This window comes from Candidatus Thiosymbion oneisti (genome assembly GCF_004359955.1).
GTDB lineage: Bacteria > Pseudomonadota > Gammaproteobacteria > Chromatiales > Chromatiaceae > Thiosymbion > Thiosymbion oneisti.
This window is the reverse complement of sequence record NZ_SMSC01000020.1, coordinates 57672-98742: the sequence shown is the minus strand read 5'-3', so window position 1 is coordinate 98742 and position 41071 is coordinate 57672. Positions and strand designations below refer to the sequence as shown.

The 41071-nt window shown below is 54.2% G+C and carries 28 protein-coding genes, 4 tRNA genes and 2 pseudogenes (1 of these 34 running past the window's edge); 27 read left to right on the top strand and 7 right to left on the bottom strand.

Annotated elements, in window-relative coordinates; all coding sequences use genetic code 11:
* Nucleotides 1-355: 355 nt before the first annotated feature.
* The 27 genes and pseudogenes from E1958_RS13000 to E1958_RS12870 all read left to right on the top strand — a co-directional run bounded on the left by E1958_RS13000 (nucleotide 356) and on the right by E1958_RS12870 (nucleotide 28055).
* Nucleotides 356-440, top strand: a tRNA-Tyr gene (locus tag E1958_RS13000).
* Between the two features lie 53 nt (nucleotides 441-493).
* Nucleotides 494-567: transfer RNA gene (locus E1958_RS12995), tRNA-Gly, on the top strand.
* 221 nt (nucleotides 568-788) lie between these two features.
* A tRNA-Thr gene (locus E1958_RS12990) sits at nucleotides 789-864 on the top strand.
* A gap of 93 nt (nucleotides 865-957) precedes the next feature.
* On the top strand, nucleotides 958-2148 hold the full coding sequence (gene tuf, locus E1958_RS12985; RefSeq protein WP_133511815.1) for an elongation factor Tu: 1191 nt from the start codon (nucleotides 958-960) through the stop codon (nucleotides 2146-2148).
* 107 nt (nucleotides 2149-2255) lie between these two features.
* A tRNA-Trp gene (locus E1958_RS12980) sits at nucleotides 2256-2331 on the top strand.
* A gap of 270 nt (nucleotides 2332-2601) precedes the next feature.
* Complete coding sequence (gene secE / locus E1958_RS12975; protein WP_089729288.1) at nucleotides 2602-2979, top strand: preprotein translocase subunit SecE; 378 nt, start codon at nucleotides 2602-2604, stop codon at nucleotides 2977-2979.
* Between the two features lie 2 nt (nucleotides 2980-2981).
* Nucleotides 2982-3515 carry a transcription termination/antitermination protein NusG gene (nusG, locus tag E1958_RS12970; RefSeq protein WP_089729287.1) on the top strand — a complete coding sequence of 178 codons (534 nt, stop codon included), beginning with the start codon at nucleotides 2982-2984 and terminating at the stop codon, nucleotides 3513-3515.
* Between the two features lie 1542 nt (nucleotides 3516-5057).
* On the top strand, nucleotides 5058-5492 hold the full coding sequence (gene rplK / locus E1958_RS12965) for a 50S ribosomal protein L11 (protein WP_133512243.1): 435 nt from the start codon (nucleotides 5058-5060) through the stop codon (nucleotides 5490-5492).
* The gene (rplA, locus tag E1958_RS12960; RefSeq protein WP_133512242.1) at nucleotides 5492-6187 is read left to right on the top strand and encodes a 50S ribosomal protein L1; all 696 of its coding nucleotides are present in this window, start codon (nucleotides 5492-5494) and stop codon (nucleotides 6185-6187) included. Before rplK ends, rplA begins: the two co-directional genes overlap by 1 nt.
* A 397-nt stretch (nucleotides 6188-6584) precedes the next feature.
* Nucleotides 6585-7466, top strand: coding sequence for a toll/interleukin-1 receptor domain-containing protein (locus E1958_RS12955; RefSeq protein ID WP_243448479.1), 882 nt, complete (start codon nucleotides 6585-6587; stop codon nucleotides 7464-7466).
* 225 nt (nucleotides 7467-7691) lie between these two features.
* Nucleotides 7692-7997 (top strand): hypothetical protein, encoded by a 306-nt coding sequence (locus tag E1958_RS12950; protein WP_133512240.1) that lies wholly within the window; start codon nucleotides 7692-7694, stop codon nucleotides 7995-7997.
* Between the two features lie 315 nt (nucleotides 7998-8312).
* Nucleotides 8313-9155, top strand: a complete 843-nt coding sequence (locus E1958_RS12945) for an Rpn family recombination-promoting nuclease/putative transposase (RefSeq protein WP_133512239.1) — start codon at nucleotides 8313-8315, stop codon at nucleotides 9153-9155.
* 340 nt (nucleotides 9156-9495) lie between these two features.
* A complete protein-coding gene (gene rplJ, locus E1958_RS12940) occupies nucleotides 9496-10023 on the top strand; it encodes a 50S ribosomal protein L10 (RefSeq protein WP_133512238.1) in 528 nt (175 codons plus the stop codon).
* 271 nt (nucleotides 10024-10294) lie between these two features.
* Nucleotides 10295-10675 carry a 50S ribosomal protein L7/L12 gene (gene rplL / locus E1958_RS12935; RefSeq protein WP_133512237.1) on the top strand — a complete coding sequence of 127 codons (381 nt, stop codon included), beginning with the start codon at nucleotides 10295-10297 and terminating at the stop codon, nucleotides 10673-10675.
* A gap of 306 nt (nucleotides 10676-10981) precedes the next feature.
* The gene (locus E1958_RS12930; protein ID WP_133512236.1) at nucleotides 10982-11380 is read left to right on the top strand and encodes a hypothetical protein; all 399 of its coding nucleotides are present in this window, start codon (nucleotides 10982-10984) and stop codon (nucleotides 11378-11380) included.
* A gap of 532 nt (nucleotides 11381-11912) precedes the next feature.
* Nucleotides 11913-16091, top strand: a complete 4179-nt coding sequence (gene rpoB / locus E1958_RS12925; RefSeq protein ID WP_133512235.1) for a DNA-directed RNA polymerase subunit beta — start codon at nucleotides 11913-11915, stop codon at nucleotides 16089-16091.
* 506 nt (nucleotides 16092-16597) lie between these two features.
* Nucleotides 16598-16813, top strand: a pseudogene (locus tag E1958_RS22045) (TIR domain-containing protein); the annotation flags it as partial.
* Nucleotides 16814-16837: 24 nt separating this feature from the next.
* A complete protein-coding gene (locus tag E1958_RS12915; protein ID WP_207787852.1) occupies nucleotides 16838-18289 on the top strand; it encodes a DUF4921 family protein in 1452 nt (483 codons plus the stop codon).
* 174 nt (nucleotides 18290-18463) lie between these two features.
* A pseudogene (tnpA, locus tag E1958_RS12910) lies at nucleotides 18464-18897 on the top strand (IS200/IS605 family transposase).
* A gap of 283 nt (nucleotides 18898-19180) precedes the next feature.
* Entirely contained in the window at nucleotides 19181-19387 is a 207-nt protein-coding gene (locus E1958_RS12905; RefSeq protein WP_207787853.1) for a hypothetical protein, read from the top strand.
* 229 nt (nucleotides 19388-19616) lie between these two features.
* Nucleotides 19617-20048, top strand: coding sequence for an IS200/IS605 family transposase (gene tnpA / locus E1958_RS12900; RefSeq protein ID WP_133512234.1), 432 nt, complete (start codon nucleotides 19617-19619; stop codon nucleotides 20046-20048).
* A gap of 150 nt (nucleotides 20049-20198) precedes the next feature.
* Nucleotides 20199-20495, top strand: coding sequence for a type II toxin-antitoxin system RelE/ParE family toxin (locus tag E1958_RS12895; protein ID WP_133512233.1), 297 nt, complete (start codon nucleotides 20199-20201; stop codon nucleotides 20493-20495).
* A gap of 3 nt (nucleotides 20496-20498) precedes the next feature.
* Nucleotides 20499-20783 carry an addiction module antidote protein gene (locus tag E1958_RS12890; protein WP_133512232.1) on the top strand — a complete coding sequence of 95 codons (285 nt, stop codon included), beginning with the start codon at nucleotides 20499-20501 and terminating at the stop codon, nucleotides 20781-20783.
* Between the two features lie 418 nt (nucleotides 20784-21201).
* On the top strand, nucleotides 21202-25725 hold the full coding sequence (rpoC, locus tag E1958_RS12885; protein ID WP_133512231.1) for a DNA-directed RNA polymerase subunit beta': 4524 nt from the start codon (nucleotides 21202-21204) through the stop codon (nucleotides 25723-25725).
* A gap of 320 nt (nucleotides 25726-26045) precedes the next feature.
* Nucleotides 26046-26795: a YebC/PmpR family DNA-binding transcriptional regulator gene (locus tag E1958_RS12880; RefSeq protein ID WP_133512230.1), complete on the top strand. Its 750-nt coding sequence runs from the start codon at nucleotides 26046-26048 to the stop codon at nucleotides 26793-26795.
* Nucleotides 26796-26873: 78 nt separating this feature from the next.
* Nucleotides 26874-27641 (top strand): cell division protein ZapD, encoded by a 768-nt coding sequence (gene zapD / locus E1958_RS12875; RefSeq protein ID WP_133512229.1) that lies wholly within the window; start codon nucleotides 26874-26876, stop codon nucleotides 27639-27641.
* A gap of 201 nt (nucleotides 27642-27842) precedes the next feature.
* Nucleotides 27843-28055: a DNA gyrase inhibitor YacG gene (locus E1958_RS12870; RefSeq protein WP_089725052.1), complete on the top strand. Its 213-nt coding sequence runs from the start codon at nucleotides 27843-27845 to the stop codon at nucleotides 28053-28055.
* A 5377-nt stretch (nucleotides 28056-33432) separates the two neighbouring features.
* Here E1958_RS12870 and E1958_RS12865 read toward each other — a convergent pair.
* The 7 genes from E1958_RS12865 to E1958_RS12835 all read right to left on the bottom strand — a co-directional run.
* The gene (locus tag E1958_RS12865; protein WP_243448488.1) at nucleotides 33433-34017 is read right to left on the bottom strand and encodes a DUF3501 family protein; all 585 of its coding nucleotides are present in this window, start codon (nucleotides 34015-34017) and stop codon (nucleotides 33433-33435) included.
* Between the two features lie 235 nt (nucleotides 34018-34252).
* A complete protein-coding gene (locus E1958_RS12860; RefSeq protein WP_133512227.1) occupies nucleotides 34253-36022 on the bottom strand; it encodes a bifunctional metallophosphatase/5'-nucleotidase in 1770 nt (589 codons plus the stop codon).
* A 167-nt stretch (nucleotides 36023-36189) separates the two neighbouring features.
* Nucleotides 36190-37203, bottom strand: coding sequence for a hypothetical protein (locus E1958_RS12855; RefSeq protein WP_133512226.1), 1014 nt, complete (start codon nucleotides 37201-37203; stop codon nucleotides 36190-36192).
* Nucleotides 37204-37414: 211 nt separating this feature from the next.
* Nucleotides 37415-37780 (bottom strand): DsrE family protein, encoded by a 366-nt coding sequence (locus E1958_RS12850; protein ID WP_165742132.1) that lies wholly within the window; start codon nucleotides 37778-37780, stop codon nucleotides 37415-37417.
* Nucleotides 37781-38173: 393 nt separating this feature from the next.
* Nucleotides 38174-39820 carry a SulP family inorganic anion transporter gene (locus E1958_RS12845; protein WP_133512225.1) on the bottom strand — a complete coding sequence of 549 codons (1647 nt, stop codon included), beginning with the start codon at nucleotides 39818-39820 and terminating at the stop codon, nucleotides 38174-38176.
* The gene (locus E1958_RS12840) at nucleotides 39821-40729 is read right to left on the bottom strand and encodes a c-type cytochrome (RefSeq protein WP_133512224.1); all 909 of its coding nucleotides are present in this window, start codon (nucleotides 40727-40729) and stop codon (nucleotides 39821-39823) included.
* On the bottom strand, nucleotides 40729-41071 hold the 3' portion of the coding sequence (locus E1958_RS12835; RefSeq protein WP_243725269.1) for a c-type cytochrome. 380 nt of this gene lie beyond the right edge of the window; the window shows 343 of its 723 coding nt (coding positions 381-723); its start codon lies beyond the right edge, outside the window; its stop codon occupies nucleotides 40729-40731. Before E1958_RS12835 ends, E1958_RS12840 begins: the two co-directional genes overlap by 1 nt.

Sequence of the window (41071 nt, the reverse complement as noted above, 5' to 3'; positions counted from 1 at the left end):
CGAAAAGACTTTTGCGACACCCTCCCGGAGGCAGAGGGAGTGAGATGCGCAGATTGTTCCGTGTGGAAGTATATATGACCGGATCATTTTCCCATACTCACATCCGGCTTGGCCTGTCCCGAGGCCAATCACTGCGGTCTCATTGCAGCCGGGTGAGTCTATTTTATCCCCGGATTACGCAGATTCTCACGGATTGTTTCATTCTTAATCTGCGAAAATCTGCGCAATCTGTGGATTAACAAGCAATGTTGAGGTTCCTCCATTACCCCAACTACGCTGCTGGCGACTGGCGACTGGCGCCGAAATACGTTTGACAGAAGACAACCGAGTTTTTTACTATGGATAGCTTGTTGTCGGAGGGGTTCCCGAGTGGTCAAAGGGATCAGACTGTAAATCTGACGGCTCAGCCTTCGGAGGTTCGAATCCTCCCCCCTCCACCAGCGTCGATTGGGGATGGCGGGTCAGGGTGGATCGCTGCCCGGCGGTTTGTTAAGCGGGTGTAGTTCAACGGTAGAACCTCAGCCTTCCAAGCTGATGGCGTGGGTTCGACTCCCATCACCCGCTCCAGTGAGGAAGTGTTAGAGCCTGTCTGGCTTACGCGTTCGTAGCGAGGGATCGAAGGGCAAAAGATAAGATTTTGCGCTCGATTGAGGCAATAGGGGCCGCTTTAACCTAAAGCAAGCGGGAAATCTGGCCGGCCTTCTCGATTCCGACCTGGATTCCGCACCTGGATTGCGCACCCGGATTCCACAGGGGAACAGCCGTGAGCCAGACAGGCTCTTAAGTACGCCCATGTAGCTCAGTCGGTAGAGCACACCCTTGGTAAGGGTGAGGTCACCGGTTCAATCCCGGTCATGGGCTCCAAATTCACCTTAGTTGTAACAAATCACGGTTGATAATAGGTCACGTGCTAAGTAGCGCACACTACGGTATTTGGTATTTTGGGGAGAGGAATCCATGTCCAAAGAGAAATTCGAACGCACCAAGCCACACGTCAACGTCGGGACGATTGGGCACGTAGACCATGGCAAGACCACGCTGACGGCGGCGATCACCAAGGTCATGGCCGCCAAGCACGGCGGCGAGGTCAAGGCCTTCGACCAGATCGACAACGCCCCGGAAGAGCGCGAGCGCGGCATCACCATCGCCACCGCCCACGTCGAGTACGAGAGCGACGCCCGTCACTATGCCCATGTGGACTGTCCGGGCCACGCCGACTACGTGAAGAACATGATCACCGGCGCGGCCCAGATGGACGGAGCGGTGTTGGTCGTCTCCGCCGCCGACGGCCCCATGCCCCAGACCCGCGAGCACATCCTGCTGGCGCGCCAGGTCGGGGTGCCCTACATCGTCGTCTACCTGAACAAGGCCGACATGGTAGACGACGAAGAGCTCTTGGAACTGGTCGAGATGGAAGTCCGCGAGCTCTTGGACAGCTATGAATTTCCCGGCGACGACACCCCCATCATCACCGGCTCGGCGCTGAAAGCGCTGGAAGGCGAGGCCAGCGCGCAAGGCACCCAATCCATCGAGCAGCTCATCGCCGCCATGGACAGCTACATCCCGGAGCCCGAGCGCGACATCGACCAGCCCTACCTGATGCCCATCGAAGACGTCTTCTCCATCTCCGGTCGGGGCACGGTCGTGACCGGCCGGGTCGAGCGCGGCGTGATCAAGGTTGGCGAAGAAGTCGAAATCGTCGGCATCAAAGAGACCACCAAGACCACCTGCACCGGGGTTGAGATGTTCCGCAAGCTGCTGGATCAAGGGCAGGCCGGCGACAACGTCGGCGTCTTACTGCGGGGCACCAAGCGCGACGAAGTCGAGCGCGGTCAGGTCCTGGCCAAGCCGGGGACCATTACCCCCCACACCCACTTCGAGGGTGAGGTGTACGTGCTGAGCAAGGACGAAGGCGGTCGTCACACCCCCTTCTTCAACGGCTATCGTCCCCAGTTCTACTTTCGGACCACCGACGTGACCGGCGCGTGCGAGCTGCCGGAAGGCATCGAGATGGTGATGCCGGGTGACAATGTGAAGATGACGGTCAAGCTGATTGCGCCGATCGCCATGGAAGAGGGGCTGCGGTTTGCGGTGCGCGAGGGTGGACGCACGGTCGGGGCCGGGGTGGTCGCCAAGGTCATCGAGTAGGATGTGGTGAGCCGGCGGGCAGGGATGGGATGCCCGCGGCGAATCGCATCGATAGAGTACGTAGGGCGGGAAAGCGCAGTGCATCCCGCCTTTAATCGTTGATTTCCAGGCCAGTAGCTCAATTGGCAGAGCAGCGGTCTCCAAAACCGCAGGTTGGGGGTTCAAGTCCCTCCTGGCCTGCCATTTTTCAGCGCGCCATTTTTCAGCGCACAGGCGAAGCACCACCAGTACCCAGTTTCATCCAATTTTGCTGGTTGTCATTTGTCATCTCGACCGCAGGGAGAGAGCTTAGCGAAGCGAGAAATCCTTGTCCCGACGAAGGAGGGAGCTTGTGACTTTGTGGTTGTCTCATCGTCAAAGATCCCTCGCTACGCTCGGGATGACAGCTCCCTTCGATCGAGATGACAGAGACTGGTTTTACCGAAAATTTTGCTGAAACGGGGTACTGGCTAGATGAATGCAAAGGCGGAGGCCGGCGCCACCGGTTTGGACACGGCCAAACTGGCGGCGGCGGCTGTTTTATTGGTGGCGGGGATCTATGGCTTCTATTATTTCGCCGCCTACTCGACCCTGCTGCGGGTCGGGGGATTGCTGGCGATCAGCGCCGTTGCAGCGGCCGTGGCCTTGCAGACGGAGCAGGGGCGGCGTTTGTGGCAATTTACGGGTAATGCGCGCACCGAGGTGCGTAAGGTCGTGTGGCCGACCCGCCAAGAGACGCTGCAGACCACTTTGGTGGTGATCGTGATGGTGCTCATTCTGGGCATCGTCCTGTGGCTCTTCGACACGATTCTCATGGCGATATTGCGGTTCCTTACCGGGCAGGGAGGCTGAGGATGGCCCAACGTTGGTACGTGATCCACGCTTACTCGGGCTTCGAAGGGCAGGTGAAGCATTCCCTGGAGGAGCGTATAAAACGGGCCGGCATGGGGGAACTGTTCGGTCCCGTGCTGGTGCCAACCGAGGAGGTCGTGGAGATGCGGGGGGGCCAGCAGCGCAAGAGTGAGCGCAAGTTCTTCCCCGGTTACGTGCTGGTAAAGATGGATCTGACGGACGATACCTGGCACTTGGTCAAGAGCGTCCCGAAGGTTATCGGCTTCATCGGCGGGACTGGCGATCGGCCAACTCCGATCCCGGACCGGCAGGCCGAGGAGATCCTCCAGCGAGTGCAGGAGGGGGTGGAAAAGCCCCGACCCAAGGTGCTCTACGAGCCGGGAGAGGTGGTGCGGGTCGTCGACGGTCCCTTTACCGATCTCAATGGGGTGGTCGAAGAGGTGGATTACGAGAAGAGCCGCCTCAAAGTCTCAGTTCTCATCTTCGGACGCTCCACGCCGGTGGACCTGGAGTTTGATCAAATCGAAAAGGGCTGAGCTCGGTAAGAACAATCGGGCCAATGGCTTGGCTTCTCACGGAAGATTTAGCCGCAAATGAACGCAAATCAACGCAAATGGATCAAGGGCCATCGATGATGGCGAGCCGATTGCAACCGATCTGCGTTGATTCGCGTTTATCAGCAGCCAAGTGCAGAATCACCGAGGTTCGGATTGAGTATGGGAAAATAATCCGGTCGTTTCGATCTATCCGCAGATTCCCGCAGATTAAAAACGAAACAATCTGTGAGAATCTGTGTAATCTGCGGACAGAAAGGTAATGTGATCCTTTACGACTGATTTGCGTTGATTCGCGTTCATTTGCGGCAAAAAATAATTTCCTGCTCACGTTTCCACGCTCAGCGTGCAAAGGAACGCAATTAATAACCATCCGGCGCAGCCAAGATCCCTTGCTACGTCAGGGACGAAGCTTGCTCCCACGCTGGAGCGTAAGGCCAGAAGAAGTAACAGTTGAAATAATGCAAAAAAAGGCACTAGAGAGTCAATTTTAATTCACAATCATCTGATCTCGGTCAGGATGAGGCCTATTTCCACCTTCAGGGCTCCGAAGGTGGACGGAAAGAAAAATCAGGTTCCATGAGCTATAACAGAATTTATCAAATTAGAAGAGTTATTTACGACAGGTATTTTATGATCCTTGCGTGCATATCTCAAACAGGTTACATCTATTCTCAGATCATCCCGGTAGAAAGGCAGTCCAATGATAGTTTGGAACTTCGATGGCATTGGATCTAGGCGCGGAGGTAATGGCATATGATGGGAGGGCTTTAAAAGGCACAACATATCCCGCTTGAGTGGAGTTGACATTATTTGCCGAAGCAGCCACGAAGCCGCAGTTCGAGATAGACCAAGTTATGGTACATGTATTATGCTTAAAGAAGACTTCCACTCGCGAATTAAGACGAAAACAAAAGAAGACATCGCATCGGCAGCGAAATGTGATTGTATGGTAATGGTTTGAAAAGCGCTCTTGGTTTTGAGTGATATTCCAGCGAAAGCTGTAAGAAACCGCTAATATCATCAAAGTACAAGGCTGGGTGGCATTCAATATTAAAGAGACGACTGCTTGACATTAGTGATGAAACCGGGTTTACCGAAAATATTTTGAGAATTGATTTTCCAGAATATCTCTAAATTATTTATCATATTATTGAACGAATTTACCAGCACGGGCTATCTATTCAGAAGGGGCACTTGTATTATTTTGCTATTGCTGGCCGTAAAATTGCCACGATATTCCATCACAATTTTTATCATCGAAGGAGGCATTATGACCCTGACCATCGCATGCACTCCGGACAACTAAAATGAAAAATGAAATAATGCGAATCTGCGTAATCCGGACAGAAAAAAAGATCATAGCGACCTTGCTTTTTTGCGGCAGATTTGCGTTGATTCGCGTTGCATTGCAACAAAAAATAATTTTCAGTCTCAGCAGAGGCATCAAATCTCCGAGCGCGTAGCGATCGGAGCAGGGGAGCCGGGTATGGTGCCCGGCGTTTGCACCCACGGGAGAATAATATGGCGAAGAAGGTATCGGCTTACGTCAAGCTGCAAGTCAAGGCCGGCGAGGCCAATCCGAGCCCGCCGGTCGGTCCGGCACTCGGCCAGCACGGCGTCAACATCATGGAGTTCTGCAAGGCGTTCAACGCCAAGACACAAAGCCTCGAGAAGGGGTTACCGATCCCTGTCGTCATCACCGTCTATGCGGATCGCAGCTTCACGTTCATCACCAAGACGCCTCCTGCCTCCGTATTGCTCAAGAAGGCCGCCGGGGTTCCCAAAGGCAGTGGTACTCCGAATATGGCTAAGGTGGGAACCGTTACCCGCGCTCAACTCGAAGCGATCGCCACGACCAAGCTGCCCGATTTGACGGCCGCGGATATGGACGCAGCCGTGCGGACCATTGCCGGCAGCGCGCGCGCGATGGGCCTGAATGTGGAGGGCATGGGGTAATGGCTAAGCCGTCGAAAAGGATACGGGCGATCCGCGAGCAGATCGAATCGGGCAAGCTATACGGGGCCGAAGAGGCATTTGGGCTGCTAAAGGATTTTTCCAAGGTCAAATTTACCGAGAATATCGATGTGGCCGTCAACCTGGGTGTCGATCCACGCAAATCCGACCAGGTCGTGCGTGGCTCTACGGTGCTGCCCCATGGTATCGGCAAGCAGGTGCGGGTCGCGGTTTTTACCCAGGGCGCGAATGTACAGGCGGCGACCGCTGCCGGTGCCGATCGGGTCGGGATGGAGGACCTTGCCGACGAGATCAAGGCCGGGAACCTGGATTTCGATGTGGTGATCGCCTCGCCGGACGCCATGCGGGTAGTCGGCCAGCTGGGTAAGATCCTGGGCCCCCGTGGCCTGATGCCGAACCCCAAGGTGGGGACCGTTACCCCCAACGTAGCGGATGCGGTGACCAACGCCAAGGCGGGTCAAGTCCGTTACCGGACCGATCGGGCCGGTATCATTCATTGTCCTTTGGGCAAAGCGGACTTCGATCCCCAGGCCCTGCGCGAGAACCTGGAGACCTTGCTGGCCAACCTGATGAAGGCCAAGCCGAGTACCGCCAAGGGCGTATATATGCGGCGGGTCACTGTCTCTTCCACCATGGGGCCGGGACTCCAGATCGATCATTCCGCGCTTTCGTTGTAGCTCTACTTTGTCACACTCAGCCTGACTTATTGCTTTGCTGGATCTTGTTATTTAAATATCTAGCAAGGCTTCGCCTCAGATCGATGAGGCGTGAATTCTTTTTAACCACAGAGGACACAAGAGCACATTCGATGTCCGCCGTCTTACTCGATGGCGTTAAACGCGATGGGGTCTTATACTCTATGCGCTCTGTGTTCTCTGTGGTGAATAAAGAGAGGTCGTAACGGCTCGTACCATGCTAGAGAGGCTTCGCTTTAAAATTGGTAAGGCGTGGATTTTTTGTGCAGCGCACAAACTTGACTCATTTGTAAAGATTCGGATCCCTCAAAGAATCCTATGGAAGGCATTCTTCAAGGTCTCCATTTATGCATATGAGGAGGGCTGATCCGTGCATGTGATGGTGAGCTATTCCAGTCAGGATGCGGAAATCGTTGAGCAATTTGCTGAGATACTACGCAAAAATGACCTTAATGTGTGGCTCGACAAGTGGGCGATCCACTTTGGTAGCGATATTGTTCAGGAAGTTGAAAAGGGTATTGATGATGCCGAATTTCTGATCCTAATGCTATCCCGCGCAAGCATCGAGTCAGGTTGGGTAGAAAAAGAATGGCGATCGAAATTTACCAAGGAATTGCAGCAGAAGAAGACAAAGGTCATTTGCGTAAAGCTTGAGGATTGCGAGATACCTACTCTGCTGGCGTCCAAGAAATACGTCGATGCAATCGGTGACCCAGAAAAAGCAGCTCACGAACTGGTTGATGATATCAAACGGCAGTTCAACTGGCAGTTAAACGCTCCATTTGTTGATATAATTAAAGACGTTGCTCATCTCATGATGTACAGAAAAGGAACACCGTTTACTGATGTAAAGCAAGAGTTTGAGGCTCTAAGCGTCAACCCTGATGAGCCCGAATTGGCATTCAAAATACTCTCTTTGTTGCTACGAAATAAGGAACTGACGTATGAACTTATATTGGAACGGACCGACCAACCGCATGAGAACGACACGCAACCACAAAATTTTGGCGACCATGTTAATCGCGTAATGCAGGCATCTTCGCAAGTACGTCGCCATGAAGTTGAATCGAAAATTAAACAGGTACAGGAGATAATCACTACAGCTGATACTTTAGCCAAGTCATTAGCGGATCTGCCTGTTGATGTTTTTAATGTCCTTTGGAATACGATTGTCAACAAATCTGCAGACGAAAATGAAGACGTCGAAAGCAACCTTGAGCTACAGCAACAAATTTCCAGGAATGGTAACAGCAATGCATAATAAGGGCAGCTTGAAAAACACGATTTTCATCAACGGAACACTTCGATATCAAATAAGTTAAAGTCTCTTGATCGGTGAAAATGGCTGTTTTCAGGGTGCCTTATGTCATTTCAACAATTCAAAGCCAACAGCTTTCCTAAATCACATTATGCAAACCGAAGAAAATATAGGTTATTATTATATTGGTTGATAGCGATTTTTATGATTTCCTGTGGGGCCAAAAATATGAAAACTTATCAAGAGAACCAAATCCAAGAACTTTATATCAAGGAGACGGCTGATGGTACTTTGATACTAACAGTGATGCCTATGCTGGAAACGCTTTATTCATGCCCTGGTGCTATTCTTAAAGAAGAAGATGATGCAATGTTGGTAGAATTAGTGCGCTGCCGCATAAATACCAAATGCCCCGTCGATGTTGTCGCAACACCGGATCCTGCGAACCCTGGTAATTACAATATAGCTCTTCCAAATACAGACAGAGCCGTTAAAATTGATTACCATTCCGGAGCCATTCAAATCTGGCCGTAGGGCTCGGAAAATGAAGCCTGTGTAGGATGCGATGAATGTCCGTCCGGGTGTAGGGATGCACCGGCAGGCGGCGAACCGTATCAATCATGACTTGTGTTCATCTGTACCTGCCTTTGTGGTTTTTCGGTGCGACTCGCTTTGATGCGGTTCGCTGCCTGCTCCTTGTCTACCGTACCTGTCCCATCCCTGGGGGATAGGTGGAACCAGCGCCGGCAGGCGTTCCTGGAGTGGTAGGCAGGCGCTCACCGCATCCTACAATACTGACCGTACAGGATTTCATCAGTAGTATTGACATTCAATAAGTCGGAGTCGGGCATGCGGGTTGAAGACAAATACCTCAATCCCTTTACGGATTTTGGTTTCAAGAAATTATTCGGTCTGGAGCCGAACAAAGATCTACTGATCGATTTTCTCAATGAACTGCTGCGTAGAGATGAAGGAGAAATCAAGGATATTACTTACCTTTCACCGGAACAACTGGGGAGAACCATAGGTGAGAGGAAGGCCGTTTTTGATATTTATTGTGAAAACGAGCAGGGTGAAAAGTTCATCGTCGAGATGCAGAAGGCAAAGCAGAATTATTTCAAGGACAGAAGCATTTACTATTCGACCTTTCCAATTCAGAGTCAAGCCCGAAAGGGGGGTTGGGATTTTGAATTGAAATCGGTTTACACCGTTGGCATACTGGATTTCGTCTTCGACGAAGACAAGGGCAGTGACCAGGTCTTTCATCATGAAGTGCAATTATTCGATAAAAGCGTACAGGCTGTTTTCTATGACAAATTGACCTATATTTATCTCGAAATGCCGAAATTCACTAAAACGATCGACGAATTGGAAACCCATTTCGACAACTGGCTTTATGTACTGAAGAATCTCGAGAATCTGACAGATAGACCCGTGAAGTTACGGGAAAATATCTTTAACAAGCTCTTTGAGCAAGCGGAAATTTCAAATTTCAACGATGACGAATATGGTGAATATGAAGAGAGCTTGAAGACCTATCGTGACCTGAAGAATTCAATTGATACGGCGAGAGAAGAGGGCGGAAGAGAAGAGAAAATCGCGATCGCCGAAAAATTGAAGCGACAAAATGTACCACCTGGGATCATTTCTCGAAGTACCGGTTTACCAATAGAAGAAATCGAGAAATTATAACTGAAACAGCTGTAAAGGATTTTTCGGGCATCCTGCTACGAGAACCGAAATTCGTCTCGCCATTCGGCAAGATGAATATTGGTTCGAGTGGCGGGGTGGCCGTCAAAGACCGCAGGTGCCTTCTCGTCGGGCAGGGAACTTTCCGGCGTCGGCTTAATGGTTCCAGCCTGCGTAGACGGTGCTCCTGAATCGGAGTGGCACGCAAGCGCTGACCGCCTCCTGATGAGGGTGCATGGGTGGACTTCCCGCATAAGGCCGGGGAACAGGCCGGGTGTCGGGTCGGCCGCCGAGAGGACCTAGGGTCTGGACCCTGGGCAAGTCAAATCGGGAGGTGACGACTATGGCGCTGAGTTTTGCCCAAAAAGAGGCGATCGTCGCCGAGGTCGCGGAAGTTGCGAAGACCGCCTATGCGGCCGTCGGGGCGGAGTATCGGGGCTTGACGGTGGAACAGCTGACCGCTTTGCGGGTCGAGGCCCGCAAGGCCGGGGTCTATGTCCGCGTGGTCAAGAACTCATTGGCTAAACGCGCGTTCGCCGGCACGGATTTCGCCTGCATGGAAGCAGGTCTCACAGGTCCGCTGCTCCTTGCCTTTTCGCAGGAGGATCCGGGGTCCGCGGCACGCTTGGCCGAGGCATTCGCCAAGGGGCACGATCGGTTCCAGGTCAAGTTGATCTCTATCGGGGGCAAGCTGCTGGATCCCTCTGAGCTGGGTACCTTGGCGAAGATGCCGACCTACGACGAGGCGATCAGTCAGCTGATGGCCGTGATGAAGGCCCCGGTCCAGAAGCTCGTGGCAACGATCAACGAGGTCCCGGGCAAGCTCGTCCGCACCCTGGCCGCGATTCGCGACAGTAAGTCAAAAGCCTAGTACAAGGGTGCCGAAGTATCGATAACATCGGGTCGATTTTTCCTTGGGAATTATTTTTGCCGCAAATGAACGCGAATTGACGCAAATCGGTCGCAATCGGCTCGTCATCATCGATGGCTGTTGATCCATTTGCGCTCATTTGCGTTTATTTGCGGCTAAATTTTCCGTAAAAATCCTGCCAGCTCAATGTTATTCGGTAGTGGTACTGCCGCTCAGATCGGTTCGGGCAACCTATCAAACGAAGAAGATTCTTGAATTCAGGAGAAATCAAATGGCTGTTTCAAAAGAAGAAATACTGGATGCCGTCGCCAACATGACCGTGATGGAGGTGGTGGAGCTGATTGGGGCGATGGAGGAGAAGTTCGGCGTGACCGCTGCCGCCGCCGTGGCCGCTGCTCCCGCCGGCGGCGGTGGTGGCGAGGCCGCGCCGGAAGAGGAGCAGACCGAGTTCGATGTGGTGCTGGCGTCCTTCGGCTCCAACAAGGTAGCCGTGATCAAGGCCGTCCGCGCCCTCACCGGCCTGGGATTGAAGGAGGCGAAAGAGGCAGTGGAAGGTGTCCCGAACACGATCAAGGAAGGGGTGTCCAAGGACGAGGCCGAAGAGGCGAAGAAGGCATTGGAAGAGGCCGGTGCGACGGTCGAAGTGAAGTAAGGCGACTGCTGTCTGAAAGGACATACTCGCGCGTAGGTAGTGGTAAATTTCAAGTGGTAGCTTAGAGTGACTCATTGACAACATGGAAGTCCTGTCAACTGTCAGGTAGGTTCCCACTTGTTTACCGATGTCGTTCTCCTTCATCCTCTATCCCTTTGTGTCTTTGTGTCTTTGTGTGATGTTTGATGAGGGTCATCATAGATGCGTTTTTTCTCACACAAAGCCACGAAGGCACAAAGGAAGGCGAAGAATGATTGAACCGCAAAAACGCGGAGAATGTTAGGCTCAGGTGACGGGAGGGATGATATGTGTAGTGTTGATGTGTGTAAGTATGCAGAAGAACTTCGTAATAGTAGTAACGAGTCTGATTTTACGTTTTCCTATGACTTGTGTTTATATCGAGCAAAGGTCTATAAATCTGGGAAGATGAAAGTTAAGAAGATATGTACTGGTGTTCCTAGTTTAATAGGTGCAGAAAATAAAGGTACTAAAGATAACCCAGGTTGGTATTATAAATTTAAAGTCGATTCTAATAATTACAAATCAGTTGAAATGTTGCTTCATCCAAAAGAATTCTCATCGAATGTAACATTCAGCAAGTCAATATTAAATAAAATCCCAATCATATTTACCGGAACTAAGGGTGACTTTGAGTTATTTATTAGAAGTGAAATGGAAGGTTTCGATTTTAGTGGCTATCATTAATTCCATATACGGTATTCAATTTGCCACCGAATGCTCATGTACTTTGGGCGGTCAGATGGTTTATTCGTTAGGCTACCAGCCGATTGCCGTTTCCGATACGGCCGCTTGACCGTGTTTAGGGTTGGCAGGTTTTATCCATCACAAGTTGGTAGTGGTAATTAACTGATAGAGCGGTTGATAGTCCCAAAAGACTTCGGTCCACCGAGCCGCACAGCGGCCTAACCTACCCTCTACCAGTTAAAGGTTTACCACTGCCCCTTTAGATTTATAACCATGTTCGTCGAGTCGCTACAGATCATGGACTATCCGGTATGAAAAAAGACAACGCAAAGACGCAAGGTCGCCAAGACGCAAAGGGAAACAAAAATAATCTTTGCGTCATTGCGTCCTTGCGTTAAAAAGGCGCTGACACGCCGTTCCACATGCGGGAACTTATGGAATATTGAGGGGCGAAGCAACCAGTGCTGTCGGCCATGTTCCCACTTAAACATTAACCACTATCTAGCGAACCGCATCATAGAGGGAAGTCAGCATGGCCTATTCGTTCACCGAGAAAAAGCGCATTCGCAAAGATTTCGGCAAGCGTTCCGGTATCTTGGATGTACCCTTCCTGCTGGCGACCCAGATCGATTCCTATCGGGCCTTCCTGCAGGAGACTACCCCGGCGACCGAACGTGAGGACACCGGTCTGCACGCCGCCTTCAAGACGGTCTTTCCCATTGAGAGTTACTCCGGGAATGCGGTGTTGGAGTATGTGAGCTACCGCCTCGGTGAGCCGCCCTTCGAGGTACGTGAGTGCCATCTTCGCGGTGCCACCTTTGCCGCCCCGTTGCGGGTACTGCTACGCCTGGTGATCTACGACAAGGATGCCCCCGCCGGCACCAAGGCGGTCAAGGACATCAGGGAGCAGGAGGTCTACATGGGCGAGCTGCCGCTCATGACGGAGACCGGCACCTTCGTCATCAATGGTACCGAGCGGGTCATCGTCTCCCAGCTCCACCGCTCTCCGGGCGTGTTCTTCGACCACGACAAGGGCAAGACCCACTCTTCGGGTAAGCTGTTGTTCTCCGCCCGGGTGATTCCCTACCGTGGCTCCTGGCTCGATTTCGAGTTCGACCCCAAGGACCATGTCTTCGTCCGTATCGACCGCCGTCGCAAGCTGCCGGCGACTATCCTCCTGCGGGCCCTGGGCTATTCCACGGAACAGGTCCTGGAGCGCTTTTTCGATACCGACAGCTTCCATCTGAGCGCAGACGGTATCGAGCTCGACGTAGTGCCCGAGCGTCTTCGCGGTGAGACCCTGGGCTTCGATATCACCATCGGTGACCAGGTCCTGGTGGAGACCGGACGCCGGGTGACCGCGCGCCATATCCGGGAGTTGGAAAAGGCGGGAGTGAAGCGCCTTTCGGTGCCCCCCGAATTTCTGCTGGAACGCACGCTCGCGCGCACGGTAGCCGATTTAGAGACCGGAGAAGTGCTGGCGGAGGCCAACACGGAGCTGACCGAAGCCTTGCTCGAAAGCTTACGGGAAAAGCAGGTCGAACGTGTCGAGACCCTGTTCGTGAACGATCTCGACCATGGGCCCTATATCTCCGAGACCCTGCACATCGACCCGACTACCAACGAGCTGGAGGCCCAGGTCGAAATCTACCGCATGATGCGCCCAGGCGAGCCGCCCACCAAAGATGCGGCCCAAAACCTGTTTCACAACCTGTTTTTCGCCGCGGATCGCTACGACCTCTCCGCGGTGGGGCGGATGAAGTTCAATCGGCGCCTGCAGCGGGATTCCGAGGACGGGCCAGGTATCCTTTATGATGGCTGCTACTTCGCCCAGCGTGGAGACGGGCCGTCCCAGCGGCTCTATGAGAAATTCGGTGACGTTTCCGACATCATCGACGTCTTGAAGGTGCTGGTCGAGCTCCGGAACGGCCACGGTAGTGTGGACGACATCGACCACCTGGGTAATCGCCGTATCCGTTGCGTGGGCGAGATGGGGGAGAACCAATTTCGCATCGGCTTGGTGCGGGTGGAGCGGGCCGTGAAGGAGCGTCTGTCTCTGGCGGAATCCGAGGGACTCATGCCGCAGGAGTTGATTAATGCCAAGCCGATTTCGGCGGCCATCAAGGAGTTCTTCGGCTCCAGCCAGCTCTCTCAGTTTATGGATCAGAACAACCCGCTCTCCGAGGTCACCCACAAGCGCCGTGTCTCGGCCTTGGGCCCCGGCGGCCTGGCCCGGGAACGGGCCGGTTTCGAGGTCCGCGACGTGCATCCGACGCACTATGGGCGGGTGTGTCCCATCGAGACCCCGGAAGGACCAAATATCGGTCTTATCAACTCCCTGGCGGTGTACGCGCGAACCAACCAGTACGGCTTCTTGGAGACGCCTTATCGCAGGGTAAACGGCGGCCGGATCACCGATGAAATCGATTATCTATCCGCCATCGAGGAAGGCAACTATGTCATCGCGCAGGCCAATGCGTCCCTCGACGATCAGGGGCAGCTTACGGATGCGCTGGTTTCCTGCCGGCACCTGAACGAATTTACCCTCAAGGCCCCGGAAGAGGTCCAGTATATGGACGTCTCTCCGCGCCAGATCGTATCGGTGGCCGCCTCACTGATCCCCTTCTTGGAGCATGACGACGCCAACCGCGCCCTGATGGGTTCCAATATGCAGCGCCAGGCGGTGCCCACGCTGCGCACCGAGAAGCCCCTGGTGGGTACGGGCATGGAGTGGGTCGTGGCCAAGGACTCGGGGGTCACCGTCGTGGCCCGCCGCGGCGGCGTGGTGGAGTCCGTGGACGCGGCGCGCATCGTCGTGCGGGTCCACGACAAGGAGGCGAATAAGACCCCGCACGAACCGGGTGTGGATATCTACAATCTCACCAAATACATGCGCTCCAACCAGGATACCTGCATCAACCAACGTCCTTTGGTGTCTCCCGGCGATACCATCGAGTGTGGTGATGTGTTGGCCGATGGGCCTTCCACCGACATGGGCGAGCTGGCATTGGGCCAGAACCTGCGGGTCGCCTTCATGCCTTGGAACGGTTACAACTTCGAGGATTCCATCCTCATCTCCGAACGTGTGGTCCTGGAGGATAGGTTCACCAGCATCCACATCGAGGAGCTCACCTGTCTCGCCCGTGATACTAAGCTGGGGCCGGAAGAGATCTCCGGCGACATTCCCAACGTGGGCGAGTCGGCCCTTTCCAAGCTCGACCAGTCCGGTATCGTCTATGTAGGCGCGGAGGTGCGGGACGGCGATATTCTGGTCGGCAAGGTCACGCCCAAGGGGGAGACCCAGCTCACACCGGAAGAGAAGCTGCTGCGGGCCATCTTCGGTGAAAAGGCCTCGGATGTGAAGGATACCTCCCTGCGTTTGCCCTCAGGGCTTTCCGGCACGGTGGTGGACGTCCAGGTCTTCACGCGCGACGGAGTGGAAAAGGACGAGCGCGCGCGTCAGATCGAGGAACAGGAGCTCGAACGCGTACGCAAAGATCTGGACGATCAGCTGCGCATCATGGAGAACGATACCTTTCAACGCATAGAGAGGCTGCTGCTCGGCAAGGTGACAGACGGCGGACCCGGTAACCTCAAGGCCGGCAGCAAGATTACCAAGACCTATCTGAACGGCCTGGCGGAGCAGGACTCCAAGGAAGAGTGGCTTCAGATTCGGTTGCGCGCCGAGGGGGCGGCCAGCCAGCTCGAGGCAGTGGCGAAGCAGATCGGTCAGCAGCGCGAAGACTTCCGCGAGCGCTTTGAAGCGAAAAAGCACAAGATCATCCAGGGCGACGATCTGGCCCCCGGGGTGCTCAAAATGATCAAGGTCTATGTGGCGGTGAAGCGTCGCACCCAGCCCGGCGATAAGATGGCCGGTCGCCACGGAAACAAGGGCGTCATCTCCATGATCGTGCCGGTAGAGGATATGCCCTTCTCGGCCGACGGTGAGCCGGTGGACATCGTCCTGAACCCCCTTGGCGTGCCCTCACGCATGAATCTGGGCCAGATATTGGAGACGCACCTAGGCTGGGCCGCGCACGGCATCGGCATCAAAATCGGCGAGCTGCTGCGTGCAAAGGCCGAGGTCACCGAGCTCAGGACCTTTCTCGACCAGATCTACAACAGTAGCGGTAGACAGGAGGAGCTGGCGAACTTAAGCGACGAGGACATCCTGGTCCTGGCCCGGAATCTGACCAAGGGCGTGCCCATGGCCACGCCGGTGTTCGACGGGGCATCGGAAGAGGAGATCCTCGCCATGCTACGTCTGGCAGGCCGGGACAATAGGGATGAAGGGATTCCCATGGGCCAAACCCTACTTTATGACGGACGCACGGGTGATGCCTTCGAGCGGCCCGTTACGGTCGGACACATGTACATGCTCAAGCTCAACCATCTAGTGGACGACAAGATGCATGCCCGCTCCACCGGGCCTTACAGCCTGGTTACCCAGCAACCCCTGGGTGGCAAGGCCCAATTCGGCGGCCAACGCTTCGGCGAGATGGAGGTGTGGGCACTGGAAGCCTATGGTTCCTCCTACACCCTCCAGGAGATGCTCACTGTCAAGTCGGACGACGTGAATGGGCGTACCCGCATGTACAAGCATATCGTCGACGGCGATCATCGTATGGAGGCGGAAATGCCGGAATCGTTCAACGTGTTGGTGAAGGAGATCCGTTCGTTGGGGATCAATGTGGAGCTCGAGCAGGATTAAGGTTCGGTCGTGTTTTAAATCCACAGCCCGTAGCCCGTAGCTGGGTTAGGCGCGTGCTGAGATGTCGGCGTGTTCCGGGCAGGTTGAACGCGCCGTAACCCAGCCATGTCGAACCACAAAGGCGCAAAGGACACAAAGAAAGGTGACGGATGATTGAACCGCGGAGACACGGAGAACGCAGAAGACAGGACTACGAATCACGCGAATCGGGAACCACGAATTAACACGAATTAGGATTCGTGTTTGTTCGTTTCCATTCGTAGTTTTATCTGTTGGCTCCCACGCTCCAGAGATTGTGAAAGAATTCACCTTATCAATCTGTTAAACAGATTTCACAGTTGTTCATCGAAGATTTTGTTGAGGTTTTGAATGAAAAATAAAACGGATATCTTTATTAGCCATATTAATGAGGAGCGAGATCTCGCATTATTGTTTAAAGAGCATATTAGAAGGGACTTCCTTGCGCTGCTCTCTATCTTCGTATCTGCTGACAATGAGAGCAATCCATTAGGGACCGACTGTGTTCAAATATCAATGACGCCCTTCGTACCTCAAGCATATTTATCGTCCTTTGCAGTCCCAAATCGGTTTCTCGTCCATGGATAAATATAGAGTATGGTGCCGCTCTCATTCGTGGGGTTCATGTTGTTCCCGTATGTCATTCTGGATTAAGCCCTGAAGAATTACCTACTCCACTTAACCGCTTACAGGGTTTTTCAGCGCTCGATATCCGACGGTTAAAGGACTTGTATCAAGAGATAGCAAAATATCTCAACGTGGCATCGCCTCCAGCTGAGCCCACAGGGTTACGTAATGCGATACTGGATTTTGAGCAGCACTCTATCGCGCAAAGGCCGATAGCGAAAATGACCACAGAAATTCCTGCAGAAGAAGAAAGATATCTAGATTTTTATACTCATAAAAAGGATGGCACAACGAAGCAAACTAACCCTTTTACTGGAACAGTTGTTTGGACCATGCCGTCACGATCGGTAAAACGAATTTCGGCCAATAAGAAATATGTTGCTGGAGAACATCATGGTTTGAAACCGTTAAAAGATTGTGTGTTTTGTAGCGCAAATTACATGGAAACACCTCCTGAAAAGGCACGTATAGTAAAAGGTGATAATTCTCTTTTGCGGCGTATTGGACCGCACGAAATATTCGACACGATCGCAGAGTTTCGAAGAGTACCAAATCTCTTCGAATTAGTTTCTTTCGATTACTGGGCGAAAAACTACGATTACGAGCTTTCTCCGGATCTCGAGGAGCATAAATCTCGTTATCTATCTACAGCAACAGGTAGAGAACATGTTATCCGCATGATAGATTTGAAACTAGAACACGATGTAGTGCCAAAAGGTAAAATATGGGCTATGTCCGATGCCGAGAAAATGATTATGGCAAATGCATTTTTTGGTGGAGGGCATGAGTTAATAATACCCGAGCGTCATACGTTACTACATGATCAAACAAAGGTATTCTCTTCTGGTGACATGACTCCAGAGGAACACTATAGGTATTTTTGTTTCACCATCGACGGCATAAGGGATATTTTCGCGCACATTCGATATGCCCCTTATGTAAGTGTATTTCAGAATTGGTTACCGGAAGCAGGTACATCCGTAGAACACCTTCACAAACAATTGGTAGCCATTGATGACAGGGGGGTAGCAATTCGGCGCGAGTTAAAACAATTAAGGAGGAATAAGAACGCATACAATGATGATGCAGCAAATTTCGCTGCTTACCGCAATCTAATGTTAGCGGAGAATGATCATGCTATTGCCTTTGTTGATATAGGACATCGTTACCCTACGGTGGCGATATTCTCAAAAAGTCGAAATACAAGACCTCAGGAACATGAAGACGAAGAAGTTCGAAGTGTTAGCGATCTTGTTCATGCTTGTCATGCGGCTATAGATAGAAATATCCCGTGCAATGAGGAATGGTACTATCAGCCGAGGGATTTAAGCGACCCCATACCCTGGCACATTCTAATTAAGTGGCGGCCAAATGTTTCTGCCGGATTTGAGGGAGGAACTCGTATCTATATTAATCCGATTACTCCAGAGGATCTTCGGGATCAAATAGTCCCAAAACTATTCGAATTGAAGAACAGTAGTAAGATTTCAACATTTCCTATCGCCTTTGAGTGTTCTTGCGAAACTAACTGTCTGCGATATGTAGAAGGTTAAGGCATTAATAAATAATCTGCCTAATATGGTCTATAATCATCCTGGTGGGAATATGACGCCACCAAATGAAGATCAAGATCTCACCGGTCATTTTATTGTCCCAGCCCGCTAGTCCAAAACTATGCACTTTAGTGCAAGGCTTTAGCTGCTACACAGGTATGCTACAATTAGCTAATGAGTGATCAAAGACGCGGTAGTCATACGGTTAGCATTTTGATGGTCCATATTGTATGGGTCACTAAATATCGTTACCCAGTATTAAAGGAAATATTCAAAAACGATGCCGAGAACTTATCATTCAGGTATGTGATGCGGAAGATGTTCATATTCTGAAAGGAGTCGTAAGCAAGGATCATATACATATACATGTTGAATATCCGCCGAGGTTATCAATAAGCGATTTTGTAAAGCGGGTTAAAGGAAGGTCATCACGTCTTCTTCAAAGCGAATTCCCAGAGCTAAAAAAACGATATTGGGGAAAGCATTTTTGGGCGATAGGGTATGGTGCCTGGACAACAGGGAATGTAACGGACGAAATGGTTCAAGAATACTTGGAGCATCACCGTCACCCATCCAATATGGATACAGGAAACATTATCCTGGAATGATTTAGTCAGGCGGGCAAATTCCTCAAGGTCGAAGTCCGTAGGTTGGGGTTCGTCCCTCATCCCAACCTACACGGGCTAGCAAGACAACAGAGGTGATCTATGAATACTGACTTAATAGTGCTGTACAAGCAGTTGGATGACATGAAGCAAACGGAAGAAGGGCCGTAGGCTGGGGTGAGGAACGAACCCCAGCTCTTTATGGCTTATAGAGGAGGATAGCCTACAACGAGGACGTTGGCTTTTGATAGGTGTAAGTGAGGCGATTTAAACATCGGAGATACTAATGATAGAACTTCAACCAGATTATATTGTTGACGAGAATTTAAATAGGAGAGCAGTAATACTCCCATATTCGGAATGGGAAAACATAATCGAAGAGATAGAAGAGTTAGATGATATTAGAGCCTACGATAAAGCCAAAACTGAAGCTAATGATATTATCCCATTTGAACAAGCAGTCAAAGAAATTGAGCGTGGTATGGTTAAGTGAGTTATACTTTAAAAATCAAGAAAAATGCTCAAAAATCATTGGCAAAGATATCGCAGCTACATCAAGCGAAACTTTCGGAAAGCAGGTCGTGTCAAACTTTGAAATGTTAACCATAAACGGGAAATCCCGCGGCTTTGCCGGGGAGACAGTAAAAGTTTGACATTTCCGGGAGTCCATCTGGGACACTCCAATCGTGAGCCGGCAAGCACACGACTGAGAGGAGGTCCCGATGGACGAAGCCAAAAGCTTAAGCCACTCCAGGTGGGCGTGTAAATATCATGTGGTTTTCATCCCGAAATGTCGACGCCGGACTTTGTACGGGCAATTGCGACGGCATCTCGGAGAGGTTTTCCACGAGTTAGCTCGACAGCGAGAGAGCCAGATCGAAGCGGGGCACCTGATGCCTGACCATGTTCATATGCTGATTTCAATCCTGCCGAAGTATGCGGTGTCGCAAGTGGTTGGGTACATCAAGGGGAAAAGTGCGATCCACGTGGCGCGTGTGTATGGCGAGCGCAAGCGCAATTTTGTTGGCCAGCACTTTTGGGCGAGGGGATATTTTGTCTCGACGGTAGGTCGTGATGAGGGTGTAATCCGAGCGTATATCCGGCATCAGGAAGCGGAGGATCGGCGACTTGAGCAACTGAATCTGTGGAGCTGATTGACCGCCTTTAGGCGGTAGTCACTTGTCGGGGTCGCGTTAGCGCCCCCGAATGCCGCTTTGAGCGGCTCACAATCGAAAGCCCCCGGCTTTGCCGGGGGATGGTTACTCGCAATTGACATCGCGAGTCTCGTCAATTGCAGTTGACACATGATCGATATTATCAAGAGTGCAACCTTTGATCGGTGGCTCAAGAAACTGCGAGATCCCCGAGCGAAGGCACGCATCGAGATGCGAATCCGTCGGCTAAGCCTTGGAAATCCGGGTGATGTCAATCCCATCGGTGAGGGTCTCAGCGAGATGAGAATTGACTACGGTCCCGGTTACCGGGTGTACTACATGCAGCATGGTTCGGTTCTGGTTGTGCTCCTGTGCGGAGGGGATAAACGCACGCAACGAAGTGACATTGCTAAAGCCAAGGAACTTGCTGCGGAGTGGAAGGGTTAAGACATGGCTGAAAAATTTAGCCGCTACGATACTGCCAACTACCTGGAAACGGAAGAAGATATCCGCCTTTACTTGGAGGCGTGTCAGGAGGACGGCGACCCTACGCTTATTGCCGCGGCACTTAGCGACATCGCCCGAGCACAAAACATGAGCCAACTTGCAAAAGAATCTGGGATGACTCGTGCGGGTTTATGCCAGGCACTTTCCCCCGGAGGCAACCCGAGCTTTGCGACTGTTTCAAAGGTGGCAAAGGCACTTGGGCTCAAGATCACTATTCATCCGGCATAGCAATCAGGCAACGTACCAAATTGCAGCATAACCTGCAGAATAAGATCTCTGAACAGGAGAACCCAGATATGGCCGAAATATCAGTCAAAGAGTTTTTGCGAAGGAAAGGGGCCAGGCTCAATTAATCTCGAAATCCTGATCCAAATAAAGGAAACGAGGCGTCTCTTGAGCAGTGGAAGATTTATCAATCATTGCCGGACGAAGAGGCGGAGAAGCACCACGAAATCCGCGTGATAGATGAAGAGGGTGAGGACTATCTCTATCCATCCGACTGTTTTTCGCCTGTCCATCTGGAAGATTCTGTCGCAAAATCATACATAATGCAGAATTCGACAGGCAGAAATAGGGCATAACAAGCGTACTCGCTCCTTTTCCCTGAGCACCTCAACCCCGGACCATCTATGCCGGAGGAACGAAATTGAAAGACCTTCTACAGATTTTGAAGCAGCAGGGTCAAGCCCTGGAGTTCGATGCCATCAAAATCGGTCTGGCTGCCCCGGACATGATCCGCTCCTGGTCTTTCGGTGAAGTCAAAAAACCCGAGACCATCAATTATCGGACCTTCAAGCCCGAGCGTGACGGGCTGTTCTGCGCCAAGATCTTCGGTCCCATCAATGATTACGAGTGCCTGTGCGGAAAGTACAAGCGTCTCAAGCACCGTGGCGTCGTATGCGAAAAGTGCGGTGTGGAGGTTACGCTGGCGAAGGTGCGCCGCGAGCGCATGGGACATATCGATCTCGCCAGCCCCGTGGCCCACATCTGGTTCCTCAAGTCCCTGCCCTCGCGGATCGGTTTGCTGTTGGACATGACCCTGCGCGATATCGAGCGCATCCTCTACTTCGAGTCTTTCGTGGTCGTGGATCCGGGTCTGGTCCAGACTCTGGAACGCGGGCAGTTGCTCACCGACGAGCAGTACCTGGAGGCCCTCGAGGAGAACGGCGACGAGTTCGATGCCCGGATGGGAGCGGAGGCCGTCTACGAGTTACTGCGTACCATCGATTTGCCGGCGGAGATCCGCCGGATGCGCGAGGACATCGAAGTCACCAACTCCGAAACCAAGATCAAGAAGCTGACCAAGCGTCTCAAGCTGATGGAGTCCCTGCAGGAATCGGGCAATCGTCCGGAGTGGATGGTCCTCACCGTGCTGCCGGTGTTGCCGCCGGAGCTCCGGCCCCTGGTCCCACTCGACGGCGGGCGCTTCGCCACTTCCGATCTCAACGATCTGTACCGGCGCGTGATCAATCGCAACAACCGGCTCAAGCGGCTGTTGGACCTGGTAGCCCCCGATATCATCGTGCGCAACGAGAAGCGCATGTTGCAGGAAGCGGTGGACGCCCTGCTGGATAACGGACGGCGCGGACGTGCCATTACCGGTACCAACCGGCGCCCGCTCAAGTCCCTGGCGGACATGATCAAGGGCAAGCAGGGGCGCTTCCGCCAAAACCTGCTCGGCAAGCGCGTGGACTATTCGGGACGCTCGGTCATCGTCGTCGGCCCCACGCTCAAGCTCCATCAATGTGGGTTACCTAAGCGCATGGCCCTGGAGCTGTTCAAGCCCTTTATCTTCAGCAAGTTGCAGCTGCGTGGTCTGGCCACCACCATCAAGGCCGCAAAAAAGATGGTCGAACGCAGTACCGGGGAGGTATGGGACATCCTCGAAGAGGTCATCCGCGAGCATCCGGTCATGCTCAACCGGGCCCCGACCCTGCACCGCCTGGGGATTCAGGCCTTCGAGCCGGTATTGATCGAGGGCAAGGCCATCCAGCTCCATCCACTGGTGTGCACTGCCTTCAATGCGGACTTCGACGGCGACCAGATGGCCGTCCATGTACCTCTATCCGTGGAGGCACAGCTGGAGGCCCGCGCCCTGATGATGGCCTCCAACAACATCCTCTCTCCGGCCAACGGTGAACCCATCATCGTGCCTTCCCAAGACGTGGTGTTGGGGCTGTACTACATGACCCGCGATCGGGTCGGTGCCCGCGGCGAGGGCAGCCGGTTCGCCGGCATCGATGAGGCCCGGCGTGCCTATGAGACGAACAACGCGGATCTGCACAGCCGCGTCAGGGTACGCATTCGGGAGGTGCTCATCGAGGACGACGGCACCCGGCGCGAGGTCGTTTCCATCAAGGAGACGGTACTGGGCCGGGCCCTGGTATTCGAGATCGTGCCTGACGGCCTGCCCTTCGACCTGGTCGACCAGGCCCTGGGCAAGAAGGCGATTTCGCGGTTGATCAACCGCTGCTATCGGGTATTGGGGCTGAAGCAGACCGTGATCTTTGCCGACCAGCTCATGTACCTGGGCTTCCGCATGGCTACCCGGGCGGGCATCTCCATCAGCCTCGACGACATGGTGGTCCCGGGGAAGAAGGCGGACATCCTGGCCGCCGCCGAAGGGCTGGTGAAGGAGATCGAAATCCAGTATGCCTCGGGATATGTAACCAATGGCGAGCGCTACAACAAGGTAGTGGACATCTGGTCTCATACCAACGATCAAGTGGCGAAGGCCATGATGAACAAGCTCGGCGGCGAGCTGGCTCACGCCGATTCCGCGTTCGAGGCGCAACGCCTGATAGGTCTATACCGCCAAGGGGTAATCAGCGTCGTCGACGAGGCCGATCGGGCCATCGTTCAACGCCTGTTCAACGCGCTCCAGTCACAGGTCAAGCAGGCCGCAAATAGGCTGGACGCGGGGGAGATTGGGATCGAGACTTTTCGCAAACAGGTAGTCTCCACGCTGGCCGACTATCGGACGCAGATCCGGGACCTGGTGGAAATCGACGCCATTCGGGCGGAAAACCTGAAGCGATCCGTGAAGGGAATGCTCGCTGCACCCGAGACCCAGATCATGCAAGAGCGCAAGCAGGACTCCTTCAACTCTATCTATATGATGGCGGACTCCGGAGCCCGCGGCTCCGCGGCGCAGATCCGGCAGCTCGCCGGTATGCGCGGCTTGATGGCCAAGCCGGACGGTTCCATTATCGAGACGCCGATCACCGCCAACTTCCGTGAAGGGTTGAACGTCATCCAGTACTTCATTTCCACCCATGGTGCCCGCAAGGGTTTGGCGGATACGGCCCTGAAGACCGCCAACTCCGGCTATCTCACGCGGCGCCTGGTAGACATCGCCCAAGACATGGTGGTGCTGGAAGAGGACTGCGGGACCGAGGAAGGTCTACTGATGACGCCCATCATCGAGGGTGGCGACGTGGTCGAAGAGCTGCGAGAGCGGATCCTTGGGCGCGTTACTGCGGTTGATCTCTACCGGCCTTTGACGGACGATTTGATCTGCCCCGCGGGGACCCTGTTCGACGAGGGGTGGGTCGATACGCTGGAGGCTATGGGCATCGATCAGGTGCAGGTGCGCTCCCCCATTACCTGTAAGGCCCACACCGGGGTCTGTGCCCAATGCTACGGCCGTGATCTGGCCCGTGGACACCGGGTGAACCTCGGTGAGGCAGTGGGTGTCATCGCCGCCCAGTCCATCGGTGAACCCGGAACCCAGCTGACCATGCGCACCTTCCACATCGGTGGTGCAGCCTCGCGGGCCGTGGCGGTCAACAGTATCGAGATCAAATCCGCCGGCACCGTGCATCTCCACAATATCAAGACAGTGCAGCACCACAGCGGCAACCTGGTGGCCGTGTCGCGGTCCGGTGAGCTGACGGTAGCTGACGATATGGGATTGGAGAAGGAACGCTATAAGGTCCCCTATGGCGCGACCCTTAAGGTCGGTGACGGTGACACTGCGCAGGGCGGCCAAGTGGTGGCGAGCTGGGATCCCCATACCCACCCGGTCATCACCGAGATGGCAGGACGTCTAAGGTTCGAGGACTTCATCGACGGCGTCACCGTGCAAAGTGAGACGGACGAGGTGACGGGACTCACTTCGTTGGTGGTCATCGACCCGAAGCAACGCCCGGCGCAAGGCAAAGACCTGCGGCCCATGATCAAGCTGCTCGACGAGCATGACCAGGCGCTCAATCTTGCCGGTACCGAAATACCCGCCCGCTACTTCCTGCCTGCGGGTGCCATCGTCAGCGTTGCCGACAACGCCGAGGTAGGTGTGGGTGATGTCTTGGCGCGTATCCCCCAGGAGTCGAGCAAGACGCGCGATATCACCGGTGGTTTGCCGCGGGTAGCGGACCTGTTCGAGGCCCGCAAACCCAAGGAGCAGGCCCTGCTCGCCGAGGCCTCGGGAACCATCAGTTTCGGCAAGGATACCAAGGGTAAACAACGGCTCATCATCACCACCGATGAGGGTGAGGTATTGGAAGAGCTGATCCCCAAGTGGCGCCACGTCAATGTCTTCGAGGGCGAACATGTGGAAAAGGGCGAGGTGATCTCCGATGGTGAGCTCAACCCGCATGACATTCTGCGCCTCAAGGGGGTGACGGCCCTGGCCGAGTATTTGATCAAGGAGATTCAAGACGTCTACCGGCTGCAGGGCGTTAAGATCAACGACAAGCATATCGAGGTCATCATTCGTCAGATGCTGCGCAAGGTGGAGATCATCGATTCCGGTGACACCAGGCTGCTGCGTGGGGAGCAGGCCGAACGCGCGACGGTGTCGGCCGAGAACGCCCGGATGGACGCCGAAGGCAAGCAGCCGGCCCGCCATCAGCCGTTGCTGCTCGGCATCACCAAAGCCTCGTTGGCTACCGAGTCCTTTATCTCCGCGGCCTCGTTCCAGGAGACCACACGGGTCCTCACCGAGGCGGCCGTGCGTGGCTCCACCGACCATCTCACGGGTCTCAAGGAAAACGTCATCGTGGGCCGTCTGATCCCGGCCGGGACCGGACTTGCCTATCACAACGAGCGTCGCAGCCGGCGCCAGGTGGAGCGTGAGCTGGAGGCCGAAGCTCGAGGCAAGGTGGAAATGGCCGCCGAGGATATCGAACAGGCCCTCAAGCAGGAATTGAATACCTCTGAGATAGGGTAAGATGGCAGGGCTTGGAGCCTGTCTGGCTTACGCGTTCGTACTCGATTCCGCAGTAGAACAGTCGTAAGTCAGACAGGCTCTTAAAGTTGATTGTCTCCAAAAACTTCAGTCCGCCGTAGGCGGATCGAGGTACAAACCTCCATCTTCCAGATGGATTATCTTCGGTCGGCGGTTGAGTCCGCCGAGGGCCACTTTAGTGGCCCAACCTACCAGCTTCAGCTGGTAGTGGTTGAGTCCCGGAGCGAATTCCCCGGGTGCGATTGGTCGCGTTCAGAAAGACATGGGGTCCTATGCGTGGTGGAGAGGTAGCGAGGTAATCGATGGCAGGTCACAGTAAATGGGCCAACATCAAGCACCGTAAGGCGGCCCAGGATAAGAAGCGAGGCAAGATCTGGACCAAACTGATCCGGGAAGTCACGGTCGCAGCCCGCGAGGAGGGAGGGGACCCGGATACAAATCCGAGACTACGTCTGGCGGTGGACAAGGCATTCGGCGCCAACATGCCCAAGGATACCCTAGACCGCGCCATCAAGCGTGGCGCCGGCGGAGGCGAGGGAGAAAACTACGACGAGATCCGCTATGAGGGTTATGGTCCGGGCGGCATCGCGGTCATGGTCGACTGTATGACCGATAATCGCAATCGCACTGCTGCGGAGATTCGTCACGGCTTCGCCAAGCATGGTGGTAACCTGGGTACGGATGGCTCGGTATCCTACCTGTTCGCCAAGCAGGGTATCATCAGCCTTCCACCCGGCACCGACGAAGATACCGTCATGGAGATTGCGCTGGAGTCCGGTGCGGAAGACGTGGTAGTCAACGATGATGGCTCCCTGGATGTGATCATGACACCGGAGGATTTTGCCACCGTCAAGCAGGCCCTGACCGGCGCGGGCTTCGACACCGAAGCCGCTGAGGTGACCTTCAATGTCGCTACCCGGATCGAGCTCGACCGGGAAACGGCCGAAAAGCTACTCAAGCTGGTGGATACCTTGGAGGACCTGGACGACGTGCAGTACGTCTACCACAGTGCGGACATCCCCGACGAGGTCATGGCGGCTTTGGACACCTGACCGATTGCAAGGATTTTCTACCCATCCACGGGCTTGGCACCAAAGCTCGGCGAGTCCCAACCACCCAGGAAAACGATCGTGTCCACAAGCCTGACTTTCGAGTATCCGTTGAATGAAAGGATCCGTACCTTCCTGCGCCTTGAGTACCTGCTCGAAAAGGTCGCCCATTTCCTCCCCCAGGAGGACCCCTGGATGTCGCGGGTGGCGGTTGAAGGGATTCTCGACATCCTCACCATCACCACCCGGGGAGACATCAAGACCGAGCTGCTGAAAGAGCTGGAGCGAAACACGAATGCACTGAACCGCATGCAGCGCGAGCCCGAAGTGGATCCGAAGACCCTGGAAAAGACGCTCGATGATCTACGTAAGGCCATATCCGATCTCCACAAATCGAGTGGGCAAATCGGGCAATCTCTACGCCAGGACGGCTTCCTTAAGAGCATTGCCAAACGCAGCAGCATACCCGGCGGCACCTGCAGCTTCGATATACCCCAATACCACTACTGGCTGAGGCAGCCGTTGAAGTTGCGTCAGCAACAGTTAAACGACTGGATGCAGAGCTTGCAACCGGCGAGCAACGGCATCACCTTGGCGCTCTCTTTGGCGCGCACCAGCGCCGAACCGCGCGAGGTGACCGCCACCGGCGGCTTTTATCAAGAAGCCTTGAATATCCAGGCCCCGGCCCAGTTAGTGCGCGTCACCCTAAAAGACGGCAGCCATCTCTTTCCCGAAATCAGCGGCCACAAGAATCGCTTCAGTATCCGCTTTATGAGCGTTAAAGAGACAGGGCGACCTACCTCCTGGCAAAAAGATACGACCTTTACCCTTACCTGTTGTGTCTTTTAAACCTGTTGACATTTAACTCTAACCGACTGTTTTCACGTATTAAATAGCCGCAACATCCCACTGGTCCGCACAGCGGACCCTACAATCAATCAAGGCTCTTTATGGATTCCGGACTGGTCGAAGAGGACGACAGTCGGTAGCACGATGACCGATGACGGAACAGGCAGTCTTTTCTCAATAACCCCCCCCGCCGCGCTGCACGTGAACACCCCTCCCAAGACAGTTGCCTGCCCCAATTGCGGCAAGCCGGTCCCCTGGGTTCCCGAATCCAAGTGGCGACCCTTCTGCAACGAGCGTTGCCGGTTGATCGACCTTGGCGAGTGGTTCGGTGAGGGCCACCGCCTCTCCGAGCCTGTTGAAGATGGCTATGCTTCGCCGATACGCGAAGAGAACGACGGTTCTCATCATTCGTAGGGTGTGGTGAGCCATAGCGAACCGGAGCGGTGCAGCGGAAACTTTGGAGTACGGCGGTAACCTCACCCCGGTACCGACTGGAATCCGCAGTGTCCGACCTAACCGCGAAGTCATTATGGATACCCGCCCAGTCGCTTTTGACGGCGAGGTCCCAAGCAAAAGCGTGCGGCTAGGGGAAAACGCCGTCGCCGTGGCGCGTGGGGGACCCAGCGCCCAGGTTCCCGGCAAATGCTGCCGGTATTTCTCACCGCTGGGACTTGATCCGGCTGCACCGCTTTGCCGGTGCACTCCAGCAGTTTGAATCCGTAAGATACGAGATTTTGCACCGATACGCGGTGAAAACGGATAATCGAGAGAATGCGAAAACAGAAACTCTAGTAATCGTTTAGCCTCATCTGTCATTCCGGCAGGATTGTTGAATCCAGGTGCCATAGATGGCAAAACAGTGGGGTCTGAATAATTGGTAACCTGAGGTATTAGAGAATGCGCTTACGCACTACATTGTTTTGACTTTTGCGGGTTGGCCTATTGGCTGGTCCTGCATCTGCTCCGATTGTTTTGCCCGCAGGACGCGGACGGTAATCTGTGGTTCGAATTGCTACAGAAACGGCCATCGGGTAATCCATGTCTTCGCACCAAAAAAGATACGCAGCTGATCAAACTGAGAAAGAGACAAAAGGATCAAATCGAACTGACCGAACGCATACGGACGACCTGAGTCATGCCGGGCGGAGAACTCCCCGTGGTAATGCCAAAAGCCGACTCGGATGACATTGTCGACATGAATTTTCAACTCGGTAGTGATATAGTGTTGATTCTGGCGATACCATAGCGAGATTGGTAAAGAAACGAGTTGGATCTGTCGGCATTGGGAATTTGTCCCTCAGTCTATTTAGTAGTCTTGCTATGGATGCAGCCCGCTGTTGTGGGCCATTATAGTGGGTTGCTAGCTCTTCAGCGATAAGCCCAACGAGCTTAATACACGAGTTGCTTTGGTAGAATATACGACAAACATAAATAATAGTTAACGATGTATTACCATAGAAAGATATGGTTGATACCTTGGTTCAAAAAATAAGGATATAGACCAGAAGCTAGCCTTTTTTATGATTCTCACGAAAATACCATTAAAAAAATAATAATATGGAAAATGTGCGACTAAACTCTGAATCAATCCGGGAACAAATACCTTTTATGCATATGAATCGAATTACCTTCCGTGGGCTTTGGTAGATAATTTCGATTTGAAGTATCGATTACTCTTTGGCTTCATTGAGACTTCCTGGTTTTGAGCTGTATCATTTTACGATCCCATTGCATTTATACTGGTTAATAGTATATGTTTAGCTCCTCCACCCCTACCATCTTGGTGGTCCTTCACCAATAGTAACCACAATATTTTGCAGGGTCAGAGGAGCCAACCGTATACCCCTTTATAAAAAATTTCAGTTTCTAAACGGGGCGATACCTTTGAAGAAGGCGTGCTTCGTCAACGGTACATCTGAATAATCAATGGCTCAGGGCCTGTGGAGGAGCTGAGACGATGAAAGCCAGATCTTCGGGTTGCCTACCTGGTGCTTATGCTGCTAGTCAGCATTCCAGCTGGGGCACTGGAGCCCGTTGGCCCTGTCGAGGCAATGCCTCCATTACTCCGCATTGGTGAGCCAGTTGTTAACCGCGGAAGATCTGGCTGGTGCCCCTCAACCGAAAGCACAGCTGATCTCCTTTGAGGCCGGTGATCATTCCCTGGCGGAAAATACCGCCCACGAGACATTGGAATTGGCGAGCTGAGACCTCGGTTCGGAGCTACACCAACTAACCATTCTCGCGCTGAATAACCTCGCCGGTTCATATTACACACAAGGCCGATATAAAGAGACTGAAAAGTTCTTTGTGCGTCCTGAGACCTGGTAGCGGGTGCTGGGCGAAGACCACCCCTGATATCTTTGCAAAGCCTCAATCACTGGCGGATTGTATCGAACCCAGGGCCGCTACAAGAGCCGAACCACTCCTTCTGCATGCCCGTGAGGCCTCGCGGTGAGCGGATATCAGTGGAGGACCACTACCAAACCCTCTAGCATCAACAATCTTGCTACCCTTGCATCAGAGGCGCAAGGCCGCTATAAAGAGGTCGAACCACTACACGGTGAACGTGCCCAAAGCCAGTGAGCGAGCGTTGGGTCGATCATCTCCAAACCCCTCGGTAGTGTCAACCTCACCGATCTGTATCGAGCCCAAGGCCACTATGAGAAGGCTGAACCGGGCTTCTATCTCCGCGCCTTCGCGCCCGCTAAGAACAGGTACTGGGCAAAGATCATCCCTTACACCCTTATTGCCGTCAACAACCTTTGCTGGGTTGTGGGCGAGACGCAAGGCCAATATGTAAAGGCCGGAACCGCTCTATATACGCGCCCTTGAGATCCAGGAACGGGTGCTGGGCAAAACCACCCCAACATCCTCATTTCCATCAATAACCTCGCTGCGCTGTATCAGACGCAGGGCTGTTACGGCGAGGCCGGAGCCAAGCGATTTAATGCACCTTTGCAGGAGTTTAACGAGCGAATTTTGGGCCAGGATCAATCTCTGATACCCCTTAGCAGTACAAATAACCTTGCCGGATTGTAATTTCGCGCAAGGTCGCTATGACACGGCCGAGCCTCTTATCTGCGTGCTTTGGAGGCCAACGAGCGGATACTGGGTGAGGAGCACCCCAACTCCCCTTTATATGGTACCAACCCTTGCCATGCTAAAATTCATACACTGGCCGTTATAGTGAAGCTGAGCTAATTTCGTACGTGCCTGAAGTTTAACGAGAGCGGGTATTGGGCCAGGATCACCCCATAACCCCTTTGTCAGCGCCAACAACCTCGCTCGGTTGTATTACGCAATAAAGACCGCTATAATAAAGCCGAACCACTCTTTGTGCGCATTATTAAGGCCCAGAGTTGATACTGGGTCGGGATCACCCCCCGATACCCCTTTGTTAGCGTCAGCAACCTCGCCGGCCTGTATGATAATAAGGCCAATATGACAAGGCTGGCCGCTGCTTGCATCTTGCCCTCAAGGGCCGCGAGGAGCGGGTATTGTTGATAAATATCACCCTGACAATTCTCATACCTCGGCCGCCAATCTTTTAGCCTACACATTAATCAATCTCGGCAGCGAGACCAGGCGCGTGAGAGCTGCGTCGCCTGACAAGGGTCTGCGTGGCTTCGTCGGCAGCCAGCTCTCGATTACGCTCAGCGATGCGCCGCCGCTGGCCAGAGACCGAATCCAAATTCCAACACCTAAGTTCAGTTCGCCCTCCCGGTATCCGCAACCGGATACCTTGCGGTTGGCCGCCGATGTGTTAATAATTTGCGCTGGAAGCGATTAAGGCCGAGGAGACCGAGGCACTGATTGCCCGGTTTGTCCGGCTCCAGCTGAGATCTCGCGATGGCGGTCGCCGGGCGAACTGGAGCAGATACCGAGCCAACTCTTGAGCTGGTTGATGAACTCGCTTCGGTGCCGGATAAGGAGGCCATCGCTAGTGCCCCGTGAGGCGGTCGAACGCCGCGAGGTGGAGCTGCTACCGGGCTGAGCCGAGTAATGTGGAGCAGCGGGCAAGGCGTGATGTCGGATTGAAACAGGTAATGATCCGGTTCACCTGGGTCGGCCCTGCTCTCCTTACGCGCATTCCGGCCGGTAGATTTCGCGACCGGTAGTTCCTGTAAACTCACTGGCTTGCCCTCTTGATCCTGCGGACCGGAGATGGACCCGATCTTGCTCGCTGATCTCGGCCCAACGAGCCCATGGTCAAGACTCCAACGCGCCCTACGGAAACTGTCAGCAAATGTCGACTCCATAAATCTGGCTGCTTTCACTCCGCAGTTCCAAGCAGTGTTTCTCCAACCGATGGCAGGGAGTTGGCCCGCAAGTCCTACCTAAATGCTCTTTGCAGCCGGATGCTTATTTCGGCCAAATACGACTGGACTTACATCGCCCCGGATGGCGTGCTGGATCTGGTTGCCTTCGCGCGCCTGGATACTCCCCGGATATGCCATTGATCGAGCGCCAGGTTGCAATCGGATCTTCAGACCGGACGCGACCTTATTGAATTTGGCTCGGATTTGGCCTCCGCCGCCAAGCGGGCATGTTTGTCTACGGGCGATGTGGACTACGCCGCTTCGGCTCCTGAGCCGTGTCCTCCTTTATCCGCAGCTAAGCAGCCGGGAGGCCCATCCGTAGCAAGCGGAGGGTGGACGAAGGCCAGATATTGACTGGAGACAACGCCTGCGTAGTGAGAGATGCCAGTTTCGTCCGCCTCAAGTATACTGGTCACGAGGTAAGGGCCATTAAGCAATTCCCATTGATTCCGGATTAATGGCAAGGCCGAGATTTGGCAGAGCCGAGGATGCCTCGGAGACTCGACTCAAATCCCCTGCTCTCAAATCCTCCGTCTCCCGCCGCATATTGCACCTGGCTACCCACGGCTTCTTTCTCGGTAAGGACAAGCCCAGCGAGCGACCCCCCGACCTTCTTGCCGGTTTGGTACGTGGCTGGTGCCAATGACGGCTGTACGGTAAGCTGATTCCGGCTATGAGATGGCATCCCTTTATGCCCTGGAGGTGCAGGACCTTGAACCTAGCGGGTACCGGAGTTGGTCACCCTCCTCATTTGATACCGGTCGCGGTGAGGTGGGACACTGGAGGTCTATGGTCTGGTGCGCCTTTCGCATCTAAAAGCCTTAGCCGTAACTCATGACTTCGGAAGCTGAATGATCTCGGGCCACCGGTTTCATGAAGGATTTCTACGCAAAAGCGGTTCGAGGACTGACGCCACCCGGCGGAAATCCTGCGAGAGATCCAACTGGCCTTGATCAGGGCTGAGGATTCCAAACGCAGCCGTCCGAAATACTAAAACTCTGGTCCTGATCGAGGGGTTTGTGGCGTAGGGGCTGCGGACTGATTCGGTTGTCTTTGTTGCGCCGCGGTACCAACTTCGTGTCGAAACTAGGGTCGCTGACATCGGGTGGTGGGATGGGCAAAAAACGAGCTCCCGGGCAAGTTGGCTCCAAGGCCGCGGGTCATTCCACGCAGATTTCTGAACCCTGATAGTCTGGGAGGATGCACTTGGCGAAGCGTGCCCATCGCCATTTGATGGGCACGCGGCGTCTGATTTGTCTCCCGACAAGAGGCCGCGGTTCGAGGAGCCCTGCGCGATGACCAGCGCTCGAGGCCAACTGGATGGACAGACTTCGCTTTGCCCATCCTGCGGCTATTCCACGACCAAAAGGCTTCGTTTGAGCCGAATTTTCCTATAGGAAAATCCACCTTCCCTACTCAGCAAGAGTCGGACTGAATTGTCGGACTCCAATTGTAGGGTGCCCTGAGATCGGTCAGTCGAGATCCCGCATTAACGCGGTGCGCGTAGCCTCATTGACGCTTACCGCCTGGCGGTAATGCGAATGATCGATGCCGACCGCTAGGTCCGTTCCGGCCTTCAAGGCGGCGATCATCTCCGGCGTCAGTTCGAAGCGCAGAAAGTGCACCGACGAGGTTTTGGTCTCGTCCGCGCGTTCCAGGTCTTCATCGGCGATGGCAAAGACCTTCTCTTGGCCGATGACCTGTACCCAGACCCGGTCCTCGATCCCGATGAGTTTACCGAGTTCCGCCCGGCGTTCCTGGGCGTCCGGGTACTCCATCATGAAGGTCGCCTTCCAATTGTTGCCGTCGGGAATCAGCGGGTTGTAGGCCGCCAGCTCGTCGGCGATGCCTTCCGGCTCGAAGATACGTTCGATACGCAACATTTCCTGGATCTGGTATTGAATGGTCAGCCGATCCTCGAAGTAAAGCGTCGCGTATGTACCGACGTGGATCTTTCGGTCCCGCTTGTGCGCCATAATCTTGGCCCGGAAGTCGCCGCGTAGCTTGGCGTAGGCCTCCAGACCGTAGAGATCTTCAGGTGTCAGATAGTTCATCATCCGCTTCGCTTTAGTTAGGGCCTGTTGAAATTTGATATTGCCGGCTCCCAGGCTCCAGCGCCAACAAGCGACCAGGTAAGCCGACCCAAGCCAACCCATGTCGGCACAGAGGGGCACGATCCGCCGGAGCGGACAAGACAGCGTTCCCACCTGTCTGCGTGCAGGGACGCACAGGCAGGCGTTGGAGCCTGGGAACGAGCGCAGGATAATAGGCAAAATGTACTGAAATGATGGACTAGTCCCCGCCGTAATCCACCCTCACAGCACCCCTGAGCGGTTGTATCTCTCGGTTTTTCCAGATCGGTTTCGGTAGCGGCTGCAACAACTTCACTCGGCCCAATGAGGGCGTGACCAGATGCCCTGGCAGGGTCTGCAAATAATAGGCGACCACTTCCGTAGCATCCACGATACCGGCGTCTTTGTCTCTCAACACCTTGATTTCCAATGCGGGGTGCCGGTTGATTTGTGACGGTTCATCCACATACCAATAGCCGGCTACCCTATACATCTTCTCATGATCCATCAATTCGCCATTGACTCGAATCCGTGATGTCCGCAAACCGAATTCATTGTAAGGGTCCAAGGCATAGGTGAGCCCGGAAAAAGCCGGTAGCCAACCGCCGCCCCAAGCGCCGACCCATTGACTCAATACTGCCTGTGCGGAGCGTTCCAGCTGCAATTTCAGGTCATCGCCGGATATCAAACCACAAGCGATTTGTGGTCCGATGGGGATATAATGATAAATATCCTCGAGCCTGATCGGCCCAGGCGCAATATGGGTTCCATAGCGAAAACCACGGATAACACCCACATCCGCCTGACAGGCGGCTCTGAATGCATCGGTCAGGAAGTTGTGCGAGGTGCCTTCGATAACCGCCGGGGCCCGTTCGGCGTCCGAAAAATTGGAACGATGCAACGGAATCCGGGTGTGCCCGATAATGATATCGACGGGCGTTCGCAGGACTGCCCCATTGATGGGGTTGACATGGGGTTTAAAACCCTCTCCTTTTATGAACGGCCTCCGAATCGCGTCGATCTTTGCCGCTATCTTCGGGTGAGGGACATTATTGTCGACACTGATGCGATGGGCCTGCCATTGCCAATCCGTTATTTTCTTGTCCTCTACCCTAACCGTAAGCTCACCCACCAAGGTTCCATCCTGTCCTTCTTCTACCAGTATGGTACCGGTTTCGGCCACCAGCGCCTGGTAGGTCTCTTCGTGCATATCGGAGGACAACACGATGTCCACGCCCGGAAAGGTCTCCACCAATGCCAAGTTATTCGCCAGACCGCGTTCGGACAGCAATACGACCAAATCGACCTGTTCCTGGTTCCTCAACAGATCAATGGCGTTCGGCAATTCATCCTGCCCGGTCGTCAGATAAAACCCCTCCATGACCATGGGGCTCAACGCCTTGGGACCACGTTCTGCCGTCAATCCGATCAGGCCGACCTTGACATCGCCGACCTGGTAGATCAGATAAGGCGGTAATACCCTTTGCCCGGCCTTATCGGCATAGGGGGTTGCCGGAAATTCATACAGGGTCGCGTAATAGAGATTCGCCGCAACGGCATGCCAATTGGCTTTGGGCGTTTCGCCCGCAAACAAGCGAATGAAATGGTCCGTACCATAAAGAAAATCCCAATTGCCCGGCGCGAAGGCATCTATCTTGAACTCGTTCAATATCTCGATCAGCGCCTCGCCACGTGAGAATAAGGCCTCCGCCGATCCTTGGATCGTATCGCCGGTATTGATCAACAGGCTATTCGGGTGTGCCCGCCTGATCTTACTGATCTGATCGTAGACATAGGCCAAACCCCCGACCATTTTTCCATGATCGCTCGCGGCGTCCCGCAGCTGCGGACGAGGTACCAAATGACCGTGGAGATCCCCGATGTGGATCAGGGTGACCTGTCCGTCACCCGCAGCGAGTCTCAGTGGTGAACAACAGGCAACAGCCAAACAGACCCAATAAGGGCACCTTGAAAATTTTAAGGTAGCCATGTGGGATAAGGAGACCCCGCTATCTTTGTGCGCGTAACTGCATAAACATGAAGGCGCTCGGAAACCTGGGTGCGGCGTTCCCCACGCATCCCGGCGACGGTATTGTTCCTGGCCCGCAGCGCCGGTGCTCGGGAGACAGGTGCGTGCGGCAAGTGGCCGACATCCTCTCAGTGCAGAACCTCGTCGAGACGGCTGGCGGTGAGGACCCGCTCGGACCACTCCAACAGGGTCTGCTCGCTGGCCTGCTCGATACGGCGCTGTACCGCGTCGGGTAAGGTGCCGAATTTCAGGCGTAGCTGGCGTTCCAATACCAAGGCTTCGCCTTGGTGCTTGCCCTGCTGTATGCCTTGCTGCATGCCTTGCTGCATACCCTGCTGTATGCCTTGCTGCATACCCTGCTGTATGCCTTGCTGCATACCCTGCTGTATGCCTTGCCGCATACCCTGCTGCATGCCTTGTTGTATGCCCTGCTGCATGCCCTGTTCGTGGAAGCGTTCGGCAAATCGGCTCATGGTCTGCGCCTCGTCGGGATAGTCACGCTGATATTCGGCCCGCTCATTATCATCAAGCGCTGCGTAGATGTCGATGAAGTCCAGATACTTGAGTTGCTTCTCGGGATCGGGTTCCAGCTCAATCAGTCCCCGAACCGCTTGGGCATAGACTTCGACCTTGCGCCGCGCGGGGTACTGCATGTTGGGCAGGTTCAGCCGTACTACCAGGTTATCGCTGTGGCGGTAGTCCTCATAGGACAGCTCACCGAGGGCACAGCTCAGGTAGCGGAAATCGAGGTAGGTGTCCTGATCTCCGCTCAGGCGCAGGCGTTGGGCCACACCTTTCGCTTGGCGCAGGAAGATGACGACCGGGACCACACGGTCGGTCTTCATCAGCTCGGCCAGATCCAGACAGTAGTGGGCCAGGCGGTGGATGGAGAAGCGGCGGGCGTCGCTCTCTTCTTCGAGCACGAACAGGAGGGCCTCGCGTCGTCCGTCGGGCCACTCTACCCGTAGCGGCACATCGAGCTCCCGAAAGCGTTCGCCGAGGCGTTCTTGGAACTGCTCTTGGCGAACGGGTGTAATGTGCACCCGTTCGTCGATCTTCGCGGCCTCGGCGGCGGCGAAAAAGGCCAACGCTTGACGGGAATAGTCGAGGAGGAGGTTTTTGAAGTTCTGGTCGTGGGACATGATCCTATCCAGGGAAAAAACGAGGTTTGGATTGTTACTTAGAGGCCGTCTAAAAACTAACATACTGATTTTAAAGCGGTAGGCTGGGCCGAAGGACGAGACCCGGCAAGTCAGGCTAGCCCGTCAAAGCTGGGTTTCGTTCCTCAACCCAGCCTACCGTCTACTATGCCTTTTTAGACAGCCTCTTAGAGATCCTCACAGGCGACCCGATTCAGGGCCTGACATAGCTCCAACCTAAGGTCTGTTTTTCGACCAGTTCCACGATGCCGGAAGGCACATAACGTACCTGCTCCAACATATCGGCGGGTCTCAATTTCGCCCTGCGCATCGAGTTCTCACTCACGATAATCCGCACGCCCTCCGTCGTCACCTCCTTGACCTTATCGGCGATGGGAATCGGCGCGTAATACTTGAGCGTCTGCACCCCCGCACCATAAACCACGATTTCGACATCGACATTTTCCGGGCCGAAGGCCGCGAGTGCACTCCGGGCATTGTTCAGGGCCGTATTGAGCTTGTCGACGCTGTCTTCACTGACTTGTAACAACAAGCGATACTTCAGTTGCTCAGCGGCCAAGGTAGTCACTGATATACACAATAAAAGAGCAGCGACAATCAACCTAATTTTTTCCATTTCGAGCCTCTCTCATACCCTGTGTGGTACAACTACCCTGTGTGGCAATGCCATTAAGTTAAGTCTTGTAGGTCGGGTTAGGCGCGTCTTTCGGTGGTGAGGGATGCAAACGCTTTCGAACGCGCCCTAGCCCGACATTCGATGGTGGGTACCTGTTTGCTCCGTAGAAGATGCGGATTCAATCGAAGCCGGCGGCGTACAGCGGCGCCATCCGCGAATTCGAGAGACCGCATTGTCGGGTTACGGCGCGTTTGGCCTCGCTGGCACATACCGGCCTTGAAAGGCGCGCCTAACCCGACCTACCACGACCAGCGGCCGGCAGCTAACTTAATGGCATTACCCTGTGTGGTACAACAAGTGATCATCACCGATCACTTCCGGCAACCGACTGCCTCGAATCACCGTATCCAGCTTATGATTCCCCAACCAAAGGAATAAATCCCCACCTGCCTCGCGGCGTTTGAGCGCCTCATGGATCAAGACCTCCAGTGCTGACTCGTCCATGTTTTGGATCTGTTCACAGATCATAACCAAGGACCCTTGGCGTCCACCTCGGGTATTCAAATCCACGAGAAACTTCTCCAGGCCGTTCACCGAGCCGAAGAACAGGCTGCCGGAGACCTTCAATACCGTTGCCCGTTCCACCCCCGCGGGCCGGTACTGCTTGGCTTTCAGTCCGAACAGTAGCTCAATCTCGGGAACGGAAACGCTCCTCAAATAGGCCACAATGGATAAAAAGACCCCCAAAAAGACACCATCCGCCAGATTGCCGTACAGGGCCGTTATCAGGGTAACTACAAAGATGATTCTCGCCTCGCTGCGTATCGCCAGTAACCGTTTGATGTCTTTCAGCTTGATCAAATTGACGGCCACGATGAACAAGACCCCCGCCATGACCGGCATGGGTAAGCGCGCAATCAAAGGGCTCGCACCGAATACCAGGAGCGCCAGTGCCAATGCCGAGACAATACCCGCCAGGGGGGTCAAAGCGCCTGCTTCCAAATTGGCCGCGCTGCGATTGAATGAGCCGCAGGCCGGAAAGCAGGACAAAAAGCTGCCGGCGATATTGGATAGGCCCTGACTTGCGACCTCCTTGTTATTATCGATCAGTTGCCCGGTCTTGGTCGCCAGGCCCCGAGCAATAATAGTCGATTGAATCAATCCCATTAAGGCAATACTGAACCCCGCCGACATCAGCCCCTCTGCGGCCTCCGCGAAATTACCGGGACTGAAATCCGGGTGTGAAAAAGGGGCAACGCTCAATGACAGATGGCCCAGTCTATCGATGGCCGTGGTCGCCGAGCCGAACAGCAGATCCAGTGTTTCCGCCATCAGGGTTCCCACCAGGATGGCAACAATATGATGGGGCCATGTGGGCCGATAGCGTCTCGAGAGCACACTGGCTAGAATCGTCGTAACCCCTACGGTCACGGCATAGCCGTTGATGAGATGTGCACTGAAAAATAACCGATACAGGGTGTAATCGATGTCCTCGGGGACATTCATGATGATACCCATGAAATCGCCCGACTGACGTAAGATAATGGTGATCCCGACGGCGGTAATCAAAGCGATCAGAACCGTTTCGGAAAAATAGTTGAAGACAGCGCCTAATTTAAACACCGCAAATAGGAGCTGGATCACGCCCACGATACAACTCAAGGTAATGGCATACATAATGTAATCGGGCGTGCTCAATGAAGCATAAGGCGCGAGCGCCGTGGCGATCATAATCGCCAACGCCGTATTGGGGCCCGATAGCGCCTGCCAGGAAGAGCCGAACAGGGACGCGATGATCACCGGAAAGATAGAGGTGTATAGCCCGTATTCAGGTGGCATACCCGCCAATGTCGCCAAGGCAACGGCCTGGGGTAGAATCAGCACACCGGCAATGATGCCGGCAATCAGATCGTTCTTGATGACCGCGCGGTTTAATAACCCGAACCAGGCCGTACAATTGAACAAGGAGAAAAAGGCACCCACTTACCAACCCCCGCCCGGCTTGGGTCCCAACGCATTCAAGAACCAACCCACCCGGGGATCGAACGGACGGTAGTGGATCCACATATAATTGGCGACATCCCAGGCCTCCATATCCGTCAGAGTATAGCCGGCACCCAGCGGCATATTGGCCTTGATGTAGCGCGCTGCCCTTCTGATCTTATTCATACCCGCTCCACGATTGAATGAATCCCCCCCCCATAAGGGCGGAAACATATAGCCCACGCCGTTTTTGTGTTTCTGACCCTTGCCGTCTTCGCCATGACACATGGCACACCGGGTTTTATAAACGATTTCGCCATTGATATGAGAAGGGGAACGGGTTCGGCTGATGGGTGCAAGGCCGCGGCCGGGCAACTCGACCCCGATCGGTACATCCTTGGACAACCAATGCATGTAGGTCACCAAGGCCTCCATCTCCGGGGCGTCCAAGGTCGGGGCAATGCCGTCCAAGCTGTATCGAAAACAATCCTGAATCCGTTCCTGAATGGTGATTACCTCTCGATTTTTGGAGCGATACTGCGGATACATCCCATAGGCCGCCCATAGGGGCATGGCATAGGGCTGACGACCCTCCGATAGATGGCAACTGCTGCAATTCAAACCATTACCGACGAAGCGCCGACCATGCACTTGGGTATTGACGAAGATCTCACGCCCCCAGCGCACCATATCGCCATATTTGTCGTCCGGAATATCCTCTACCTTCGGTGGAACATAGTACTCGCCGGGATTGACGACCGGCACTGCGATCAATTCGGTGGGCAAGCTGACGCGCGGCTCGACCAGGCTGGGGCGGACCTCCAAAGGATCGATTTCTTGCGCCGTGATGGCCGTGATGAGAGACGCATTGATTACTGTGAATAGATAATATAGCTTGAACCGAGGCATTATTGATTTACCTCATAGGACATATTATCGAAGTAGGCAGCGATGGTTTTTTTATCGCCATCGGTCAACAGGTTGGATATATTTTTCATGATCGCTAGATTGTCATTATCGCGTTCACCGCGCTGCCACTTGTTGATCTGATTGATAATGTATTGTGGAGGTTGGCCGCTCAAGGGCGGGAAGATAGCGCCGAAGCCTTCTCCATTCGGGCCATGGCAGGCGCTACAGCGTGGCATCATATATTCCGGTTTGCCGCGCGCGGCCAGTTCCCGACCGTTTTCCAGCGTCTGAAAATCCGCCGCGACCGGCCGCGCCTTGAACGGTAACCGGGCATAGTATTCG

Excerpts from the sequence above, each read along its gene's own strand:
- tuf (WP_133511815.1), top strand. The coding sequence starts at position 958 with ATGTCCAAAGAGAAATTCGAACGCACCAAGCCACACGTCAACGTCGGG.
- secE (WP_089729288.1), top strand. The coding sequence starts at position 2,602 with ATGAATGCAAAGGCGGAGGCCGGCGCCACCGGTTTGGACACGGCCAAA.
- nusG (WP_089729287.1), top strand. The coding sequence starts at position 2,982 with ATGGCCCAACGTTGGTACGTGATCCACGCTTACTCGGGCTTCGAAGGG.
- rplK (WP_133512243.1), top strand. The coding sequence starts at position 5,058 with ATGGCGAAGAAGGTATCGGCTTACGTCAAGCTGCAAGTCAAGGCCGGC.
- rplA (WP_133512242.1), top strand. The coding sequence starts at position 5,492 with ATGGCTAAGCCGTCGAAAAGGATACGGGCGATCCGCGAGCAGATCGAA.
- E1958_RS12955 (WP_243448479.1), top strand. The coding sequence starts at position 6,585 with ATGGTGAGCTATTCCAGTCAGGATGCGGAAATCGTTGAGCAATTTGCT.
- E1958_RS12950 (WP_133512240.1), top strand. The coding sequence starts at position 7,692 with ATGAAAACTTATCAAGAGAACCAAATCCAAGAACTTTATATCAAGGAG.
- E1958_RS12945 (WP_133512239.1), top strand. The coding sequence starts at position 8,313 with ATGCGGGTTGAAGACAAATACCTCAATCCCTTTACGGATTTTGGTTTC.
- rplJ (WP_133512238.1), top strand. The coding sequence starts at position 9,496 with ATGGCGCTGAGTTTTGCCCAAAAAGAGGCGATCGTCGCCGAGGTCGCG.
- rplL (WP_133512237.1), top strand. The coding sequence starts at position 10,295 with ATGGCTGTTTCAAAAGAAGAAATACTGGATGCCGTCGCCAACATGACC.
- E1958_RS12930 (WP_133512236.1), top strand. The coding sequence starts at position 10,982 with ATGTGTAGTGTTGATGTGTGTAAGTATGCAGAAGAACTTCGTAATAGT.
- rpoB (WP_133512235.1), top strand. The coding sequence starts at position 11,913 with ATGGCCTATTCGTTCACCGAGAAAAAGCGCATTCGCAAAGATTTCGGC.
- E1958_RS12905 (WP_207787853.1), top strand. The coding sequence starts at position 19,181 with ATGATAGAACTTCAACCAGATTATATTGTTGACGAGAATTTAAATAGG.
- tnpA (WP_133512234.1), top strand. The coding sequence starts at position 19,617 with ATGGACGAAGCCAAAAGCTTAAGCCACTCCAGGTGGGCGTGTAAATAT.
- E1958_RS12895 (WP_133512233.1), top strand. The coding sequence starts at position 20,199 with ATGATCGATATTATCAAGAGTGCAACCTTTGATCGGTGGCTCAAGAAA.
- E1958_RS12890 (WP_133512232.1), top strand. The coding sequence starts at position 20,499 with ATGGCTGAAAAATTTAGCCGCTACGATACTGCCAACTACCTGGAAACG.
- E1958_RS12880 (WP_133512230.1), top strand. The coding sequence starts at position 26,046 with ATGGCAGGTCACAGTAAATGGGCCAACATCAAGCACCGTAAGGCGGCC.
- E1958_RS12865 (WP_243448488.1), bottom strand. The coding sequence starts at position 34,017 with ATGATGAACTATCTGACACCTGAAGATCTCTACGGTCTGGAGGCCTAC.
- E1958_RS12860 (WP_133512227.1), bottom strand. The coding sequence starts at position 36,022 with ATGGCTACCTTAAAATTTTCAAGGTGCCCTTATTGGGTCTGTTTGGCT.
- E1958_RS12855 (WP_133512226.1), bottom strand. The coding sequence starts at position 37,203 with ATGTCCCACGACCAGAACTTCAAAAACCTCCTCCTCGACTATTCCCGT.
- E1958_RS12840 (WP_133512224.1), bottom strand. The coding sequence starts at position 40,729 with ATGCCTCGGTTCAAGCTATATTATCTATTCACAGTAATCAATGCGTCT.